Source organism: Mycobacterium scrofulaceum, assembly GCF_001667885.1.
Classification (GTDB): domain Bacteria; phylum Actinomycetota; class Actinomycetes; order Mycobacteriales; family Mycobacteriaceae; genus Mycobacterium; species Mycobacterium scrofulaceum_C.
In genome coordinates this window covers 1-55,912 of sequence record NZ_LZJW01000012.1, presented here as the reverse complement: position 1 = coordinate 55,912, position 55,912 = coordinate 1, and the positions used below count along the sequence as shown (strand labels likewise).

The 55,912-nt window shown below is 70.3% G+C and carries 55 protein-coding genes (1 of these 55 cut by a window edge); 24 read left to right on the top strand and 31 right to left on the bottom strand.

Features of this window, described 5'->3' with window-relative positions:
* Both A5681_RS01140 and A5681_RS01135 read left to right on the top strand, forming a co-directional pair.
* A protein-coding gene (locus tag A5681_RS01140) for a DUF1800 domain-containing protein (protein ID WP_067268749.1) crosses the window boundary here: on the top strand, positions 1-1,287 show its 3' portion. It extends 27 nt beyond the left edge of the window; only the last 1,287 of its 1,314 coding nucleotides appear in the window; its start codon lies beyond the left edge, outside the window; it ends in the stop codon at positions 1,285-1,287.
* Positions 1,288-1,297: 10 nt separating this feature from the next.
* Positions 1,298-2,479: a DUF1501 domain-containing protein gene (locus A5681_RS01135; protein WP_067268748.1), complete on the top strand. Its 1,182-nt coding sequence runs from the start codon at positions 1,298-1,300 to the stop codon at positions 2,477-2,479.
* On the opposite strand, the gene A5681_RS01130 is transcribed toward A5681_RS01135, so the two are convergent.
* From A5681_RS01130 to fgd, 3 genes are read right to left on the bottom strand one after another with little or no spacing between them, the layout of a single operon-like run.
* Positions 2,468-3,604 carry an acetate kinase gene (locus A5681_RS01130; protein WP_067268747.1) on the bottom strand — a complete coding sequence of 379 codons (1,137 nt, stop codon included), beginning with the start codon at positions 3,602-3,604 and terminating at the stop codon, positions 2,468-2,470. The genes A5681_RS01135 and A5681_RS01130 overlap by 12 nt on opposite strands.
* Before the next feature lie 13 nt (positions 3,605-3,617).
* Positions 3,618-5,696 carry a phosphate acetyltransferase gene (gene pta, locus A5681_RS01125; protein WP_067268746.1) on the bottom strand — a complete coding sequence of 693 codons (2,079 nt, stop codon included), beginning with the start codon at positions 5,694-5,696 and terminating at the stop codon, positions 3,618-3,620.
* Positions 5,689-6,699 carry a glucose-6-phosphate dehydrogenase (coenzyme-F420) gene (gene fgd / locus A5681_RS01120; protein WP_067268745.1) on the bottom strand — a complete coding sequence of 337 codons (1,011 nt, stop codon included), beginning with the start codon at positions 6,697-6,699 and terminating at the stop codon, positions 5,689-5,691. Before fgd ends, pta begins: the two co-directional genes overlap by 8 nt.
* Before the next feature lie 138 nt (positions 6,700-6,837).
* Between fgd and A5681_RS01115 the strand changes: the two genes are divergently transcribed.
* Positions 6,838-7,581, top strand: a complete 744-nt coding sequence (locus A5681_RS01115) for an MBL fold metallo-hydrolase (protein ID WP_067268744.1) — start codon at positions 6,838-6,840, stop codon at positions 7,579-7,581.
* 24 nt (positions 7,582-7,605) lie between these two features.
* Here the strand turns inward: A5681_RS01115 and A5681_RS01110 are convergent, their stop codons facing one another.
* The 3 genes from A5681_RS01110 to A5681_RS01100 are packed head-to-tail and all read right to left on the bottom strand — an operon-like array spanning position 7,606 to position 9,371.
* Entirely contained in the window at positions 7,606-8,133 is a 528-nt protein-coding gene (locus tag A5681_RS01110; RefSeq protein ID WP_067268743.1) for a GNAT family N-acetyltransferase, read from the bottom strand.
* 7 nt (positions 8,134-8,140) lie between these two features.
* The gene (locus tag A5681_RS01105; protein WP_067268742.1) at positions 8,141-9,004 is read right to left on the bottom strand and encodes an SAM-dependent methyltransferase; all 864 of its coding nucleotides are present in this window, start codon (positions 9,002-9,004) and stop codon (positions 8,141-8,143) included.
* Positions 9,005-9,008: 4 nt separating this feature from the next.
* Positions 9,009-9,371: a DUF3054 domain-containing protein gene (locus tag A5681_RS01100; RefSeq protein ID WP_067268741.1), complete on the bottom strand. Its 363-nt coding sequence runs from the start codon at positions 9,369-9,371 to the stop codon at positions 9,009-9,011.
* A 68-nt stretch (positions 9,372-9,439) separates the two neighbouring features.
* Between A5681_RS01100 and A5681_RS01095 the strand changes: the two genes are divergently transcribed.
* From A5681_RS01095 to A5681_RS01070, 6 genes are read left to right on the top strand one after another with little or no spacing between them, the layout of a single operon-like run.
* The gene (locus A5681_RS01095; RefSeq protein ID WP_067268740.1) at positions 9,440-10,186 is read left to right on the top strand and encodes an SDR family NAD(P)-dependent oxidoreductase; all 747 of its coding nucleotides are present in this window, start codon (positions 9,440-9,442) and stop codon (positions 10,184-10,186) included.
* Positions 10,187-10,190: 4 nt separating this feature from the next.
* Positions 10,191-11,375, top strand: coding sequence for an acyl-CoA dehydrogenase family protein (locus A5681_RS01090; protein ID WP_067268739.1), 1,185 nt, complete (start codon positions 10,191-10,193; stop codon positions 11,373-11,375).
* A gap of 11 nt (positions 11,376-11,386) precedes the next feature.
* Positions 11,387-12,535: an acyl-CoA dehydrogenase family protein gene (locus tag A5681_RS01085; protein ID WP_067268738.1), complete on the top strand. Its 1,149-nt coding sequence runs from the start codon at positions 11,387-11,389 to the stop codon at positions 12,533-12,535.
* Positions 12,535-13,197, top strand: a complete 663-nt coding sequence (locus A5681_RS01080; protein WP_067268737.1) for a TetR/AcrR family transcriptional regulator — start codon at positions 12,535-12,537, stop codon at positions 13,195-13,197. The genes A5681_RS01085 and A5681_RS01080 overlap by 1 nt, the downstream gene beginning before the upstream one ends.
* Before the next feature lie 5 nt (positions 13,198-13,202).
* Positions 13,203-13,811 (top strand): hypothetical protein, encoded by a 609-nt coding sequence (locus A5681_RS01075; RefSeq protein WP_067268770.1) that lies wholly within the window; start codon positions 13,203-13,205, stop codon positions 13,809-13,811.
* A gap of 37 nt (positions 13,812-13,848) precedes the next feature.
* Complete coding sequence (locus tag A5681_RS01070) at positions 13,849-15,228, top strand: NAD(P)/FAD-dependent oxidoreductase (RefSeq protein WP_067268736.1); 1,380 nt, start codon at positions 13,849-13,851, stop codon at positions 15,226-15,228.
* Here the strand turns inward: A5681_RS01070 and A5681_RS01065 are convergent.
* From A5681_RS01065 to A5681_RS01040, 6 genes are all read right to left on the bottom strand, one after another.
* Positions 15,225-16,451, bottom strand: a complete 1,227-nt coding sequence (locus A5681_RS01065; protein ID WP_067268735.1) for an O-succinylhomoserine sulfhydrylase — start codon at positions 16,449-16,451, stop codon at positions 15,225-15,227. The two genes, A5681_RS01070 and A5681_RS01065, sit on opposite strands and share 4 nt — an antisense overlap.
* Positions 16,448-16,879, bottom strand: coding sequence for a rhodanese-like domain-containing protein (locus A5681_RS01060; RefSeq protein ID WP_067268734.1), 432 nt, complete (start codon positions 16,877-16,879; stop codon positions 16,448-16,450). Before A5681_RS01060 ends, A5681_RS01065 begins: the two co-directional genes overlap by 4 nt.
* Positions 16,876-18,081 (bottom strand): formate-dependent phosphoribosylglycinamide formyltransferase, encoded by a 1,206-nt coding sequence (purT, locus tag A5681_RS01055; protein ID WP_067268733.1) that lies wholly within the window; start codon positions 18,079-18,081, stop codon positions 16,876-16,878. The genes A5681_RS01060 and purT overlap by 4 nt, the downstream gene beginning before the upstream one ends.
* Before the next feature lie 29 nt (positions 18,082-18,110).
* Positions 18,111-18,749 (bottom strand): PaaI family thioesterase, encoded by a 639-nt coding sequence (locus A5681_RS01050; RefSeq protein WP_067268732.1) that lies wholly within the window; start codon positions 18,747-18,749, stop codon positions 18,111-18,113.
* Positions 18,746-20,044 carry an adenylosuccinate synthase gene (locus A5681_RS01045; RefSeq protein ID WP_067268731.1) on the bottom strand — a complete coding sequence of 433 codons (1,299 nt, stop codon included), beginning with the start codon at positions 20,042-20,044 and terminating at the stop codon, positions 18,746-18,748. Before A5681_RS01045 ends, A5681_RS01050 begins: the two co-directional genes overlap by 4 nt.
* A 254-nt stretch (positions 20,045-20,298) precedes the next feature.
* Positions 20,299-21,210, bottom strand: coding sequence for a histidine phosphatase family protein (locus A5681_RS01040; protein ID WP_067268730.1), 912 nt, complete (start codon positions 21,208-21,210; stop codon positions 20,299-20,301).
* Positions 21,211-21,497: 287 nt separating this feature from the next.
* Between A5681_RS01040 and A5681_RS01035 the strand changes: the two genes are divergently transcribed.
* The 3 genes from A5681_RS01035 to A5681_RS01025 are packed head-to-tail and all read left to right on the top strand — an operon-like array spanning position 21,498 to position 23,847.
* Positions 21,498-22,127, top strand: coding sequence for a peptidase M50 (locus A5681_RS01035; protein WP_067268729.1), 630 nt, complete (start codon positions 21,498-21,500; stop codon positions 22,125-22,127).
* 9 nt (positions 22,128-22,136) lie between these two features.
* Positions 22,137-22,910 carry a site-2 protease family protein gene (locus A5681_RS01030; protein ID WP_067268728.1) on the top strand — a complete coding sequence of 258 codons (774 nt, stop codon included), beginning with the start codon at positions 22,137-22,139 and terminating at the stop codon, positions 22,908-22,910.
* 40 nt (positions 22,911-22,950) lie between these two features.
* On the top strand, positions 22,951-23,847 hold the full coding sequence (locus tag A5681_RS01025; RefSeq protein WP_067268727.1) for a cation diffusion facilitator family transporter: 897 nt from the start codon (positions 22,951-22,953) through the stop codon (positions 23,845-23,847).
* Positions 23,848-23,852: 5 nt separating this feature from the next.
* Here A5681_RS01025 and A5681_RS01020 read toward each other — a convergent pair whose 3' ends face one another.
* Positions 23,853-24,266 (bottom strand): DUF3151 domain-containing protein, encoded by a 414-nt coding sequence (locus A5681_RS01020; protein ID WP_067268769.1) that lies wholly within the window; start codon positions 24,264-24,266, stop codon positions 23,853-23,855.
* Between the two features lie 123 nt (positions 24,267-24,389).
* Here A5681_RS01020 and A5681_RS01015 point away from each other — a divergent pair, with 123 nt between their 5' ends.
* A complete protein-coding gene (locus A5681_RS01015) occupies positions 24,390-25,217 on the top strand; it encodes a hypothetical protein (RefSeq protein ID WP_067268726.1) in 828 nt (275 codons plus the stop codon).
* Positions 25,218-25,301: 84 nt separating this feature from the next.
* On the opposite strand, the gene fbaA is transcribed toward A5681_RS01015, so the two are convergent.
* Complete coding sequence (gene fbaA / locus A5681_RS01010; protein ID WP_067268725.1) at positions 25,302-26,336, bottom strand: class II fructose-bisphosphate aldolase; 1,035 nt, start codon at positions 26,334-26,336, stop codon at positions 25,302-25,304.
* 86 nt (positions 26,337-26,422) lie between these two features.
* On the opposite strand from fbaA, the gene A5681_RS01005 reads away from it, so the two are divergent.
* Entirely contained in the window at positions 26,423-27,124 is a 702-nt protein-coding gene (locus A5681_RS01005) for a DedA family protein (protein ID WP_067268724.1), read from the top strand.
* Here the strand turns inward: A5681_RS01005 and A5681_RS01000 are convergent.
* Complete coding sequence (locus A5681_RS01000) at positions 27,083-29,032, bottom strand: acetoacetate--CoA ligase (RefSeq protein WP_067268723.1); 1,950 nt, start codon at positions 29,030-29,032, stop codon at positions 27,083-27,085. The genes A5681_RS01005 and A5681_RS01000 overlap by 42 nt on opposite strands.
* Entirely contained in the window at positions 29,029-30,150 is a 1,122-nt protein-coding gene (locus tag A5681_RS00995) for a glycoside hydrolase family 76 protein (RefSeq protein WP_067268722.1), read from the bottom strand. The genes A5681_RS01000 and A5681_RS00995 overlap by 4 nt, the downstream gene beginning before the upstream one ends.
* Positions 30,151-30,178: 28 nt before the next feature.
* Here A5681_RS00995 and A5681_RS00990 point away from each other — a divergent pair, with 28 nt between their 5' ends.
* Complete coding sequence (locus tag A5681_RS00990; protein WP_067268721.1) at positions 30,179-31,585, top strand: ethanolamine ammonia-lyase subunit EutB; 1,407 nt, start codon at positions 30,179-30,181, stop codon at positions 31,583-31,585.
* Complete coding sequence (gene eutC / locus A5681_RS00985) at positions 31,585-32,370, top strand: ethanolamine ammonia-lyase subunit EutC (RefSeq protein ID WP_067268720.1); 786 nt, start codon at positions 31,585-31,587, stop codon at positions 32,368-32,370. Before A5681_RS00990 ends, eutC begins: the two co-directional genes overlap by 1 nt.
* A 35-nt stretch (positions 32,371-32,405) precedes the next feature.
* On the opposite strand, the gene A5681_RS00980 is transcribed toward eutC, so the two are convergent.
* The 8 genes from A5681_RS00980 to clpB all read right to left on the bottom strand — a co-directional run bounded on the left by A5681_RS00980 (position 32,406) and on the right by clpB (position 40,936).
* Positions 32,406-33,053: an SRPBCC family protein gene (locus tag A5681_RS00980; protein WP_067268719.1), complete on the bottom strand. Its 648-nt coding sequence runs from the start codon at positions 33,051-33,053 to the stop codon at positions 32,406-32,408.
* Between the two features lie 54 nt (positions 33,054-33,107).
* Positions 33,108-34,250, bottom strand: coding sequence for an XdhC family protein (locus A5681_RS00975; protein ID WP_067268718.1), 1,143 nt, complete (start codon positions 34,248-34,250; stop codon positions 33,108-33,110).
* 168 nt (positions 34,251-34,418) lie between these two features.
* Positions 34,419-35,093, bottom strand: a complete 675-nt coding sequence (locus A5681_RS00970) for a TrmH family RNA methyltransferase (protein WP_067268768.1) — start codon at positions 35,091-35,093, stop codon at positions 34,419-34,421.
* On the bottom strand, positions 35,090-35,989 hold the full coding sequence (locus tag A5681_RS00965) for a hypothetical protein (RefSeq protein WP_067268717.1): 900 nt from the start codon (positions 35,987-35,989) through the stop codon (positions 35,090-35,092). The genes A5681_RS00970 and A5681_RS00965 overlap by 4 nt, the downstream gene beginning before the upstream one ends.
* Positions 35,990-36,002: 13 nt before the next feature.
* Entirely contained in the window at positions 36,003-36,536 is a 534-nt protein-coding gene (pyrE, locus tag A5681_RS00960) for an orotate phosphoribosyltransferase (RefSeq protein ID WP_419866285.1), read from the bottom strand.
* Positions 36,537-36,543: 7 nt separating this feature from the next.
* A complete protein-coding gene (locus A5681_RS00955) occupies positions 36,544-37,317 on the bottom strand; it encodes an SDR family NAD(P)-dependent oxidoreductase (protein WP_067268716.1) in 774 nt (257 codons plus the stop codon).
* A gap of 54 nt (positions 37,318-37,371) precedes the next feature.
* A complete protein-coding gene (gene ttfA, locus A5681_RS00950; protein ID WP_067268715.1) occupies positions 37,372-38,232 on the bottom strand; it encodes a trehalose monomycolate transport factor TtfA in 861 nt (286 codons plus the stop codon).
* Between the two features lie 157 nt (positions 38,233-38,389).
* On the bottom strand, positions 38,390-40,936 hold the full coding sequence (gene clpB, locus A5681_RS00945; RefSeq protein ID WP_067268714.1) for an ATP-dependent chaperone ClpB: 2,547 nt from the start codon (positions 40,934-40,936) through the stop codon (positions 38,390-38,392).
* A 125-nt stretch (positions 40,937-41,061) separates the two neighbouring features.
* Between clpB and A5681_RS00940 the strand changes: the two genes are divergently transcribed.
* Entirely contained in the window at positions 41,062-41,487 is a 426-nt protein-coding gene (locus tag A5681_RS00940) for a DUF3060 domain-containing protein (protein ID WP_082968149.1), read from the top strand.
* Positions 41,488-41,494: 7 nt separating this feature from the next.
* Here A5681_RS00940 and A5681_RS00935 read toward each other — a convergent pair whose 3' ends face one another.
* On the bottom strand, positions 41,495-42,148 hold the full coding sequence (locus A5681_RS00935; protein WP_082968148.1) for a TetR/AcrR family transcriptional regulator: 654 nt from the start codon (positions 42,146-42,148) through the stop codon (positions 41,495-41,497).
* 98 nt (positions 42,149-42,246) lie between these two features.
* On the opposite strand from A5681_RS00935, the gene A5681_RS00930 reads away from it, so the two are divergent.
* The 3 genes from A5681_RS00930 to A5681_RS00920 are packed head-to-tail and all read left to right on the top strand — an operon-like array spanning position 42,247 to position 45,328.
* The gene (locus tag A5681_RS00930; protein WP_067268711.1) at positions 42,247-43,239 is read left to right on the top strand and encodes a hypothetical protein; all 993 of its coding nucleotides are present in this window, start codon (positions 42,247-42,249) and stop codon (positions 43,237-43,239) included.
* 11 nt (positions 43,240-43,250) lie between these two features.
* Positions 43,251-44,423 carry an FAD-binding oxidoreductase gene (locus A5681_RS00925; RefSeq protein WP_067268710.1) on the top strand — a complete coding sequence of 391 codons (1,173 nt, stop codon included), beginning with the start codon at positions 43,251-43,253 and terminating at the stop codon, positions 44,421-44,423.
* A 2-nt stretch (positions 44,424-44,425) separates the two neighbouring features.
* The gene (locus tag A5681_RS00920; RefSeq protein WP_067268709.1) at positions 44,426-45,328 is read left to right on the top strand and encodes an aldose 1-epimerase; all 903 of its coding nucleotides are present in this window, start codon (positions 44,426-44,428) and stop codon (positions 45,326-45,328) included.
* Positions 45,329-45,383: 55 nt separating this feature from the next.
* Here A5681_RS00920 and A5681_RS00915 read toward each other — a convergent pair whose 3' ends face one another.
* The 4 genes from A5681_RS00915 to dnaK are packed head-to-tail and all read right to left on the bottom strand — an operon-like array spanning position 45,384 to position 49,499.
* Positions 45,384-45,767, bottom strand: a complete 384-nt coding sequence (locus A5681_RS00915) for a heat shock protein transcriptional repressor HspR (RefSeq protein ID WP_067268708.1) — start codon at positions 45,765-45,767, stop codon at positions 45,384-45,386.
* Positions 45,767-46,954, bottom strand: a complete 1,188-nt coding sequence (dnaJ, locus tag A5681_RS00910; RefSeq protein ID WP_067268707.1) for a molecular chaperone DnaJ — start codon at positions 46,952-46,954, stop codon at positions 45,767-45,769. Before dnaJ ends, A5681_RS00915 begins: the two co-directional genes overlap by 1 nt.
* 53 nt (positions 46,955-47,007) lie before the next feature.
* Entirely contained in the window at positions 47,008-47,640 is a 633-nt protein-coding gene (gene grpE, locus A5681_RS00905) for a nucleotide exchange factor GrpE (protein ID WP_067268706.1), read from the bottom strand.
* Entirely contained in the window at positions 47,637-49,499 is a 1,863-nt protein-coding gene (gene dnaK / locus A5681_RS00900; RefSeq protein ID WP_067268705.1) for a molecular chaperone DnaK, read from the bottom strand. The genes grpE and dnaK overlap by 4 nt, the downstream gene beginning before the upstream one ends.
* A 262-nt stretch (positions 49,500-49,761) precedes the next feature.
* On the opposite strand from dnaK, the gene A5681_RS00895 reads away from it, so the two are divergent.
* On the top strand, positions 49,762-51,210 hold the full coding sequence (locus tag A5681_RS00895) for an amino acid permease (RefSeq protein ID WP_067268704.1): 1,449 nt from the start codon (positions 49,762-49,764) through the stop codon (positions 51,208-51,210).
* Here the strand turns inward: A5681_RS00895 and A5681_RS00890 are convergent.
* Complete coding sequence (locus tag A5681_RS00890; RefSeq protein WP_231996187.1) at positions 51,207-51,767, bottom strand: nucleotidyltransferase family protein; 561 nt, start codon at positions 51,765-51,767, stop codon at positions 51,207-51,209. The two genes, A5681_RS00895 and A5681_RS00890, sit on opposite strands and share 4 nt — an antisense overlap.
* Positions 51,768-51,837: 70 nt before the next feature.
* Between A5681_RS00890 and A5681_RS00885 the strand changes: the two genes are divergently transcribed.
* The 3 genes from A5681_RS00885 to A5681_RS00875 are packed head-to-tail and all read left to right on the top strand — an operon-like array spanning position 51,838 to position 55,551.
* Entirely contained in the window at positions 51,838-54,186 is a 2,349-nt protein-coding gene (locus A5681_RS00885; protein ID WP_067268703.1) for a xanthine dehydrogenase family protein molybdopterin-binding subunit, read from the top strand.
* Positions 54,183-55,070 (top strand): FAD binding domain-containing protein, encoded by an 888-nt coding sequence (locus A5681_RS00880; protein WP_067268702.1) that lies wholly within the window; start codon positions 54,183-54,185, stop codon positions 55,068-55,070. The genes A5681_RS00885 and A5681_RS00880 overlap by 4 nt, the downstream gene beginning before the upstream one ends.
* Entirely contained in the window at positions 55,063-55,551 is a 489-nt protein-coding gene (locus tag A5681_RS00875) for a (2Fe-2S)-binding protein (protein ID WP_067268701.1), read from the top strand. The genes A5681_RS00880 and A5681_RS00875 overlap by 8 nt, the downstream gene beginning before the upstream one ends.
* Positions 55,552-55,555: 4 nt before the next feature.
* On the opposite strand, the gene A5681_RS00870 is transcribed toward A5681_RS00875, so the two are convergent.
* Positions 55,556-55,912 (bottom strand): hypothetical protein (locus A5681_RS00870; protein ID WP_156737793.1); only part of this gene is annotated, 357 nt, incomplete at its 5' end.

Genomic DNA, 55,912 nt, shown 5'->3' with positions numbered 1-55,912 from the left:
ACCACGGCCCGCGCACTGCGGCGAGCCGGGTTCGGGGTGACCGGACCCGAGGTGGACGCCGTGCTGGCCGGCGACTGGCCCGGTTACGTCGACACCATGCTGGCCGCGGATCCCGACGCCGACCCGGGAGCGGTCGCGAGCCCGATGCCGACGTTGCCGCCGCCCCGACCGCCCGGAAAGGGCGCCGCGCCCGCGGCCCGCAAGCAATACAACCAGGACCTCTCCGATCAGCAGCGCGCGCTGTCCGACTGGTGGCTGCGCCGCATGCTCAGCGTGCGGCAGCCGCTCGGGGAGAAGCTGACCCTGTTGTGGCACAACCACTTTGCCACCTCCGCGCAGAAGGTCCGGGTCGCGGCGTACATGGCCGCACAGAACCAGAAGCTGCGCACCCTGTCGCTGGGCGATTTCCGCACCCTGGCCTACGCGATGCTGACCGACGCGGCGACGCTGCGCTGGCTGGACGGGCAGGCCAGCACCGCCAAGGCGCCGAATGAGAACCTCGCGCGGGAGTTCATGGAGCTGTTCGCCCTCGGCCACGGCAACGGCTACACAGAGGACGACGTGCGCAACGGCGCCCGCGCGCTGACGGGGTGGGTGATCGGCGCAGACGGCGGCACGTCGCTGGCGCCCAAACGCCATGACGGCACGGCGAAGACGCTGTTCGGGCAGACCCGCAACTTCGACGCCGCCGGGTTCTGCGACGCCGTGCTGGCGCAACCGAAGTCGGCGGAGTACGTCGCGGGGCGGCTGTGGCAACAGCTGGCCTCCGACGATCCGCCGTCGCGCGCCGCGCTCGACAGGCTGGTCTCCGCGTACGGCCCGGGCCGGAACCTGCGCGCGCTGACCCGGGCGATCCTCACTGACGACGAGTTCGTCCGCGGGCGGGCCACCGTCGTCAACCCGCCGGTCGAATGGCTCGTCGGCGTCATGCGCGCGCTGCGGGTGCCGCTCGACCCGTCCACCCGGAAGGTCGCCGACGCGACGTTGCACGCGCTCGGGCAGCGGCCGTTCTATCCGCCGAGCGTCGGCGGCTGGCCGCGGGGCCAGGTGTGGCTCTCCACCGCCAGCGCCGAGGCGCGGCTGCGGGCCGCCGGCCGGCTCGCGCAGGCCGGCGATTTGTCCGGCGTCGAGAGCGCCGCCGTCGGCGACCGCATCGACGCGGTCGGCTACCTGATCGGCGTCGGCGACTGGTCGGACCGGACCGCCGACGCGCTGCAGCCCCTGGTGCGCAACCCGCCGCAACTGGTCGCGGCCGCGGTCAACACCCCCGAATACCTGACGTCCTAGCGAGAACACGATGCCCGAGATGAACCGTCGCAGATTCCTGGTCGCCAGCGCGGGTGTGGGCGCGGCCGGCCTGTTGTCGACGGCGGTGGCGGTCAGCTGGCCCGACCTGATGCGCGCGGCCGAGGATCGGCCGCTGGCCGACGGTGCGGGCGTGCTGGTGCTGGTCACGCTCTACGGCGGCAACGACGGGATCAACACCCTGATCCCGTACGCGGACAACGCCTATCACGACGCCCGACCCGAATTGGCCTACGCCCCGGGCGACGTCCTGCACCTCGACGAGGCGCTAGGCCTCAACCCCGCGCTGAAGGGCCTCGCGCAGTTGTGGGGGCAGCGTCAACTCGCCATCGTGCGCGGCGTCGGCTATCCGCGGCCCGACCACAGCCACTTCCGGTCCATGGACATCTGGCAGACGGCGTCGCCCGCCGAGCCGGTGTCGACGGGCTGGATCGGCCGCTGGCTCGACGCCACCGGTGACGACCCGCTGCGGGCGGTCAACATCGGACCGGTGCTTCCACCACTCGCGGTGGGTGAAAAGCACACGGCCGCGGCGCTTTCCATGGCTCCGGAGCCGACGCGGCAGGGGCTCGACACGCTGATGGGCGCGTTGGGCGCCGACGACCCCGACGACACCCCCGCGATGGCCGCGGTGTGCAAGGCCTACCGGGCCGCCCGCACCACCGCGCACACCTTCGGAACGGTGAAAGCCACGGGAAACCAACGCAACTCCCTGTCCGCGCAGCTGCACCTGGTGGCCGAGGTGGTGCGGGCGCGGGTGCCGACGCGCGTGTACACGGCGCAGTTGGGCGGTTTCGACACACACGCCGGGGAGCGCGGCACCCAGCAGCGCCTGCTTGCGGCCTTCGACGAGGCGGTGACCTCGTTCCTGCGGCAGGTCGCGGGCCGCAACGTCGTCGTCGTGGCGTACTCGGAGTTCGGCCGCCGGGTGCGCGCCAACGCGTCCCAGGGCACCGATCACGGGACGGCCGGTCCGGTCTTCGTCGCGGGCACGCCCGTTCGGGGCGGTTTCTACGGCGACGAACCCAGCCTCACCGATCTCGACAACGGGGACTTGAAGTACACCACCGACTTTCGCGACGTGTACCACGAGCTCCTCGCGCGGACCGTCGGGACGGATCCCGCGCCGTCGGTGGACGCCGGACGCAAGAGCCTCGGCTTCCTAACCGGTTAGCGCGCTCACGCAGTCGCGGGCGATGGCCAGTTCTTCGTTGGTCGGGATCACCAGCACGGCGATCGGGGAGTCCTCGGCGGAGATCTGCCGGGCGCCCTTGCCTCCGCCGAGATTGCGGCGCTCGTCGAGCACGATGCCCAGCTCCTCCAGACCGGCCAGCGCGTCGCGGCGCACCGCCGCGTCGTTCTCCCCGATGCCGGCGGTGAAGGTGATGACGTCGGTGTGCCCCAGCACCGCCAGGTACGCGCCGATGTACTTGCGCAGCCGATGGGTGAACACGCTGTAGGCCAATTGCGCCGCGGCGTCACCGGATTCGATCAGCTCGCGCAGCCGGCGGAAGTCACGCTCGCCGGACAGGCCCAGCACTCCTGACCGCTGATTGAGCATGGACTCCACCTCGTCGACGCCCATCTTCGCGGTGTGGCACAGGTAGGCGACGATGCTGGGGTCGATGTCGCCACTGCGGGTGCCCATCACCAGGCCCTCCAGCGGCGTCAGCCCCATCGACGTGTCGAGGGGCCTGCTGCCCGCGATAGCCGACGCCGAACAGCCGTTACCGAGGTGCAGCACAATCTGTTTCAGGCCCGGTAGCGGCCGGCCCAGGAAGGCGGCCGCCTGCTGGCTCACATAGCGGTGGGAGGTGCCGTGGAAGCCATAACGGCGGATCTTCCAGCGTTCGGCCAAGCCGCGGTCGATCGCGTACGTCGCGGCCGCGGGCGGCATGTCGTGGAAGAAGGCCGTGTCGAAGACCGCGATGTGCGGGACGTCGGGCAGCAGCTTGCGGGCCACCTCGATTCCCTTGATCGCCGGCGGGTTGTGCAGGGGCGCCAGTTCCGACAATTCGTCGAGCTTGCGGATCACCGCGTCGTCCACCGGCGTGGGCTTGTAGAACGTGTTGCCGCCGTGCACGACTCGGTGGCCGACCGCCACCAGGCCGCAGTTCCGAAGGTCGATGCCCTGATCCGACAGCGCGTCGAACGCTTGGCGCAGGGCGGCGTCGTGGTCGGGAACCGGTGACGACTCCTCCCCGATCCGCTCGACGTTGCCGGTCGCGCGGGCCACGCCCGAGTCGGGATCGACCAACTGGTATTTCAGCGACGACGAGCCGGAATTGATCACCAGCACGGCCCGATTCGCGCTAGTCACGGATGTCCTGGGCCTGGATCGCGTTGATGGCAACGGTATTCACGATGTCCTCAACCAGCGCGCCGCGGGACAGGTCGTTCACCGGCTTGCGCAGGCCCTGCAACACCGGGCCGATGGCGATCGCGCCGGCGCTGCGCTGCACGGCCTTGTAGGTGTTGTTGCCGGTGTTCAGGTCGGGGAACACCAGCACCGTGGCGCGCCCCGCCACCGGCGAGCCGCGCAGCTTGGTGGCCGCAACCGACGGTTCGATCGCGGCGTCGTATTGGATGGGGCCCTCGACCGGCAAATGCGGCGCCCGATTCCGCACCAATTCCGTTGCGGCCCGGACCTTGTCGACGTCGGCGCCGGTGCCCGATTCGCCGGTCGAGTACGACAGCATCGCCACTCGCGGTTCGATGCCGAACTGCGCCGCGGTGCGCGCGGAGGAGATCGCTATGTCGGCCAGCTGCTCGGGCGTCGGATTCGGGATGATCGCGCAGTCGCCGTAGGCCAGCACCCGGTCGGGCAGGCACATCAAAAAGATGCTGGACACCGTGGAGACGTCGGGCACGGTCTTGATGATCTCGAAGGCCGGCCGGACCGTGTGCGCCGTGGTGTGAGCGGCGCCCGACACCATGCCGTCGACCATGCCGTTGTAGACCATCATGGTACCGAAATACGTTGCATCGAGCATGATCTCGCGGGCGTGCTCGGCGGTGACGCCCTTGGCTTTGCGCAATTCGGCGTACTGGTCGGCGAACCGGGAGCGCAGGTCGCTGGTGCGCGGGTCGATCAGCTGCGCGCCGCCGAGGTCCACCCCGAGCTCCCCCGCGCGCTGCCGGATCTGCGCCTCGTCGCCCAGCACGGTGAGGTCGGCGACGCGTCGCTGCAGCACCCGGCCGGCCGACTTGAGGATGCGGTCGTCGTCACCCTCGGGGAGGACGATGTGCTTGCGGTCGGCCCGCGCCTGCAGCGTGAGCCGGTGGATGAACATCTGCGGCGTGGTCACGGTAGGTATCGGAATGGCAAGCTGCTCAAGAAGATCCGGGACGTCGACGTAGCGGTCCATCAGCTCCAGCGCGGTGTCGATCTTGCGCTGCGAATCCGCCGTCACGCGGCCACGGGCCGCGGCGGCCGCGCTGGCGGCGTCGTAGGTGCCCAGCGTGGTGGCCACGATCGGCAGCCGCAGCCGCAGACCGGCGACCAGGGCCGCGATGGACGGGTGCAGCTGGAATCCGCCGTTGAGGACGATGCAGGACAGCGACGGAAAGCCTTCGGCCCCATGGGCGCTCGCCACGGCCAACACCACATCCGACCGGTCGCCCGGAGTGATCACCGCCATGCCGTCGCTGAGTCGCTCCAGCACGTGGTCGGCGGTCATCCCGGCGACCAGCACGCCGGTGACCTCACGGTCGCGCAGCGACGCCTCGCCGCTGACCGGCGTTCCGCCGACCGCCTTTTCGAGCTCGGCCACGGTCGGGGCCGACAGCAACGGCTCTTCGGGCAGCACGTAGCTGCGCTGGCTGAAGGCCTCCAGCGCCTCGGCGACATCGTCCAGCTGAGCCGGTTCGCAGCGGTTGGCGACCACCGCGGCGGCGTGGGCGCGCTGGATGGCCAGCTCGGCCAGGCAGACCTCGATGACGCGCGCCACCTCGTCGGGGGTGCGCCCGCGCCCGCTGACCGTGAGCAGTACCGGCGCGCCGAGGTTGACGGCGATCCGGGCGTTGACCGACAGCTCGGCCGGCCGCGCCACGTCGGTGTAATCGCTGCCCACGATGACCACCGCGTCGCAGCCGCCGGCCATCGCGTCATAGGCCTCGACGATGGTGGCGATCGCGGCGTCGGTGTCGGCGTGCAGCTGCTGGTACGTCACTCCGACGCACTGCTCGTACGGCACGCCCGCCGTGGTGTGCCGCAGCAGCAGGTCGAGGATGTAGTCGCGGTCCTTGCCGTCGGTCACCCGCGTAATGGGCCGGAAGACACCCACTTTGGCGACCGTCGCGGTCAGCTTGTGCAGCAGCCCCAGCGCCAGCGTCGACTTGCCGGTCTCCGGTTCCGGAGCGGCGATGTAGATCGCGGAGGGTTCAGCCAAGTCGCCGCAGCCTGGGGGCCAGGTCCTTCTCGAAGAGCTCGAGGAACCGACGCTGGTCGTGGCCCGGCGCGTGGAACACCAGGTGGTTGAGCCCCCAGTCGACGTAGTCCTTGACCTTCGCGACGGCCTCGTCGGGGTCCGACGCGACGATCCAGCGCTTGGCGACCTGCTCGATCGGCAGGGCGTCGGCGGCCTTCTCCATCTCGATCGGGTCGTCGATGCTGTGCTTCTGCTCGGCGGTCAGCGACAGCGGCGCCCAGAACCGAGTGTTCTCCAGAGCGAGCTCGGGGTCCGGGTCGTAGGAGATCTTGATCTCGATCATCTTGTCGATGTCGTCGAGGTTGCGGTCGTTGATCTCGGCGCCCTCCTTGACCGCGGGGATCAGCTTGTCCTTGTACAGCTCCTCGCCCTTGCCCGAGGTGCAGATGAAGCCGTCGCCGGCCCGCCCCGCGTATTTCGCCACCGCCGGGCCGCCCGCGGCGACGTAGATCGGGACGCCGCCCTCGGGCACGTCGTAGATCGAGGCGCCCTTGAGGCGGTAGTACTCGCCGTCGAAATTGACGCGGTCGCCGCGCCACAGTTCGCGCATCAGGCGCACCGATTCACGCAGCCGGGCGAACCGCTCCTTGAACTCCGGCCACTCGCCCTCGTATCCGGTGGCGATCTCGTTGAGCGCCTCGCCGGTACCCACGCCGAGGAAGATCCGGTCCGGGTACAGGCAGGCCATGGTGGCGAAGGCCTGCGCGATGACGGCGGGGTTGTAGCGGAAGGTCGGGGTGAGCACCGACGTGCCCAGCACGATCCGCTTGGTGCGTTCGCCGACGGCGGTCATCCAGGCCAGCGAGAAGGGGGCATGCCCACCCTCGTGCCGCCACGGCTGGAAGTGGTCACTGACGGTTGCGCTGTCCATGCCGTGACCTTCGGCGGCGACAGCGAGTTCGACGAGCTCGCGCGGTGCGAATTGTTCGGCGGATGCCTTGTATCCAAGTTTCAGTTCAGCCACGGGTCATTTCTACTCCCCCTTTGACAGTCGCGACCCGCCGCGCCCGGCTTCGCCGCGCTTGCGATCGCTCCCCTTTGACAGTCGCGACCCGCCGCGCCCGGCTTCGCCGCGCTTGCGATCGCTCCTACACTCGCGGGCATGGCGGAGCTAGTTCAGGTGACCGACACGGTGCACCTTGCCCGGGGCGAGGCGGTCAACTGGACCCTGGTCACCGACGACACCGGCGTGCTGCTGATCGACGCGGGCTATCCCGGGGACCGCCAGGACGTGCTGGCCTCGCTGTCCGCGCTGGGCTACGGCCCCGACGACGTGCGCGCCATCGTCTTGACGCACGCGCACATCGATCACCTGGGCACCGCGATCTGGTTCGCCGACGCGCACGGCATCCCGGTGTACTGCCATGCCGACGAGGTGGGACACGCGAAGCGGGAGTACCTCGAGCAGGTGTCGATTGTCGATGTGGCGCTGCGGATTTGGCGGCCCCGGTGGGCCAAGTGGACGGCCCATGTGGTGCGTAGCGGCGGCCTGATCCGCGACGGCATCCCGACCGCCCAGCCGCTGACCGCCGAACTGGCCGCGAGCCTGCCGGGCCAACCGGCGCCGGTGTTCAGCCCCGGCCACACCAACGGGCACTGCTCGTATCTGGTCGACGGCGTACTGGTCAGCGGCGACGCCCTGATCACCGGGCACCCCCTGCTGCGCCGGAGCGGGCCGCAACTGCTGCCGGCGATTTTCAGCTACAGCCAACCGGACTGCATCCGTACCCTGTCCGCGCTGGCGCTGCTCGACACCGACGTGCTGTTGCCGGGGCACGGCGACGTGTGGCGCGGGCCGATCCGGGAGGCGACGGCGGCGGCCCTCGCGCTCGCCAACGGCGGCTAGTGCGGAGCGATATCGCCCGCGATATCAAAAACCGGAAGTCGGCATACCACCGTCGGGAACCAGCCACTTCTCGAACGCGATCGGCACGAACGGACCCCACGACGGCAGCGGGTCGGCGGGCACCCGGGTGTACCCGGTCGCGTCGTACAGCGCCTCGGCCTCGGGTTGCCGGTTGCCGGTGATCAGGTAGAGCCGCCGGTATCCGCGCGCGGCGGTCTCGGCCTCCAGCGCCGCGAGCAGGATCCTGGCGTATCCGCGACGCCGGTATGCGCGGTCGGTCCAGATTCGCTTGAGCTCGGCCGTCTCGGCGTCGTACCGACGGAACGCACCCCCGGTCACGGGCACTCCGTCCAGCACGCCGATCAGCAGGCCGCCGTCCGGCGGCGCCAACTCGTCCCGCGGCACCGGCAACCAGGACAGGTGCGTGCTGGGCGTGCCGCCGTACCGCTGCGCGTACTCCTCGGCGAGCTCGGCCAGCAGCGGGCCCGCCAGCGGGTCGTCGTGCGTGGCCGACACGAACCGCAGCTGCTCGCCTGAAACCGACTGGGACATCAAGACTTCAAACCCGCGTCGCGGTCAGGTATTCCGGGACGAACTCGCTCTCGCCCCGCGGCCGATCGGGCAGCCCCACCGCACCCAGCAGATCGGCGACGTTCCGCTGCAACGTCTCCCAACCGGTGTCGGCCAGATACTCGGGGACGTAATGGTATTGACCCGCATGGGTCAGGCTGGCCAGGTCCACGTCCAGGCCGTGTCGGCGCCAGCCGTCGACGAACGACCGCTCGGCCTCCAGCTGCAACGGGGTCCAGGTCGGCAGGTGATCGGCGGCGAACCGGCTCCCGACCGCGCTCATCGCGGTCACGGCCTGCAGCACGCGGTCCTGCGCGGCGGGCGTCAGGTACCCGATCAGCAACTGCTCGGCGATCCACACCGAGGGGCCGTTGGCGTCGAAACCGACCCGCCGCAGCGCGGCCGGCCAATCCTGGTGCAGGTCGGCGCCGACCGCGCGCCGGCTCGCCCGCAGGTCGGCGCCCAACCCGGACAGCACGCCGGCCTTGAGGTCGAGCACCTCGGGCCGGTCGACCTCGAAAACCGTTGTGCCGGGCGGCCACCACAGCCGGTACGGCCGGGTGTCGAGGCCGGACGCCAGGATCACCACCTGGCGCAGGCCGGCGCGCCCGGCCGCGGCGAGGAACTCGTCGACGAACCGGGTGTGCGCCGCGCAGATCGCCAAAAACCCCTGGCGCTCGGCATCGTCGGCGGCGAACCGGGCGTCGCCGACAACCCGGACCAAGTGGTCGACCCCGGCGGCGCGCACCAAGGGCTCGGCGAACGGATCGTTCAGCAGCCCGGCGTTGGTGGCGACCGCCCGGGCGGCGGCGCCTAATGCCGCGGTCACCGCCACGCCCGCCGTCGTCGCCATGGTCCTACGCGCGGGCCCGGCGCCGCAGCATCAGCGCGACGACCGCCCGCCAGCCGAGCAACACGACCGCGGTCACCGACGCCGCCACCACCACGAAACTCGCCGCCACACCGGCGGAAGTGGCCTTGCGTAACAGCATGCCGACGACGACGGTGCACAGCCAGACGACCACCCCGGTCGGCGCCACCGCGGTGGGACGCCGCCAGGCGCGGGACGCCAGCCAGCCGACGACGGTTCCGGTGAGGAACGGCCACGCGGTCGTGGCGACGCCGGCGATGTCGAGTCCCTCGTCGTGGCTGCGACGCCCGGCGGCGCAGAAGACCAGCACACCGATGACGTCCAGGCCCAGCCACACCAGCCGCCGCATGCCGCGAGACTACCGGGCGGGCCGGGCCCCTTGACCCTGCCGCCGCGGCGAACCTAAATTCGTCGGAAATGAACGAACATTCAGAAGGCCACCTCGCGCTGGTGACCGGCGCCGGTTCTGGCATCGGCAAGGCGATAGCGCTGGCGTTCGCCGCGCAGGGCGATCGCGTGATCGCCGCCGACCTCGACGAGGCGGCGGCGGCCGCCACCGCCAAGGAGCGCCCCGAGCGGATCACCGCGCTGCCGGTGGACGTCGCCGACCCGGCCCAGGTCGACGCGCTGCGGGACGCGACGCACGCCGAGGCCGGGGTGCCCGACGTCGTGGTCAACGCCGCGGGCTGGGATCGCACCGACCAATTCCTCAACGCCACACCGGAATTCGCGGCCAAGGTGGTCGCCATCAACTACCTGGGGCCGGTGCACGTGTGCGCCGCGTTCCTGCCGGACATGATCGCGACCCACGCCGGCGGCCGCGTCGTCAACCTGGCCAGCGACGCGGGCCGCGTCGGCAGCGCCGGGGAATCCATCTACGCCGGCGCCAAGGGCGGGGTGATCGCGCTGACCAAGTCGCTGGCCCGGGAGATGGCCCGCCACCAGATCACCGTCAACTGCGTGTGCCCGGGACCGACCGACACGCCGCTGTTCCACGCCCAGCCGGAGAAGCTGAAAGAGGCGCTGGTCAAGGCCATCCCGTTTCGCCGCCTGGCCCGCCCCGAGGAGGTCGCCGCGCCGGTGCTGTTCTTCGCGTCGCCCGCCGCGTCGTTCATCACCGGACAGGTGATCAGCGTCAGCGGTGGCCTAACGATGGCAGGCTGAACCCATGAGCACCCATAAACCTCCCGCCTTCGACCGGTACGACCCGCTGGGCCTGGACGCCTCCCTGTCCAGCGACGAGCTCGCGGTGCGCGACACCGTCAGAGAGTTCTGCGCCGAGCACGTCCTGCCCCACATCGCGGAGTGGTTCGAGATCGGTGACCTGCCGGTGCGCGAACTCGCCAAGGGGTTCGGCCAGCTCGGCCTCCTCGGCATGCACCTTCAGGGTTACGGGTGCGGCGGGGCGTCCTCGGTGCACTACGGCCTGGCCTGCACCGAACTCGAGGCCGCCGACTCCGGAATCCGGTCGATGGTCTCGGTGCAGGGCTCGCTGGCGATGTTCGCGATCTGGAACTTCGGGTCCGAGGAGCAGAAGCAGGAGTGGCTGCCCGCGATGGCGTCGGGCGAGTTGCTGGGATGCTTCGGGCTGACCGAGCCCGACGTGGGGTCCGATCCCGCCGCGATGAAGACCCGGGCGCGGCGCGACGGGTCGGACTGGGTGCTGAACGGCCGCAAACTGTGGATCACCAACGGCTCGGTCGCCGACGTCGCGGTCGTGTGGGCCGCCACCGACGACGGCGTCCGCGGGTTCGTCGTCCCGACCAAGACGCCGGGCTTTTCGGCCAACACCATCCACCACAAGCTGTCACTGCGCGCCTCGATCACCAGCGAGCTGGTGCTCGACGACGTGCGGCTGCCCGCCGACGCGATGCTGCCCGGGGCCACCGGCCTGCGCGGGCCGCTGTCGTGTTTGTCCGAGGCGCGTTACGGCATCATCTGGGGTTCGATGGGCGCCGCGCGCTCGGCGTGGCAGGCCGCGCTCGACTACGCCACGCAGCGTACCCAATTCGGCCGCCCGATCGCCGGATTCCAGCTGACCCAGGCGAAGCTCGTCGACATGGCGGTCGAGCTGCACAAGGGCCAGCTGCTGTCGCTGCACCTGGGTCGCCTCAAGGACAGCGTCGGACTGCGGCCCGAGCAGGTCAGCTTCGGCAAGCTGAACAACACCCGGGAGGCCATCAAGATCTGCCGGACCGCCCGAACCATCTTGGGCGGCAACGGCATATCGCTGGAATACCCGGTGATCCGGCACATGGTCAACCTGGAGTCGGTGCTGACCTACGAGGGCACGCCCGAAATGCACCAGCTGGTGCTCGGCCAGGCGTTCACCGGTAGCGACGCCTTCCGGTAACAGGGGAATACATGGCCGCGCGGCTGGAGTACACGCCCGAGCACGGGCAGTTCCGGGCACTCGTACGGGATTTCGTGCGGCGGGTGGTGGTCCCGGCGCACGAGCGGGCCGAGAATCGGGGCCAGTGGGACCGGTCCCTGTTCATCGAAGCGGGAAAGCTTGGGCTGCTGGGCTTTTCGGTACCGGAACACCTGGGCGGCCCGGGGGTCGACGACTTCCGCTACAACGCGATCGTCATCGACGAACTGCAACGCGCCGGCGCGGCCGCCGAGGCCATCGCGTTCACCCTGCAAAACGACGTGGTGCTGCCCTACCTCACCGACCTGACCACGCCCGAGCAGCAGCAGCGCTGGCTGCCCGGCGTGGTGACCGGCGAGACGGTGCTGGGCATCGCGATGACCGAACCCGGCACCGGCAGCGACCTCGCCGGGATCCGCACCGCGGCGGTCCGCGACGGCGACCACTACGTCGTCAACGGCGCCAAGACGTTCATCTCCAACGGCCAGTGCGGCGACCTGTTCGTGGTCGCGGTGCGGACGTCACCCGATCGGCACCAGGGGTTGTCGCTGCTGGTGGTCGAGGCGGACACGCCCGGCTTCTCGCGGGGCCGCAACCTGGACAAGATCGGCCTGCACGCCCAGGACACCAGCGAGCTGACCTTCACCGACATGCGGGTGCCGGTGGCCAACCTGCTCGGCGCCCAGGGCGCCGGCTTCTACCAGCTGATGCAGAACCTGCCGCAGGAGCGGCTCGCGCTCGGGGTGGGCGCGGTGGCCGCCGCCGAGGCGATCCTGGCCGAGACACTCGAATACGTTAAGCAGCGCACCGCGTTCGGGACGCCGATCGCCGGCTTCCAGCACAGCCAATTCGTGCTCGCCGAGGTGGCGACCGAAATCGACATCGCCCGAACGTATCTCGACGACTGCCTGGCCCAGCATCTCGACGGCGAGCTGACCGCCGCGCGGGCCGCGCGGCTGAAATGGTGGACCACCGAGCTGCAGGTGCGCACCGCCGACCGCTGCCTGCAGCTGCACGGCGGCTACGGCTACATGCGCGAATACGCCGTCGCGCGCGCGTTCGTCGACGCCCGCATCCAGACCATCTACGGCGGCACCAACGAGATCATGAAGACGATCGTCGCGAAAGACCTGGGCATCTGATGTCCGTCGACTACGGTTCCCTGCCCGTCGAGGAGGCCGTGCGCGCGGCCCGGGCCAGCTCGCGGCGCCGCCAGGTGCTCGACGCCGCGGTGAAGGTCATGGGCAGACGCGGCTTCCACCAGATGTCCATGCAGGACCTGGCCGCCGAGGCCCAGGTCAGCGTCGGCCTCATCTACACCTACTTCGGCGGCAAGGAAGACCTGCTGCTCGCCACGATCGTGCGGATCCTCGACGTGTTCCGCGATCAGCTGGCGCCGGTCATCGAGGCCGCCGGCGACGACGTCGTCGACCAGCTGACCGCCGGCATCCGCCGCTACATCGAGATAGTGGACGAGAACCTCGACGGCGTGGTGCTGACCTACCGGGAGAGCCGCACTCTGAACCCGCCGGACCGGGCGCGGATCAAGGAACTCGAGATCGCCACCGCCGCACCGCTGCGCGAGGTCGTGGCGGCCGGCGTCGCGCGGGGCGTCTTCCGCGACGTCGACCTCGACCTGACGGTGTTCGACATCATGCTGCTCGCGCACGGCTGGGCGCTCAAGCACTGGCACTTCGGGCCGATGTACAGCCGCGACGAGTACATCCGGCTGCAAACCCGCCACGTGCTCGACGCGTTGGTGCGCGACGACCGTCGCGCCGGCTACGCACACGTGCTGGAATGAAGGGCATGAAAGGCACCGCGCTCCGCAGTCTGGCCGCGACGCTGGCGCTGGCCGTCGCCGCCGGCGCCCCGCCCGCCGGCGCCGATCCCGCCGCGCTGCCCCCGATGACCTCGAGCGGCGGCGGCCCCATCATCGGCGGCGGCAGCAACGCCGGCATCGCGCAGCAGCTGTTCAGCTTCGGCACCCCGAACGTGCAGGAGGTCGACGGCTCGGACGCGGCGCAATTCATCACCGCCGCCGCCGCGAGCCCCAATTCCCAACTCGCGGCGCCCTTCTCGCTGATGCGACGGGCGCTGGCGTGCCAGACGAACAACGCCGGGTTCGGGGCGCGCGCCTTCCGGCGCAACGACGGCCAATGGGGAGGCGCGATGGTGGTCGCCGCCAAGAGCGCGACCCCCAACGTCGACGCCCTGGCCGGCTGCGCCAAGACCAACTGGCGCCGGGCCACGGCCGGCACGCAGACCTCGCTGTGCAACAGCGGCTGGAGCACCCCCAACACCTACGAGAGCCGCCGCGGCGAGACCTACTACGTGCTGCTGGCCGGCACCGCCGACGACTTCTGCACCGCGGTCAACGGCAAATTCAAGGACAACTCCAACGGGTGGCCGTTCTAGCCGCGGCCCGGCGGCGTCGTACGGTAAGGGGGTGAGCATGTCGCGCCATCGCGTCGTCATCATCGGGAGCGGATTCGGCGGCCTGAACGCGGCCAGGGCACTCAAGCGGGCCGACGTCGACGTCACCCTGATTTCGAAGACCACGACCCACTTGTTCCAGCCGTTGCTGTACCAGGTGGCCACCGGCATCCTGTCCGAGGGCGACATCGCCCCGACCACCCGGCTGATCCTGCGCCGGCAGAAGAACGTCCGGGTCCTGTGGGGCGACGTCAGTGGCATCGACCTGGCGGCGAAGACCGTGACGTCCCACCTGATGGGCATGGAGACGGTGACGCCGTTCGACAGCCTGATCGTCGCCGCCGGCGCGCAGCAGTCCTACTTTGGCCACGACGAGTACGCCGCCTTCGCCCCCGGCATGAAGAGCGTCGACGACGCCCTCGAGCTGCGGGCCCGCATCCTCGGCGCGTTCGAGGCGGCCGAAGTGGCCACCGACCCGGCCGAGCGGCAGCGCCGCCTGACGTTCGTGGTGGTGGGCGCGGGACCGACCGGGGTCGAGCTGGCCGGCGAGATCGTTCAGCTCGCCGAACGGACCCTGGCCGGGGCGTTCCGGACGATCACGCCCAGCGAATGCCGGGTCATCCTGCTCGACGCCGCGCCCGCGGTGTTGCCGCCGATGGGCGAGAACCTGGGCCTCAAGGCGAAGCGGCGCCTGCAGAAGATGGACGTCGAGGTGCAGCTCAACGCGATGGTGACCTCGGTGGACTACATGGGCATCACCATCAAGGAGAAGGACGGCGGCGAGCGGCGCATCGAATGCGCGTGCAAGGTGTGGGCCGCCGGCGTGCAGGCCAGCGAGCTGGGCAAGATCGTCGCCGAGCAGTCCGACGGAACCGAGACCGACCGCGCCGGGCGGGTGATCGTCGAGCCCGACCTCACCGTCAAGGGCCATCCGTACGTGTTCGTCATCGGCGACCTGATGTCGGTGCCCGGCGTTCCGGGAATGGCCCAGGGCGCCATTCAGGGCGCGCACTACGTCACCAAGCTGATCAAGCAGGCGGTGAAGGGCAACGACGACCCGGCCAACCGCAAGCCGTTCACCTACTTCGACAAGGGCAGCATGGCGCTCATCTCGCGGTACAGCGCCGTCGCGAAGATCGGCAAGCTGGAGTTCGGCGGTTTCATCGCCTGGCTCGCGTGGCTGTTGCTGCACCTGTTGTACCTGGTTGGGTTCCGCAACCGCATCGCCGCCATGTTCTCCTGGGGAATCTCGTTCCTGGGCCGCACCCGCGGCCAGATGGCCATCACCAGCCAGATGATGTACGCCCGGCCGGTGGTGGACTGGGTGGAGCGGCAGGCGCAGGAGGGCACGCTCGCCGCGGTCGAGCGCGTCGAGGCGGCCGAGAAACAGGCCGGTTAGCTCAGGGCCTGGTCGATATCGGCGATCAGGTCGTCGGTGCCCTCGAGCCCGACGGAGATCCGCACCACCGCGTCACCGAGGCCGATCGCCGCGCGGCCCTCCGGGCCCATCGCCCGGTGGGTGGTGGTGGCCGGATGTGTCACAAGGGATTTCGCGTCGCCCAGGTTGTTGGAGATATCGATCAGCCGCAACTTGTCCAGCACCTCGAACGCCCGCTGCTTGGCTTTGTCGTCGGGGCAGTCCAGCGCGAAGGTGATCACCGTTCCCCCGCCCGACATCTGACGCTTGGCCAGGTCGTACTGCGGGTGTGACGGCAGAAACGGGTAGCGGACCCAGCTCACCGCCGGATGGGTCTCGAGGAATTCCGCGATCCGGTGCGCCGAGGAGTTGCTGTGTTCGACCCGGACCGCCAGCGTCTCAAGGCCTTTCACCAGGACCCAGGCGTTGAACGCGCTCAGCGCCGGCCCGGTGTGCCGCATCAGTTTCTGCACCGGGCCGTCGATGTACTCCTTGTCGCCCAGGATCGCACCGCCCAGCACCCGGCCCTGACCGTCGATGTGCTTGGTGCCCGAGTACACCACCACGTCGACGCCCAGCGGGATGCCCTGCTGCAACAGCGGGGTGGCGAAGACGTTGTCCAACACCACTTTTGCCCCCGCGGCGTGCGCGAGCTCGACCACCGCGGCGATGTCCACCAGCGACTGCATCGGGTTCGACGGCGTCTCGAAAAATACCGCCTGGGTCGGCTTCGACAGCGCCTCCTCCCACTGCGCCAGGTCGTCGCCGTCGACGAAGACGGTCTCCACGCCCCAGCGCGGCAGGATCTCGTTGCACACCACGAAGCACGACCCGAACAGGCTGCGCGACGCGACCAGCCGGTCCCCGGCGGCCAGCAGCGCGCCCAACGAGGTGAACACCGCCGCCATGCCGCTCGCGGTGGCGAAGGCCGCCGGCGCGCCCTCGATCAGGCGCAACCGCTCCTCGAACATCGTCACGGTCGGGTTGCCGTACCGCGAGTACACGAAGTGGTCGAGCTCGCCGGTGAACGATTTCTCGGCGACGGCCGCGGAGTCGTACACGTAGCCGGACGTCAGGAACATCGCCTCGGCGGTCTCGTCGAACCCGGAGCGCAGCAGGCCGCCGCGCACGCCGATGGTGGCCTGGCTGACGCCGTCGGGCAACGCCTTCGGCACCCGGACCGAATCCCCGGGCGGGGAACTCATAGTTGCTTCCAGGGCAATCCGATTGCGCGCCAACCCGATTCACCGCGGTGGCCCTGCGCGTTCAGCTGACCCTCGAACCCGTCCAACACGTTGTACGCCGGCGTGATGCCGGCCCGGGTGGCGACCTCGGCGGCGCCGATGGAGCGGTTGCCCGAGCGACACAGGAAGACCACCGGCCGGTCGGCTTCGGTCTCGGGCACCCGGTCGCGAAGTTCGTCGGCGAAGTTGGCGTTGAAGTTGCCGTCGGAGGTGTTCCACTCGATGAAGACCACCTCGCGGCCCAGGCTGGACAGGTCGGGCACGCCGACGAACCGCCATTCGGCGTCGGTGCGCACGTCGACCAGCACGGCGTTGGGGTTGTCGCTGAGCAGCTTCCATGCCTCCAGCGGCGTGATGTCTCCGGCGTAGGAGTCGCGCTCTGTGCTCATGAACTCGGATCGTAACGAGGTCGTTGGGTCAGCCGCTTCGCGACCTCGCGGGCGCGGTCGCGGGCCGCCGACACCTCCGGCGCGGTGGCCAGCGCCTGAAACCCCCGCCCGAAGGCGCGAACGTCGCTTTCCGGCACGGCCAGCGCCGCGGCCAGCGCTGGGGACGCCGCCTCGGCGCGCTCCACCCGGTGGGCCGCGCCCGGCGAGACCATGATCGTGTCCACCGGCAGGCCGAGGATGGTGCGGGCCTGCAATTCGAAGGCCGACAGCCGCTGGCTGCGCACGGTGGCCCAGGCGCTGTCGGCGGGGCGGGGCGTGGCGTCGACGAAGTAAACCTCGTCGCCGTTGATCATCAGCTCGACGCCGAAGACGCCGCGCCCGCCGAGCGCCTTGACGATCCGTGCGGCGATCGACCTGGCGGCGTCCAGCGCCGCGGTGCTCAGCTGCTGCGGTTGCCAGGACTCCAGCACGTCGGGGGTGGGCTCGCGGTGGCCGACGGGCGAGCAGAAGTCGATCCGCGGCCCCTGCGGACCGTCGGTGCACACCGCCAGCAGGGTGACGTAGAACTCGACCTCCACCACGGTCTCGGCCAGCACCCGGTGCCGCTCGCCGTGGCCCCCCGTCGCGCGCTGCCAGGCCGGCCCGATGTCGTCGGGCCCCGACGCCACCGACTGCCCCCGCCCCGCGCCGGCGAGCACCGGCTTCACCAGCAGCGGGTAACCGGCGTGGGCACCCACCGCCTCGAGTTCGCCGAGCGAGCCGACGAACCAGAACGGCGCGGTGGGCAGGCCCAACTCGTCGGCGGCCAGCCGGCGCAGGCCCTCCCGGTCGGCGGCGAGCCGGACGGCGCGCGCGCTGGGCACCAGCTGCGGGCCCTCGAGGCCGTCGAGGGCGTCGGCCGCGACCGCGTCGGTGGTCGTGACCACGAAGTCCGGCTGCAGCCCGCGGATCGCCTTGGTCAGCTCGTCGGCGACGGTCACCGGGACCACCAGCGACTCCTCGGCCGCCGAGTGCGCGGGCGCGTCCGCGCGCCCGTCGACGGCGATCACCCGCGCGCCGAGGCGTCCCAGCGCGACCGCCAGCTCGCGGGCGAGTTCGCCGGCACCCAGCAACGCCACCCGCGGGCGGACGTCGGCCACCTCTGTCGGGGCTTCCGAGGGCACGGCGAGCACGCTCGTCTTGTCGTCTGGTCCGTCGGTCACCGCTCAAGGATAGGTGCGCGGCGCGACCCTCAGGGCTGACCGGGAAGCAACCGCACCATCAGCCCGTTGGCCTCGGCCAGCACCGCGTCGTCACCGTCGACGAGTTCGGCGGCGACGAACGCCTTGCGGCCCTCGGTGCTCGTGACGCGCCCGCGCACCGCCAGCGGCGCATCGATCGGGGTGATCTTGCGGTAGTCGACGTGCAGGAAGGCGGTGCGGCTGATCGGTCGCCCCGCGGCGTGCGAAACCATGCCGAACATGTGGTCGAACAGCAGTGGCAGCACACCGCCGTGCACGGCGTGGTTTCCGCCGACATGGAACCGGCTGAAGTAGCCGGTCATCTCGACCCCGTCCGGCGCGTACTTGGTCAGCGTCCAGGGCGGCAGCAGCAGGCTGCCCATCCCGGGCAGGTCGGGCGTGCGCCCGGCCGGCGCCTTGCCCTCGTCGGTCTGGAACGGGCCCAGCAGCTCCACCAGGGCGGCGGCGCGGTCGGCCGCTCGGTCCCACACGTCGTCGCCGGGGTCGGCGGACACCGCCAGGTCCTGCAGAGCGCGCATGGCCGCGACGAACCGGCCGAACCCTGGGCCCGGGCTGGCCGGGCCGTACTCGGGAAAGCCGCCGTGGTGTTCGTAGTCGGGATCGAGTTCCTTCGGGTCCGGCTCCGTCACGGGCGCGCCGCCAGCACGTCGCGGCGCACGATCGTCTGTTCCCGTCCCGGACCGACGCCGATGCACGAAACATGGGCCCCGGCAAGCTCTTCCAGCCGCAGCACGTAGTCACGCGCCTTGGCGGGCAGGTCGTCGAATTCGCGTGCGCCGGAGATGTCCTCCCACCAGCCGGGCAGCTCCTCGTAGATCGGCTCGGCGCGGGCGAGGTCGCTCTGTGTCATCGGCATGTCGTTGGTGCGGTCGCCGTCGATCCGATAACCGACGCAGATGGGCACCGTCTCCAGGCTGGACAGCACGTCGAGCTTGGTCAGGAAGAAGTCGGTGATGCCGTTGACCCGCGTGGCGTAGCGCGCGATCACCGCGTCGAACCAGCCGCAGCGGCGCCGCCGCCCGGTGGTGACGCCGAACTCGCCGCCCGTCTTGGACAGGTACTCGCCGTTCTCGTCGAACAGCTCGGTGGGGAACGGCCCGGACCCGACGCGGGTGGTGTAGGCCTTGAGGATCCCCAGCACGGCGGTGATGCGGGTGGGGCCGATTCCGGACCCGACGGCCGCGCCGCCCGCGGTCGGATTCGACGAGGTCACATAGGGATACGTGCCGTGGTCGACGTCGAGCAGGGTGCCCTGGGAGCCCTCCAGCAGCACCGTCTCGCCGGTCTCGAGCGCGGTGTTGAGCAGCCGCCGGGTGTCGCGGATCCGGTGCCGGAAGCCCTCGGCCTGCTGCAGCAGGGCGTCGACGACCTGGTGGGGGTCCAGCGCCTTGCGGTTGTAGATCTTGACCAGGATCTGGTTCTTCAGTTCCAGCGCGGCCTCGATCTTGTGGGTCAACTGGTCGGGGTCGAGCACGTCGGCGACCCGGATGCCCTGACGCGCGATCTTGTCCTGGTAGCAGGGCCCGATGCCGCGGCCGGTGGTGCCGATCTTCTTGTTGCCCATGTAGCGCTCGGTGACCTTGTCGATGGCGACGTGGTAGGGCAACAGCAGGTGCGCGTCGGCGGAGATCAGCAGCTTGGTGGTGTCCACGCCGCGGTCCTCGAGGCCCTTGAGCTCGTCGAGCAGCACGCCGGGGTCGACCACCACACCGTTGCCGATGACGTTGGTGACGCCGGGGGTCAGCACGCCCGACGGGATCAGGTGCAGCGCGAAGTTCTCGCCGCTGGGCAAGACGACGGTGTGCCCGGCGTTGTTGCCCCCCTGGTAGCGCACCACCCACTGCACGCGCCCACCGAGCAGGTCAGTGGCCTTCCCTTTGCCCTCGTCGCCCCATTGGGCTCCGATGAGGACGATTGCCGGCATGACTAGCTCCCGCCTGCTTACTGTGGTTCGACTGGCAGCGCACCGTATCTTGCGGCGCTGCAACGGCTTGCGGCATCACCCGGTGGCTCGAGCTGCCGGCCCGCACCAGGGTCCCAGTTGAGCGCTCCGGGACCGTGCGCGTAGCTGGAGGCATCTTTGCTTGACGCGCTCACGTGGCGATCCTAAACGTCGGGTAGCGACGCACCCGCGCCAAGGGCCGTTTGGTCGCGACTCGTGTCCTTTACGGCCGCGGCTCACGGCGTCGCGTGCGGTTTAGCAGCGCATACCCCGCCGGCGGTCGGTGCGTCCAGCATCAGGCACAGGGGCTGCTTGGGGTCGCGGTCGGTCCTCTTGGCCGCCCAGCCCTGCCACACCGGTTTCCCGTTCCAACTGACCAGGGTCCAGCCGTCGTGCGGGTTGCCCTGGATCACCACGACGCCGGTGTTGGGCAGCGGGTCGAAGAGCAGGAGCAGCGGGTCGGGGTTTCGGACGCTCATCATCGTCCCGACGCCGATGGCGAACTCGCTGGAGAACGCCACTTCGGTGATCTTGCCGCCCGCGGTCCGGACCGGGTTGGCCATGGCGTTGCCGTAGATCGTTTGCAGGGAGTCGTTGAATCGACCCGCGTCGGTCGCCGCGTTGCCGTACATCGTCTGCAGCGCGCCGTTGAAGCGTTTGTGGAATTCGAATCCGTTGGTGTCGGTGGAGCCCGGAGCCAGCATCGGCACGACGCGAAGTCCCAACAGCCACGCCACCGGGCCCAGCAGGTATGCCAGGCCCGCAAGGCTGAACTGCGGTTGCCCATTGAAGGCGCCGGCATCGATCTCGTTGAGCCCCGGCAATACCTGGACGTTCATCCCCAACGCGGCCGCCAACGGGGCGGCCGTCTGCTGTGTCCTGGTCAGCTGCGACGCGAAGATCCCCGCGAACGGACCCTGCGCGGCCAGCGCGCCGGCGATGTTCTGCGCCTGTTGCTGGCCGAGCGCAGTGAGCACCGTTCCGGGCACCGAGGTGTCGATCACACTGGCCGCATTGGCCTCCGACTGGCCATGCCGCACCAAGTCGATCACGATCGATTCGTCGGCCGAGGCCGCCGCCGGTTCGACGCACAGCAGCACGGCCGAAACCGCTACGGCGCCAACGCGGCGCAGTTGCCTCGCTAGCAACGGACGCGCGTGGGGCCGGCGCCAAACGCGGGCGACGCGGTTCGCGCGGTTGAGAAGAAGGCGGTGAGTCGGCGAATGGCAGTTCTCCGTTCCCTTGGCCACCCACTCGTTGACCCCGTGGCAGGAGTAAAGTATCCGGTTGCCATCGGGCGGTGGCGCAACGACTTTCGCAGTCCGGAATCATGTTGTGACCACGTCGTGATGACGAGATCTTCCGGCCCGCAGCTAGTCTGGCCGCCGAGCTAACGAGAGATATTGCAAGACAAGGGTATTGGCTTGGACCGCTGGTGAAGCAAGACGATCGCGCGGTAGCGGTGCTGCTCTTCGGTGATCGCCGGGTGCCGCGGCCGCTGACCGGCCTCCCGGTCCATACGGCCGATCTCGACGCCGCCGTCGGGCCGTACCGGCGGCTGGCGGTGGTCGGCGCGGACGCCGACCTCGCCGCCGTGCTGACCCGGCTGCTGCGCGCGGACCGGCTCGACGTCGAGGTGGCCTACGTGCCGCGCCGGCGCACCCGCGCGAGCCGGATCTACCGCCTGCCCGCCGGGCGTCGCGCGGCGCGGTGCGCCCGGCGCGGCACCGCGCGGCGGGTGACCCTGGTCCGCGACGAGACCGGATCGGTGGTCGTCGGCCGGGCCAGCTGGGTGCCGCCCGCGGGCGAGCCGGCCATCCGGGGCGAGGCCGTCGTCGACGACGCGGTGTTGTTCGACGGCGACGTCCCCGGCGTACACGTCGAGCCGACGCTGGCCGTGCCCGGCCTGCGCGCCCGCGTGGGCCGGCGCCGCTGGGTCGCCGGCCGCGCGGTCCAGCTGGGCAGCACCGGCGTCGCCGTGGTGCGCGACGGCGTGCCCGCGCCGCGCCCGGCGCGCCGCTCGACGTTCTACCGCAACGTCGAGGGGTGGCTGGCGGTCCGATAGTTTCGACCGGTGAACCTGCCCGGCCGGCGCGAATCGGTGCGACCCAGCCCCATCTTCCTGGCCCTGCTGGCCGTGACGGCGGCCGGCGGCGCGCTGGCCTGGCTGGCCGGGACGAGCGTGCGGCCGATGGCGTACGTCGGGGTGTTCACCTTCGTCATCGCCGGCTGGCTGGTGTCGCTGTGCCTGCACGAATTCGGGCACGCGGTCACCGCCTGGCGTTTCGGCGACCACGACGCCGCGGTGCGCGGCTACCTGACGCTGGACCCGCGGCGCTACAGCCATCCGGCGCTGTCGCTGCTGCTGCCGATGGTGGTGATCGCGCTGGGCGGGATCGGGCTGCCGGGCGCCGCCGTGTACCTGCGGACGTGGTTCATGACACCGAACCGCCGCACCCTGGTCAGCCTCGCGGGACCGGCGGCCAACCTGGTGCTGGCGGTGCTGCTGCTCACGCTCACGCGGCTGCTGTACGACCCGGCCCACGCGGTGCTCTGGGCCGGGGTGGCCTTCCTGGGCTTCCTGCAGCTGACCGCGGTGGTGCTGAACGTGCTGCCCATCCCGGGCCTGGACGGCTACGACGCGCTGGAACCGCACCTGAGCCCCGAGACCCAGCGCGCGGTGGCGCCGGCCAAGCAGTGGGGCCTGTTCATCCTGCTGTTCCTGCTGTTGCCGGCGGGCCATTGGTTTTTCGCGGCCGTGCTCTGGCTGTTCGAGTTCTCGGGGGTGCCGACGTGGCTGGTGTCGGCGGGCAACGTGCTGACCCGCTTCTGGAGCCGCTGGTTCTGACCCTTGCCATATATGCGTGAATCCGCATATATTGCTCGCCATGGGCGCCGGCCACAATCACAGTCCCGCCGAGACCGATGGGTCCCGGCTGATCCCCCGCATGATCGCCGCCGCCGCGATCCTGGCGGCGTTCTTCGTCATCGAGCTGACCACCTCTTTGCTGATCAACTCGATCGCGCTGCTGGCCGACGCTGGCCACATGCTGACCGACGTCGTCGCCGTCTTCATGGGCCTGGCCGCCGTCACCCTGGCCCGCCGCGGCAGCTCGTCGCCGTCGCGGACCTACGGCTGGCACCGGGCCGAGGTGTTCACGGCGGTCGCCAACGCGGGGCTGCTGATGGGGGTATCCCTGTTCATCCTGTGGGAGGCGATCCAGCGACTGAAGGAAACGCCGTCGATCCCGGGCGTGCCGATGATCGTGGTCGCGCTGGCCGGCCTGCTCGCCAACCTCGTCGTCGCGCTGCTGCTGCGGTCGCACTCCGGGCAGAGCCTGGCGGTCAAGGGCGCCTACATGGAGGTGGTCGCCGACAGCGTCGGCAGCCTGGGCGTGCTGATCGCCGGCATCGTCACCGTCACGACCCGCTGGCCGTACGCCGACGTGGTGGTGGCCGTGCTGGTCGCGCTATGGGTACTGCCGCGGGCGATCTCGCTGGCGCGCGACGCGTTGCGGATCCTCTCCGAATCGTCGCCCACCCACATCGACGTGGAGGAGCTGCGCTCGGCGCTGGGCGCCGTCGACGGCGTGACCGAGGTGCACGACCTGCACGTGTGGACGTTGTCGCCCGGCAAGGACATGTGCACCGCGCACCTGCGCAGCACCGGCGACTCCGCCCGCATCCTGCAGGACGCCCGCACCGTGCTGTCGGCGCGCGGGCTGGAGCACGCGACCGTGCAGATCGACGGGCCCGGCGAAGCGGCGTGTTCGGAAAGCTTCTAGAGCCTTTAGAGCCCCAGCGCCGGTCGCGCCTCGGGGTCGCAATCGTCGAGCAGGTCCAGGCAGCGCTGGAACTCGTCGGTTTCGCCGATCGTGTCGGCGGCCCGCGCCAGCGCGGCCACGCAGCGCAGGAAGCCGCGGTTGGGCTCGTGCGCATACGGCACCGGACCAAAGCCCTTCCAGCCGTTTCGCCGCAGCTGGTCCAGACCGCGGTGATAGCCGGTGCGGGCATACGCGTACGCCGTGATGGCCTGCTCGTCGGCCAGCGCCTGCTCGGCCAGCGCCGCCCAGGCCACCGACGCCGACGGGTGCGCGGCGGCGACGATCGCGGGCTTCTCACCGGCGAGCAGTTCCGCCTCCGCGTCGGGATCGCCCGGCAACAGGGTCGGGTCGGGTCCGAGCAAGTCTCGTGGCGGCGTCATGATGCCCATTCTGCAGCTCCCGAATTTCGCCGGGGCGGCGGACCTCGACCATCGCCCCATCGAGGGGGGCGGGTCGCTAAGCTCTCCAACTACCCCACCCGATAGCGGAGGACAGCAGCACTCATGCCCCAGCCACCCGAGCCTGACCGCGGCATGCCGAACGCGCCCGGGCACGAATGGGCCGCGCAATCAGGCGAAGACGCGACCGAGGGCGTCCCGCTGGTGCCGAGCGACTCCGAGACCGAGACCGTCGTGATCCGCCCCGATTCGGGCGGCGACCCGGGGGCCGCGGGCGACGACGCGGACGCCCTGCAGCGCGAGCGCCGCTTCACCGCGCCCGGATTCGACGCCAAAGAGACCACGGTGATCGCCACCACCCCCGAGCCCGCCACCGAGGTCTTCTCGACCCCTCCCGAGGGCCAGACCGCGCAACTCGGTACTCCCCCCAAACCCGCTGTGCCGCAGTCGATTCCGCCCCGGCTCGGCGGAAAGCTGCGTACGTCCCGGCAGATCAACTGGGGTTGGGTGCTGGCGCTGGTGGTGATCGTGCTGGCGCTGGCCGCGATCGCGATCCTGGGCACGGTGCTGCTCACCCGCGGCAAGCACACGAAGGTGTCCCAGGAGGACATGGTCCGCACGACCATCCAAAGCTTCGACACCGCGATCCAAAAGGGCGACCTGACGACGCTGCGCACCATCACCTGCGGCAACACCCGTGACGGCTACGCGGACTACGACGAGCACTCGTGGGACGAGACCTATCGCCGGGTCTCGGCGGCCAGGCAGTATCCGGTGATCGCCAGCATCGACCAGGTGGTGGTCAACGGCCAGCACGCCGAAGCCAACGTCACCACGTTCATGGCCTACGACCCGCAGGTCCGTTCCACCCGCAGCCTGGATCTGCAGTACCGCGACGACCAGTGGAAGATCTGCCAGTCCCCCAGCGGCTAGGGGTGCGCCGTTGGCCGAGTGTGAAGCTAGCTTCACGCTGGGCGCCGAGTGTGCGGCTAGCTTCACACTCGAGCGGCCGGGCCGCTAGGTGCCGAGGGACTTGCCGGCGCAGTGCAGGTCCTCGCAGGCCTCCACCACGCGCTCGCTCATCGAGGCCTCACCCTTCTTGAGGTAGCTGCGCGGGTCGTAGGCCTTCTTGTTGCCGACCTCGCCGTCGACCTTGAGCACGCCGTCGTAGTTGGTGAACATGTGCCCGGCGACGGGGCGGGTGAACGCGTACTGGGTGTCGGTGTCGACGTTCATCTTCACCACGCCGTAGCGCAGCGACTCCTCGATCTCGGACTTCAGCGAGCCCGATCCGCCGTGGAAGACGAAGTCGAACGGCTTGGCATCCTCGGGCAGCCCCAGCTTGGCCGCGGCCACCCGCTGCCCCTGGGCCAGAATGTCGGGGCGCAGCTTGACGTTGCCCGGCTTGTAGACGCCGTGCACGTTGCCGAACGTGGCGGCCAGCAGATACTTGCCGTGCTCGCCGTGGCCCAGCGCGTCGATGGTCTTCTCGAAATCCTCCGGCGTGGTGTACAGCTTGTCGTTGATCTCGTGGGCGACGCCGTCCTCCTCGCCGCCCACCACGCCGATCTCGATCTCCAGGATGATCTTGGCGGCCGCGGCCTCCTTGAGCAGTTCCCGCGCGATGGCCAGATTCTCGTCGAGCGGCACCGCCGAGCCGTCCCACATGTGCGACCCGAACAACGGGTCCTGGCCCGCGGCCACCCGCCGGGCGGAGATCTGCAGCAGCGGCCGCACGTAGCTGTCCAACTTGTCCTTGGGGCAGTGGTCGGTGTGCAGCGCGACGTTGATCGGGTACTTGGCCGCGATCACCCGGGTGAACTCGGCCAGCGCCACCGCGCCGGTCACCATGTCCTTCACCCCGAGGCCGGACGCGAACTCCGCACCGCCGGTGGAGAACTGGATGATGCCGTCGCTGCCGGCGTCGGCGAATCCCTTGATCGCGGCGTTGACGCTCTCGGATCCGACGCAGTTGATGGCCGGGAAGGCGTACGAGTTTTCCTTGGCGCGGCCCAGCATCTCGGCGTAGACCTCGGGCGTGGCGATGGGCATTCCGATCTCCTCTGCTGCGGCCGGGTGCACCCAGTATCGTCCAGGATGGTCAAGGGCTCACCCCGAAGCCGGTATCTTGAAAGATCATGAGCACCGCCGTGACGGCCCTGCCCCACATCTTCGACCCGATGTACTGGTTGGGCGCCGACGGCGTCTTCGGCTCGGCGGTTCTGCCCGGCATCCTGGTCATCGTCTTCATCGAGACCGGGCTGCTGTTTCCGCTGCTGCCCGGCGAGTCGCTGCTGTTCACCGGCGGCCTGCTGGCCGCGCACCCGAACCCCCCGGCAAGCATCTGGGTGCTGGCCCCGGCCGTCGCGCTGGTGGCGATTCTCGGCGATCAGACCGGCTATTTCATTGGCCGGCGGATCGGCCCCGCCCTGTTCAAGAAGGAAGACTCCCGGTTCTTCAAGAAGCACTACGTGACCGAGTCGCACGCGTTCTTTGAAAAATACGGGCCGTGGGCGATCATCCTGGCCCGGTTCGCGCCGTTCGTGCGGACGTTCGTCCCACCGGTCGCCGGGGTGTCCTACATGCGCTACCCGGTGTTCCTGGCCTTCGACATCGTCGGCGGCATCCTGTGGGGCGGCGGCGTGACGCTCGCGGGCTACTTCTTGGGCAACGTGCCGTTCGTGCACCACAACCTGCAGAAGATCCTGCTGGTCATCCTGCTCGTCTCGCTGATGCCGGCGTTCATCGCGGCCTGGCGCAGCTACCGGGGACGCCGGCATGCGGCGGCCGAACCGGAGTCAGGACACCCGACTTCTGCGGTACGCAACGAAAGCGTCTAGCAGTTCCGGCCGGTCGATCGAACTCTGCTGCACCGCCTCGCCGGGCGCCGCGCCCAACAGAATCCGCTTGATCGGGATCTCCAGCCGCTTGCCGGTCAGCGTGCGCGGTATGCCCGGCACCGCCAGGATGTCGTCGGGCACGTGGCGCGGGGAGGCGTGCTGACGGATGGCCGCGACGATCCTGGACCGCAACCCGTCGTCGAGCTCGGCGCCGTCGGCCAGGGCCACGAACAACGGCATCCAGTAACCGCCGTCGTCCTGCTCGACACCGACCACCAGGCAGTCGCCGACCTCGGGCATGCCCTCCACCGCGGTGTAGATCTCGGCGCTGCCCATCCGCACGCCCATCCGGTTCAGGGTGGCGTCCGAACGGCCATGCACCACAACGGATCCCCGGTCGGTGATGGTGATCCAGTCGCCGTGACACCAGACGCCCGGATACTTCTCGAAGTAGGCGGCGCGATACCGGCTGCCGTCGTCGTCGTTCCAGAAGAAGACCGGCATCGAGGGCATCGGCTTGGTGATCACCAGCTCGCCCTCTTCACCGATCACCGGATGGTTTGCGCCGGACCAGGCTTCGATGGCCGCGCCCAGGCAGATGCAGGACAGTTCGCCGGCCATCACCGGCAGGATGGCGCAGCCGCCGATGAAGGCCGTGCAGACGTCAGTGCCACCGCTCATCGAGATCACCGGCACCGGCCGGCCGAGTCCCTCATGCACCCAACGGAACCCGGAGGCGGGCAGCGGCGAACCGGTGGAACCCACCGCGCGCAGCCCGTCCAGCGGGTACGTGGCCCCGGGCTTGAGCCCCTTCTTGGCGCAGGCCAGCAGGTAGCCCGCGCCGGCGCCGAGGACGTTGACACCGCTTTCGGCGGCGACCCGCCAGAGCCCGTCGGTGCCCAAATGCGTTGGGCTGCCGTCGTAGAGCACGATCGTGGTGTCGACGAGCAGCCCGGACAGCAGCAGGTTCCACATCATCCAGCTGGTCGACGAGTACCACAGGAAGCGCTCGCCGGCGTGCAGATCCAGTTGCAGGCTCAGGTATTTCAGGTGCTCGATGACCGTGCCGCCGTGACCGTGCACGATGCCCTTCGGCTTGCCGGTGGTGCCGGAGGAAAACATCACCCACAGCGGGTGCGCGAACGGCACGGCCGTGATCTGAAGCTCGGCGTCGGATTCCACCGCCGCCGCCCACGGCACGGTGTCGCCGGCGGTCTCGAGCCCGAGCCGCGGCACCACCACGGTGGCCCGCAGGCTGGGCATCGCCCGGCGGATCGTGTCCAACTCCGCGCGCCGGTCGATGCGCTTGCCGTCGTACACCGACCCGTCGGTGGCCACCAGCACGGCCGGCTCCACCTGGCCCAACCGGGCGATGACGCCGTCGACGGCGACGTCCTGGTTGCAGACCGCCCAGATGGCGCCGACGCTGGCGGCGGCCAGTGCCGCGACGGCGGCCTCGCCGACGTTGGGCAAGTAACCGACGACGGCGTCCCCGGGCCGCACGCCGAGGCCGCGCAAGTAGGCCGCGAACGCGCCGGTCTCGCGGCGCAGCCGCGCCCACGACCACTCGGACGCGCCGTCCTCGCCCACGACGATCATCGCGGGGCGCTCGTCGGTGGCGTGCCGGAAGATCTCGGTGGCGTAGTTGAGGGTGGCGCCGGGGAACCACTCGGCGCCGGGCATCGAACGGTTGCCCAGCACCGCGCGCGGCGGGCTGCTCGCCTGGATGTCGAAGTAGTGCCACACGGCGTCCCAGAACCACTCGATGTCGTCCACGGACTTGCGCAGGAGCGCGTGGTAGTCGCCGAACCGGCCGCGGCCCGTCTCGGCGAGCCACGCCATGAAGTGGGTGAGGTTGGCCCGGGCCAGGGTGGCCTCGTCGGGAATCCAGCTGCCGGGCTCGGTCATGTCGCGCTCCCTGCCGTCACGGCGGTGACGTTACAGGCGGCCTCCATCAGCATCCAGCCCGACAGCTGCACCGACAGGTCCCGCTCGGCGACCTCGGAACTGTTCACCGCGCCCGCGACGAACTGTGCCTCCCCGCCCTCCGCGCTGGGCAGCTGGGCGTCGCGGTCCCAGAACGGGCCGAACAGCGGCAGCCCGTCGACCGTCTGCCGGTAGTCCCATGCCGACTTCGCGCTGGCCAGCACGATCCGCCGGGCGGTGTCGCGGGCCGCGGCGTCGTCGGCCGAATCCCCCGGCAGGGTGGTGGCGACCAGCGCCAGGTAGCGGGCGGTGATGCCGGAGAACAGGCCGCCGTCCCCGCCGCCGGCGCCGGTCAGCACGCCCGTCGGTGCCATATGGTCGGCGACGGCCGCGACCAGCCGATGCACCCGCGGGGCGTGCCGATCGTCGTGGGTGCGGGCCGCGAGTTCGGTTTCCAGGCCGAGCACCACGCCCTGGCAATAGGTGTACTGGGCGCGGACCAGGGACCCGCCCTTGATGCCGTCGAACACCAGGTGGGTCTCCGGGTCGATCAGCGTCTCGTCGATCCAGTCGGCCATCTGCTGGGCGCGCCGCATCCTCTCGCCGTAGCGGGCCAGGAAGATTCCCGCCGGGCCGTTGGCGGGGGCGTTGAAGAACTGGTCCTGCTTGCGCCACGGGATGCCGCCGCCGTCCTCGGGCACCCACGCGTTCAGGAATTGGTCGGCGAGCTTGGGCAGCGCGCGATGGCGCTCGACCCCGGCGATCCGGGCGGCGCGTTCCAGCGCCAGCGCCAGCCAGGCCATGTCGTCGTAGTAGCCGTTGGTCCAGCGAAAGTTGTTGCGCAGCCGGTGCGTACGAACCTGCCGGTTGATCCTGGTGTGCCGCCGGGGCTGCGGGTCGCGCAGCTGCGCGTCGACCAGGCAATCCAGCAGGTGCGCCTGCCACCAGTAGTGCCAGGTGCCGAACAGCCGGTCCCGCCGCGTCGACGGCCACGCCACCACGCCCAGCTGCGTTGCGGGCAGCCCCCACAGGCGCCTGAGGTGCCGTTGCGTGACGGCGGCCTCGGAGCTGGCCGCCCGGTTGACCCACAGCTGATCCATAGTCCCCGATCCTGCCTCATACTGATATATGCGCTACCGGCAAACCATTTCGGGGACCACGCACACCTTCTCCGGCCTGGTCGACGTGCTGGCCAAGGCGACGCCGTTGCGTTCCGGCGACCAGCTGGCGGGGTGCGCCGCCGGATCCGACGCCGAACGGGCCGCGGCCGCGTGGCTGCTGGCCGACATACCGCTGGCGACATTCCTGAACGACGTGGTGGTGCCGTACGAGACCGACGAGGTCACCCGGCTCATCATCGACGGCCACGACGCCGACGCGTTCGGCCCGGTCGCCGGCTTGACCGTCGGCGGCTTCCGCGACTGGCTGCTGGAGGCGGCGTCCCACGCCGACGGCGCGCAGCGGATCGCCGCGATCTCCCCGGGCCTGACGCCGGAAATGGTTGCCGCGGTGTCGAAGATCATGCGCAACCAGGATTTGATCCTGGTGGCCGCCGCGGCGACGGCGACCGCGGCCTTCCGGACCACGATCGGGTTGCCGGGCACGCTGGCCACCCGGCTGCAACCCAACCACCCCACCGACGACCCGCGCGGGATCGCCGCGGCGCTGCTCGACGGGCTGCTGATGGGTTGCGGCGACGCGGTGATCGGCATCAACCCGGCGACCGACTCGCCGCACGCGGCGTCCGACCTGCTGCACCTGCTCGACGACATCCGGCAGCGGTTCGCGATTCCGGTCCAGTCGTGCGTGCTGTGCCACGTCACCACCACGATGGAGCTGATCGAGCGGGGCGCGCCCGTCGACCTGGTTTTCCAGTCGATCGCCGGCACCGAGGGCGCCAACGCCTCGTTCGGCACCTCGATTCCGATGCTGTTGGAGGCCAACGAGGCCGCCCGTTCGCTGAACCGCGGGACCGTCGGGGACAACGTCATGTATTTGGAGACGGGGCAGGGTGCGGCGCTGTCGGCCGGTGCGCATCTCGGCGTGGGCAACAGGCCGGTCGATCAGCAGACGCTGGAGGCCCGCGCCTACGCGGTGGCCCGGGCGCTGCAGCCGCTGCTGATCGACACCGTGGTCGGCTTCATCGGGCCGGAGTACCTATACGACGGCAAGCAGATCATCCGCGCCGGGCTGGAGGACAACTTCTGCGGGAAACTGCTCGGCCTGCCGATGGGCGTCGACGTCTGCTACACCAACCACGCCGAGGCCGACCAGGACGACATGGACACGCTGCTCACCCTGCTGGGCGTGGCGGGCACCGCGTTCGTCATCACCGTTCCCGGCGCCGACGACATCATGCTCGGCTATCAGAGCCTGTCCTTTCACGACGCGCTGTACGTGCGAAAAGCGTTGGGACTGCGGCCCGCTCCCGAATTCGAAGCCTGGCTGGCCGGCCTGGGCATGGCCGACGCGGACGGCCGGATCCTGCCCGTCGACCCCGCGACGTCGCCGCTGCGCGCGCTGGCAGCCGGCTGATGACCGACCCCGAACCCCCGGACGTCTGGGCTCCGCTGCGGGCGACCACGCAGGCGCGGATCGGGCTCGGACGGGCGGGAGACTCGCTGCCGACCCGGCGCGTCCTGGAGTTCCAGGCCGCGCACGCCGCGGCGCGCGACGCCGTGCACGAACCCCTCGACGTCGACGACCTCGTCGAACGGCTCCGCGCCGTCGGCGCCGGGGAGCCGCTGCGGGTGCGCAGCCGGGCCTCCTCGCGCGGCGAGTACCTGCGCCGGCCCGACCTCGGCCGCAGCCCCGCCGACCTGTCGGGTCTGCCAAAGACCAACGCGGACATCGGGATTGTGCTCGCCGACGGCCTCTCGCCCCGCGCGCTGACCGACCACGCCGCGGGGATGGTCGAGGCGCTGGTGCGCGAATTCGACGGCCGGTACACGATCGCCCCACTGGTCGTCGCGACCCAGGCGCGCGTCGCGCTGGGCGATCACATCGGCCAATCCCTGGGCGTCACAACGGTTCTCGTGTTGATCGGCGAACGGCCGGGGCTGTCGGTCGCCGACAGCCTGGGCATCTATCTGACACACCGGCCCGCCCCGGGGCGCACCGACGCCGACCGCAACTGCGTCTCCAACATCCATCCGCCCGACGGCCTGGACTACCCGGCGGCCGCGGCGGTCACCGCGGCGTTGGTCGCCGGCGCCCGCGAACTCGGCCGCTCGGGGGTCGCCCTGAAGGACACCACGCGTGCGGCGATTGACGCATCCCCGTCGCCTTCCGGCATTTCCCCTGCGCCGCAACCGGATTGAGCCATTCCGGCGCCGCGCTGGGCATGATCGCGGCGCTAACGCCTGCGGCCGAGCAGCCAACCCAAAACCAGCCCGGCCAGCACGGCCAGCACCAGCGGGGCGTACTTCGTGAGCTGGTCCCCACCGGCGAGGTCGAGCAGGTCGATCGGTTCGGGCTCGGCGGCGGGGGCCGCGTGTCGCGGCTCCGGGACGCGCCCGACCTGCGCGGGTCCCTCCGGCGTGGCCGGCGCGGCCACGCTCTGCGACGCCAATTCGGCTTCCAGCGATTCCACGAACTGGCCCAGCAGCTTCTCCGACACCTGCTGCAGCATGCCGCTGCCGAACTGGGCCAGCTTGCCCGCGATCTTGAGGTCGGTGTCGACGGTGACGCCGGTGCGTCCCCCGTCCTCGTGCAGCTGGGCGGTGACCGTCGCGGCCGCGTTACCGGTTCCGCGGGTCTCCTTACCCTTGGCGTCGATCACCGCGCGGTACTGGGCGCGGTCGTGCTCCACGAAACGCACCTTGCCGCTGAACTCGCTGGTGACCGGCCCGACCTTCACCTTGACCTTGCCGAGGTAGTCGTCGCCCTCGTGGCCGGTCAACGCCGCCCCGGGCATCAGTGGGATGACCTGCTCCAGGTCGCTCAGCACGTCCCAGGCCTGATCGATGGGGGCGCTGACGGTGAACTGGTTCGCGATCTTCATCCCGGGATCCTCTCGTGTGCGACGACGACGTCGACCACCAGCCTACGGGTGGCACTACGGACGTAGAGTCGGGTCTCCCGCGTCGTGGTGGATCCGCCCGGCGAGCTGGGCCAACGGGCGGCCCCCGCCGCCCCAGCGCCTGGCGATGATGTCGGCGGCGATCGAGACCGCGGTCTCCTCCGGGGTGCGCGCGCCGAGGTCCAACCCGATCGGGCTGGACAGCCGGCTCAGCTCGGCGTCGGTCAGCCCGGCGGCCTTGAGCCGGGCGACGCGGTCGTCGTGGGTGCGACGCGACCCCATGGCGCCGACGTAGCCGACCTCGGGCAGCCGCAGCGCCACCTCGAGCACCGGCACGTCGAACTTGGGGTCGTGCGTCAGCACGCAGACCACCGTGTGGCGATCGACGGCGCCCGCCCCGGCCTGGGTGGCGAGGTAGCGGTGGGGCCAGTCGACGACGACGTCGTCGGCCGTCGGGAACCGCGCCCGGGTGGCGAACACCGGGCGGGCGTCGCACACGGTGACCCGGTAACCGAGGAACGAACCCTGCCGCGCCAGCGCCGCGGCGAAGTCGATCGCGCCGAACACCAGCATCCGCGGCGGCGGCGCGTAGCTGGACACGAAGACCTCCATGCCGTCGCCGAGCCGCTGCCCGTCGGGCCCGTACTCGAGCACCTCGCTACGGCCCAGCGCGAGCAGGCCGCGCGCATCGTCGGCGACCGCGGCGTCGGCGCGCGCCGAACCGAGCGACCCCGCCATCCCGTCGGGCCGGATCACGACCCGACGGCCGACCCGGGCCGGGTCGGGGTGGGCGATGACGGTGGCGGTGGCCACCGCGCGGCGCTCGGCGATGTCGTCGGCGACGGCGTCGAGGTCGGGAAACGAGGCGCAGGAGACCGGCTCGACGAACACATCGATCACGCCGCCGCACGTCAGGCCTACGGCGAACGCGTCGTCGTCGCTGACCCCGTAGCGTTGCAGCCGCGGCGCGCCGGTTCTCGCCGCCTCGGTGGCGAGGTCGTAGACCGCCCCCTCTACGCAGCCGCCCGACAGGGACCCGGTGACCGAGCCGTCCGGCGCGACCACCATCGCGGCGCCCGGCGGCCGCGGCGCGGAGCGGAAGGTGCGCACCACCGTGCCCAGCCCGGCCGTGTCGCCGGCGCGCCAGATCGACATCAGCTCCGCAAGCACGTCACGCACCCTCTCAACGTAGGCGGGCGACCGTTCCGCGGCTCGACTTCGGGTCCAATTTCGGGCCCGGGCGTCTGGTGTGCGTCGTTGGCTCTGAGCGTGCGCCCATGGCGGCGACACGCCGAGAATCCCCGCCCTGAACGCACATTCGATGCGCGAGCCGGGAAGAAGACGCCGCTACCACGCGTCGGACAGGTCCGCGTGCTGCCGGACCCAGGCGTGCATGGCGATCCCCGCGGCGACGCCGGCGTTGATGCTGCGGGTCGAGCCGAATTGGGCGATCGACACCGCCATCGCGGCGCCCGCACGGATGTCGTCGGTGATGCCGGGGCCCTCCTGACCGAACACCAGCAGGCATTCCCGCGGCAGCGCGGTCTCCTCGAGCCGCGTCGCCCCCGGGACGTTGTCCACCGCGACCACCGTCAGCCCGGCGTCGGCGGCGAAGCCCAACAGTTCTTCCGTGCTGTCGTGATGGCACAGCCGCTGATAGCGGTCGGTCACCATGGCGCCGCGGCGATTCCACCGCCGCCGGCCCACGATGTGCACGGTGTGCACCGCGAAGGCGTTGGCGGTGCGCACCACCGAGCCGATGTTGGCGTCGTACCCGAAGTTCTCGATCGCGACGTGCAGGGGATGGCGGCGCCGATCGATGTCGGCGATGATCGCCTCGCGCGTCCAGTACCGGTAGGCGTCGACGACGTTGCGAGTGTCGCCCTCGCGCAACAGGACTGGGTCATATCGCGGGTCGTCGGGCAGCTCACCCGGCCACGGCCCCACACCGGCGGCCGGCGCGGCCCATTCGGTCGGCCCAGGCGCATGCCCAGGCCCCGGCCCCGGCCTCGGTTCGGTCATCGCGGCGTCCACACCCCGGCGTGCGTGCCGTCGACCGCCACCGTCGCGTAGAGCAACGCCTCGTTGATCTCGCCCTGCGTGCACAGCGACGCGCTGACGTGCACCGCGTCCAGCGAGGCGTCGGGCAGGATCAGCACCGACGACCCGTACGCCGTGCAGGCCGGGTTCAGCCCGGCGCCGGGCAGGGTCGGGGACGCGAGCAGCATCAGCGGGCCGCCGCGGCGGGCCGATTCGTCGCGATACCGGGCGGCGAGCCCGTCGGCCTCCAGGCCCAGCAGCATGTAGCCGCTGCCGCTGAACGCCGCGGGGTCGCCGAGCTGCGCCTTGGTCACCGGGGCGCCGTCGGCGCGCCAGGCGGACAGGCTGACGGTCTTGACCGACAGGCCGGTGTCGTTGGCGTTGGTGGGCATCAGTCCCACCGGGAACGCCGCCGGGTAGGCGGCCGAGCTGTTGGGGATCCGGTCGCGCGGCGAGTACGTGTACACGCCGCGGACCTGGCTGCGATCCTTAAGCGGCCCAAGGCAAACCGTCCCGGAGAGCCGGTCGCCGGAAGCCGACAGCGGCGAGTGGACGTCGGGCGCCTTGCCGGTCGGGCGGTCGCAACTGCCGAGCCCGTTGGACTCCATCGGGTGCGACAGCGCGCCGTAGAGGCCGAACCGAATGTCCTCGGGTTTGGCGTGCGGCGCCTGCGGGTTGGCCGCGGAGGCGTCGACGTCGATCAGCACGTAGTCGCCGTCCCAGCGCAGGTTCGACACCGCCATGTTCCAGCCCAGCAGCGACAGCGATTCCCCGAACCGCGCGCCCTGGGCGCCATAGGGACGGACCGGCTGGCCGGGGCCCGAACAGCCCGTCAGGAGGGCCAGCACGCAGGCCGCTATCGCGAGGAAGGTGCGCACAGCGGTGACGGGCCTAGCCCAGCCCCAGATCGGCGAGGCCCAGCACGCTGCGGTACGGCAGACCCTCGGCCTCGATGGCCTCGGCCGCGCCGGTGGAGCGGTCCACCACCGTGGCCACGCCGACCACGTGTCCGCCGGCCTCTTGGACGGCGCGCACCGCGGTCAGCGCCGACGCGCCCGTGGTGCTGGTGTCCTCCACGACCAGCACCCGCTTGCCGGCGACCTCGGAGCCCTCGATAAGGCGTTGCAGCCCATGGGTTTTCGCCGACTTGCGCACCACGAACGCGTCGATCGGGCGTCCCGGCGCGTGCATGACGGCGGTGGCGACCGGGTCGGCGCCCAGGGTGAGGCCGCCGACCACCGCGTAATCCCAGTCGCGGGTGAGGTCGCGCATCAGCGTGCCGATCAGGGCCGACGCCCGGTGGTGCAGGGTCGCGCGGCGCAGGTCGACGTAGTAGTCGGCCTCCTTGCCCGACGACAGCGTCACCTTGCCGTGCACCACCGACAGCCGGCGCACCAGATCGGCCAGCTCGTCGCGCAGGTCAATGTGTGCGTCAGGTCCGGCCACGGCCACCGCCGATTCGCTTGGTCACGGCCCGCATCAGGGTCCGCGGAATCATCCGCTCGACGGCGATGAGGGTCTTGTATTGCAGGCCGGGGATGCTGATCACCTTGCCGCGCGCGATGTCGGCCAGGCTCTGGTTCACCACGTCGTCCACCTCGAGCCACATGAACGACGGCGACTTGGCCATGTCGATCCCGGCGCGGGCGTGGAACTCGGTGTGCACGTAGCCCGGACACACGGCGTGCACTCCGACGCCGGTGCCCTGGAGGCCGACGGACAGGCCCTCGCTGAACGAGATCACCCACGCCTTGGACGCGGAGTACGTCGATCCGCGGCCGGGCACCAGCCCGGCCACGCTGGCGATGTTGATGACGGTGCCGGCGCCGGCGCCGAGCATCGCCGGCAGCGCAGCCCGGGTGAGGTGCATGACCGCGGTGACGTTGACGTCGAGCTGGGACTGCAGCAGCTTGGGGTCGGCCGTCCAGAAGTCGCCGGAGGTGCCGAAGCCGGCGTTGTTCACCAGGACCCGCACCCCGCGGGACAGGCGTTCGCACACCTTGTCGCGGCCGGCGGCGTCGGCCAGGTCGGCGGGCAGCACCTCGACGTTGCCGGCCCGGCCACCCAGTTCGCCGGCGAGATCCGTCAGCCGGTCGGCGTCGCGGGCGACCAAGACCAGGTCGTAGCCGTCGTTGGCATAGCGTCGCGCGTAGCCGGCGCCGATTCCGGAGGTAGGCCCGGTGATCAGGGCTACGGGACGAGGCATGAGCGACATCCTAATGACGGCGGCCGCGCCGCCCTCCCGGCGCCCGGCGCGCCGTCAGTGCTGATAGTTGCTGGCCTGGTGGCCGTTGCGCCCCGCCGGCGGCGGCCGGCGAACGGCGTCCGGGCCGCGCTGCTCCCGGCGGATCGGCTCGGCCGGCCGGCGCGCGGACGCGTCACCCAGCAGTCCCGTCACGTCTTGCTGCGGGCGCCGGGGCGGCAACTCGGCCCGGCCTGCGGGTGCCAGCGGGCGGCTCGGCGACGCGCTGCGCACCCCCGCGGGTGCGCCCGCCTCCTGCTGGGTCTCCTCCGGCAGCGGCGGCAGCACCCGCAACAGGTCGTTGAACTGGCGCACGGTGCGCAGGCCCTCGTCCCACTGGGTGCGGGTGCTGGTGATCGGCATGGCGACGAGCGTCCAGTTCTGCTCGTTCCACATGATCTCGGCGGAGTCCGGCGCGGTGTGCGCGAAGGTGACCATGCGGCGGTCGCACGCCCGCCGCGCGGCGTCCAGGTTCGTGGAGTACACCATCCGGGGGCCGATCGCGCCCAGCAGCCAAATGTCGCTCTCCCGTGGCTCTTTGAGGCCCTTGAGCCGCAGGTCCACCACGACGTTGGTGCCCACCTTGCGGTGCAGGGCGATCACGGTGGCGACTTCCTCGAGGTCGAAGATGTACACGGCCTCGCCGCGGATCTGACCGAGCACGACGTTTTCGGCCGCGATGTCGCCCACCGTCGAGATCACGCCGCGCTTCCAGCGCTTGAGGATGTCGGTCGATTCCCGCTCGTAGTCGAACCCGTGCGACCGCGCCCAGGATTTGCGGCGCCTGCTGCGGCCGCGGCGTCGATCGAGGTCGACGTACAGCAACACGCCCGCGCCGACGAAGCACAGCGCGGAGAGCGTGAACCAAAGGGGGACCATCCCACACAGGGTATCCGCATTTGCTCCGGAATAAAGAAGTCCGGTCGGTCACAACCCAATCACAGCGTGGCGACCGCGAGCGCGGCGTAGCCGGGCGAAGCGGGTCGCCACCCAAAGGACGTAATGTCCGCCCCTCGGGATGGTCCCCCTTTCGGGGTCAGCCCAGGATCAGCGAATCGCCGTCCGGGCTGACGTTCACCGGCACGGTGTCGCCGTCGTGGACGTCACCGGCCAGCAGCAGCTTGGCCAGCTGGTCGCCGATGGCCTGCTGCACCAGCCGGCGCAGCGGCCGCGCGCCGTACACCGGGTCGAACCCGCGCTGCGCCAGCCACTGCTTGGCGGGCAGCGACACCTCCAAAGTGAGGCGGCGCTGCGCCAGCCGCTTCTGCAGCTGGGCCAGCTGAATGTCGACGATCGACACCAGCTCGCCGGGCTCGAGGCCGTGGAAGATGATCACGTCGTCGAGCCGGTTGATGAACTCCGGCTTGAACGCCGACCGCACCGCGGCCATCACCTGCTCCTCGCTGCCGCCCGACCCGAGGTTGGACGTCAGGATCAGGATGGTGTTGCGGAAGTCGACGGTGCGGCCCTGGCCGTCGGTCAACCGGCCCTCGTCGAGAACCTGCAGCAGCACGTCGAACACGTCCGGGTGCGCCTTTTCGATCTCGTCGAACAGGATCACCGTGTACGGGCGCCGCCGCACCGCCTCGGTCAGCTGGCCGCCCTGGTCGTAGCCGATGTACCCCGGCGGGGCGCCGACGAGCCGGGCGACCGAGTGCTTCTCGCCGTACTCGCTCATGTCGATGCGAACCATGGCGCGCTCGTCGTCGAACAGGAACTCCGCCAGCGCCTTGGCCAGCTCGGTCTTACCGACACCGGTCGGCCCGAGGAACATGAACGACCCGGTCGGCCGGTTGGGGTCGGCGACCCCGGCCCGCGAACGCCGCACGGCGTCGGACACCGCCTGCACGGCCCTGCGCTGGCCGATGACGCGCTTGCCTAGCTCCTCCTCCATGCGCAGCAGCTTGGCGGTCTCGCCCTCGAGCATCCGCCCGGCAGGGATGCCGGTCCACGCCGACACCACCTCGGCGATGTCGTCGGGGCCGACCTCCTCTTTCAGCATCACGTTCTCCCGCGCCTCGGCCTGGGGCAGCGCCGCGTCGAGCTTCTTCTCGACCTCGGGGATGCGCCCGTAGCGCAGCTCCGCGGCCTTGGCCAGGTCGCCGTCGCGCTCGGCGCGCTCGGACTCCCCGCGCAGCGCCTCGAGCTGCTCCTTGAGCTCGCGGACGACGTCGATCGCGTTCTTCTCGTTCTGCCAGCGGGTGGTCAGCTCGGCCAGCTTCTCCTTCTGGTCGGCCAGCTCCGAGCGCAGCTTCTCCAGCCGCTCCTTGGACGCTTCGTCCTCCTCCTTGGCCAGCGCCATCTCCTCGATCTCGAGGCGGCGCACCAGGCGCTCGACCTCGTCGATCTCGACCGGTCGGGAGTCGATCTCCATCTTCAGCCGGCTGGCGGCCTCGTCGACCAGGTCGATGGCCTTGTCCGGCAGGAAGCGGGCGGTGATGTAGCGGTCGGACAGCGTGGCCGCGGCGACCAGGGCCGAGTCGGTGATGCGCACCCCGTGGTGCACCTCGTAGCGGTCCTTCAGGCCGCGCAGGATGCCGACGGTGTCCTCGACCGACGGCTCGCCGACCAGCACCTGCTGGAAGCGCCGCTCCAGGGCGGCGTCCTTCTCGATGTACTTGCGGTACTCGTCGAGCGTGGTGGCGCCGACCAGCCGCAGCTCGCCGCGGGCCAGCATCGGCTTGATCATGTTGCCGGCGTCCATCGCGCCCTCGCCGGTCGCGCCGGCGCCGACGATGGTGTGCAGCTCGTCGATGAACGTGATGATCTGCCCGGCCGAGTTCTTGATGTCGTCGAGGACGGCCTTGAGCCGTTCCTCGAACTCGCCGCGGTACTTGGCGCCGGCCACCATCGAGCCCAGGTCCAGGCTGATGACGGTCTTGTCGCGCAGGCTCTCCGGCACGTCGCCGGCCACGATGCGCTGGGCCAGGCCCTCGACGATCGCGGTCTTGCCGACGCCGGGCTCACCGATCAGCACCGGGTTGTTCTTGGTGCGGCGGCTCAACACCTGCACGACGCGGCGGATCTCGTTGTCCCGCCCGATCACCGGGTCGAGCTTGCCCTCCCGCGCGCGGGCGGTCAGGTCGGTGGAGTACTTCTCCAGCGCCTGGTAGGTGGCCTCGGGTTCGGGGGTGGTGACCCGGGCGCTGCCGCGCACCTTGACGAAGCCGTCGCGCAGCGCCTGCGGCGACGCGCCGTGGCCGGTCAGCAGCTTGGCCACGTCGGAATCGCCGGTGGCCAGGCCGACCAGCAGGTGCTCGGTCGAGACGTACTCGTCGTCCATCTCGGTGGCCAGTTGCTGCGCGGTGGTGATGGCGGCCAGCGATTCGCGCGACAGCTGCGGTTGCGAGCTGGCGCCGCTGGCCTGGGGCAGCCGCTCGACGAGGCGTTCCGCCTCGGCGCGGATGGTCGCGGGCTGCACGCCGACAGCCTCCAGCAGCGGTCCCGCGATCCCGTCGGCCTGCGTCAGCAGGGCCATCAGCAGGTGCGCGGGCCGGATCTCGGGGTTACCGGCGGCCGAGGCCGCCTGGAGCGCCGAGGTCAGCGCCGCTTGCGTCTTGGTTGTCGGGTTGAAAGAGTCCACGACGCCTCCGTTCGCATAAGTAGGGAAAATGCTTGTCGCGTTGTTCAACGTCGTCAAGGTTGAGTCTGTTCCGCTCAACTCTAGCGTGTTTTGGGCAATACGCCGCACGGGGTACCCGGGAGACGATGACGCAGACAGCACAGCCTCAGGAAGAAGCCCGCCCGCGCCGGCTTCCCGGCGCCTTGCGGCTCGCCATCGTGGTCGGCGGGCTGGCGCTGGCGGGACTGGCCGTCGCGGCATTCCGCACCGACCTCGGCGCCGACGGGCCGTCGGCGACCGTGCCGCAGGCGGGAACGCTGCAGGTCAACGGCACCGGCACCACGAAGACCGTCCGCTGTCAGGGCGGCTACCTCTCGGTCAGCGGCCAGACGAACACGGTCACGGTCACCGGCCACTGCACCAGCGTCAGCGTCTCCGGCAACAGCAACCGCGTCGCGGTCGACAGCGCGGACGCGGTGAGCACCTCCGGAACCAGCAACGCGGTGACATACCACTGGGGCTCACCGAACGTCGCCAACGCCGGGACGGCCAACACCGTCAAGCAGGGCTGAGCGCCCGTTACGGGCGGTAGGCCGCAGGCAGGCCGAGTTCGTCCGGATCCGCCGTCAGGTAGCGCTGCACGCTCGGCGCGATCAGCCCGACGACCTCGTCGGTGCGAAGCTCGGCCAGCGGACCCACCTTCATCACGTAGCGGAACAACGCCGTGCCCACCAGGTTGGTGCCGGCCAGGTTCGCCCGCAGCACGGTGTCGGGCCCCTCGCCCAGGACGCCGGAGATGGCGGCCATCACGTAACCGCGCATGAAGTCGCGGAAGGCCTCGTACGCATCGGAATTCAGCATCGCCGAGTGCAGCATGGCGACCATGGTCGGGCCGGTCTCCGACTCTTCCCAGATCGCCAGGTAGGCCCGCACCAACCGCTCGCCGACATCCTCGCGGGGGCCGTCGGTCATCGCGGCGACCAGCACCCCGCCGTCCAGGATCAGCCGCATCGATTCACGAAACAGCTCGGCCTTCGACCCGAACAGGTACAGCACCATCGCGGCGTCCACGTGGGCGTCGTCGGCGATCTGACGCAACGTCGTCTTCTCGAAGCCCTGCGCGGCGAACCGCTGCTTGGCCGCGCGGAGCACCGCGTCCTTCGAGACCGGTTCGCCCTGGCGGCGACCCCTGCGCTTACGGGCGGCGGCCGTAGAAGTCGCTGGTGACGGCATACGACGACGGTATCATTTCATTGTCTGTTGAAAATATTGAACCGCCCGGATACGCTGCGGACGTCATATTTCATCGACCGATGAAAAGGGTGTCGCGCATGATCACGCAGTCGCTCCACCAGCGCGGCCGGCCCGTTCACCGCCGCCCGCCACTACCCCTGTTCCGCGCCACCGGCATCGTTGCGGCGATGACGGTCGCGGTGGCCATCATCTGCGTCGCCTTCGCGCTGCCGGCGGCGCGCTCCAAGCCGCACCACATACCGATCGGCCTGGTGGGCCCCGGTTTCGTGACCGGGCTGATCAGCAGCCAGCTGGACACCGCCGCCCCGGGCGGCTTCGCCGTGACCACGTACCCGGACGAGGCCGCGTTGCGGTCGGCGATCCGCAACCGCGACGGCTACGGCGGCCTGGTGGTGACCCCCAACGGCCCCACACTGCTGCTCGCGTCCGGAGCGAGCCCGGCCGTGGCCCAACTGCTGACCCAGATCGGCGACCGCGTCGCGCAACGCACCGGCGCGCCGCTACGCACCGAAGACCTCGCCCCGCTGCCCGCCGACGATCCGCGCGGTGCCGGCCTGGCCGCCTCCACGCTGCCGATCACCCTGGCCGGAATCCTGCCCGCCATCGTGCTGCTGCTGGCCTTCCCCCGCCGGCCGTGGCTGAATTGCGCCGTCGCAACGGCATTTTCGGCCAGCGCCGCGGTGACGATCGCCGTGCTGCTGCGCTACGTGCTCGGGTCGGTCGACCAGAATTTCTGGGGCGTGGCCGCCGGACTCACCCTGGGCACGCTGGCGATGGCGCTGCCGACGCTGGCGCTGGGCTCGCTGTTCGGCCGGGTGGGCCTGAGTGGCGCGGTAGCGGTGTCGATGCTGCTGGGCAACCCGCTGTCCGGCCTGATGAGCGCCCCGGAGATGCTGCCATCCGGGTGGGGCACGCTGGGGCAACTGTTGCCGCAGGGGGCAAACGCCACACTGTTGCGTTCGACGGCGTACTTCTCTGGCGCCGGGGCGACGACCGCCGGCCTGGTGTTGTGCTGCTGGGTGGCCGTCGCGGCCGTGCTGATCGGGATTGCCGGCGCGCGGCGAGCCTAGAATCGGGCCCCGTGGGGCTCGAGGACACCGACGCGTTGCGGTTGCTGCGCGACGCGTTCGCGCAGGACGAGTCCGGGCCCGACAACGAGCTGGTCCGGCGGTTCTACACCCATTGGTTCGGCCTCGACGTCTCGGTGCGGGACCTGTTCCCCCCCGAAATGGGTGATCAGCGCACCGCTTTCGCGCACGCCCTACGCTGGGTGTACGGCGAACTCGTCGACCAGCGCGCGCAGGAACCGGTGGCCTTCCTCGCCCAACTCGGCCGGGATCACCGCAAATACGGGGTGCTGCCCCAGCATTACGACACGTTGCGCCTGGCGTTGTTCTCGTCGCTGCGGACCCACCTCGGCGACGCCTGGACCGACGCCGTGGACGAGGCCGCCACCCAGTCGCTCAACCTGATCACCGGGGTGATGCGGGGCGCGGCCGACGCCGAGGAGGGCCCGGCCTGGTGGGATGGGACCGTCCTCGAGCACATGCGGGTGTCCCGCGACCTCGCCGTCGTCCGGCTGCAGCTCGACCGCCCGATGGACTATCACGCCGGCCAATACGTCAACGTCCACGTCCCGCAATGCCCGCGCCGCTGGCGCTACCTGTCCCCCGCCATCCCGGCGGACCCGGGCGGCGGCATCGAGTTTCATGTCCGGGTGGTGCCCGGCGGCCTGGTCAGCACCGCCATCGTCAACGAAACGCGGCCCGGCGATCGGTGGCGGATGTCCAGCCCGCACGGCGGGCTGCGGGTCGACCGGGATGGCGGCGACGTGCTGATGGTCGCCGGCAGCACCGGCCTGGCGCCGCTGCGGGCGCTGATCATGGACCTGTGCCGGTTCGCGGACAACCCGCGGGTGCACCTGTTCTTCGGCGCGCGCTACCGCTGCGAACTCTACGACCTGCCGACCCTGTGGCAGGTCGCCTCGCACAATCCGTGGCTGTCGGTCTCCCCGGTGTCCGAGTACAGCGCCGACCCGGCGTGGGCCGCCGACTATCCCGACTGCACGCCGCCGCGCGGGCTGCACGTGCGCCAAACCGGCCGGCTCCCCGACGTGGTGACCAAGTACGGCGGGTGGGGCGACCGGCAGATCCTGATCTGCGGCGGCCCCTCGATGGTGCGGGCCACCAAAGCCGCCCTGATCGCCAAAGGCGCTCCACCGGAACGCATTCAGCACGACCCACTGTGGAGGTAGGCATGCGCGTCGTCACCCTGCGCGACCAGGCGTCATCCCTGGTTGCGGAATTCGTGCCCGAGGCGGGCATGATCGGCACGTCGCTGAGCGATGCCGGCGTGGAGCTATTGGGGCAACGGCGCGGGCTGGACGCCTACGTGGCCGACGGCAAGACGATGGGGATCCCGATCCTGTATCCCTGGGCAAACCGGCTGGGCGCCAACAGCTATACCGCGCAAGGCGTGACGGCGACGCTGACACCGGGCGAAAACGGCGTCCGTGCCGATCCCAACGGCTTGCCGATCCACGGGGTGCTGGCCGCCTACCCGGGCTGGCGGGTGACGGCCGAGTCGGCCGATGAATTGGTGGCCGAGTTGGACTTCGCCGCAGATCCGCGATTGCTGGCCAGCTTTCCGTACCCGCATGTGCTGACGGTGGCGGTGCGTCTGGCCGAGCGGACGCTGACGGTGCGCACCACGGTGACGGCCACCGGCTCAAGCGACGTCCCGCTGTGCTTCGGCTTTCACCCCTACCTGCAGCTGCCCGACGTGCCGCGCGCCGAGTGGGTGATCGAGGCGCCGCCGCTGCGACACCTGCTCCTCGACAAGGTTGGGCTACCCACCGGCGAATCCGAAGCCCAGGCGGCACTGTCGGAACCCTTGGGCGACAAGGCTTTCGACGACGCCTACGATGAGGTGCCCGACGGTGCGGTGTTCGCGGTCTCGGGCGGCGGGCGCCGCATCGAGGTGCACTTCGAACGCGGCTACCCCGCGACCCAGATCTTCGCGCCCACCGGCGACGACCCCGCGAAACGGATCGTCTGCTTCGAGCCGATGACCGCGCCGACCGACGCGCTGCGCCGCGGCGGCTACCGCTGCGCAGTGCCGGGCGAGCCCGCAGTGGTCCAATTCTCAATTCGCGCATAGGGATTCGACGCAAGGAAGCGAGCAAGACCCTCGACAAACTGCCCAGGATTAGCGGCTAACGCCCCCTGCGCGGCTGCCAGACCACCACGGCGGTGCTCTTGGGCACCACCGCCAGGTCGCGGCGCTGGCCGGCGCGCACCTGCGCCAGCTCCTCGGTCAACTCCTTGACCCGCGCCTGCAACGCCTCGACCTGGTTGGTCAGCTCGATGATGCGTTTGATGCCGGCGAGGTTGACGCCCTCGTCCTGGGACAGCCGCTGCACCTCGCGCAGCAGGTCGACGTCATGCTCCGAATACCGCCGTCCCCCACCGGAAGTGCGGCGCGGGCTGACCAGGCCGAGGCGATCGTAGGTGCGCAGGGTCTGGGCATGCATGCCGGCCAGCTCGGCGGCCACCGAGATCAGGAACGTCCGGGACTCTTCCCGTGAATTCTTGGCCATCAGCGGTTACCCGCCCATCCCGCCCGGGGATCGAACCCACTGGCCCGCTCCGCGGCCGCGTAGGCCTCCAGGGCCTCGGCCGCGGCGCCCTCCACGTTCGGCGGCACGGCGACCTTGACGGTGACCAGCAGGTCCCCGTTGCCGCCGCTGCGCTTGGGGACGCCCCGCCCGCGCACCCGAAGGATGCGGCCGTCGGAGGTGCCCTTGGGCACCCGCACGCCGACCTTGCCGTCCAGCGTGGGCACCGAAATGGTTGAGCCCAAGGCCAACTCGGCGAAGCTGACCGGAACGGTCACGGTGAGGTCGTCGCCGTCGCGGCCAAACACATTGTCCGGCCGCACATGCACGGTCACGTACAGGTCGCCCGACGGGGCGCCGCGCAACCCGGCCTCGCCCTGTCCGGGCAGCCGGATGCGCTGCCCGTCCTCGACACCCGGCGGGATCCGCACGTTGATGGTGCGGGTCCGCGTGGTGACCCCGGTGCCCTTGCACTCGTCGCAGGGGTGCTCGATGATCGAGCCGCTGCCCCGGCAATCGGTGCAGGGTTCGGAGAATCCGAACGCGCCCTGGTTGCGGCTGATCACGCCGGAACCGTTGCACGTCGGGCACACCTTGGGGCTGGTGCCCGGCCGCGCGCCGCTACCGTGGCAGTTGGTGCACGGCGCCGGGCTGGTCAGCCGCAACGGCATGGCCACACCCTTGGCGGCCTCGACGAAGTCCAGCTGCGTCTCGGTCTCCAGGTCGTTGCCGCGTCGCGGCCGGCTGGGGCGGGCGCCGGCGCCGCGCCCGAACAAGCCGCCGAACAGGTCACCGATGTTGGTGCCGCCGCTGCGGCCGGCGGCGTCGAACAAATCGTTGAGGTTGAACTCGGCGCCATCAGAGCCATAGCCACCGACGTTGAAGCCACCGAAGCCGCCGGTGTCGAACCGGCGACCGCCGAAACCGCCGCCCGCGAACAGGCGGCGGGTTTCGTCGTACTCCTTGCGCTTCGCCGGATCCGACAGCACGTTGTGCGCTTCCGAGACCGCCTTGAATCGCTCGCCGGCGGCCGGATTGTCGGGGTTGGCGTCCGGATGCAGGTCGCGCGCCAGCTTCCGGTATGCGCGTTTGATCTCCTCGGGACTGGCGTCAGAGGAGACGCCCAGCTCCTTGTAGAAGTCCTTTTCGACCCATTCACGCTGGGCCATGTCGCGTCACCCCCTTCACCTTTGGAGTTCTGTTGTTGTGTTGATTGTGTGGTCTATTCACCGGGTGCGCCGGGTTTATCGCCCGATTCGACCGGCTCGGCCGCCGGAGCGCCCTCGTCCGCCACCGTGTCGATGACACCGACGAGGGCGTGCCGCAGGACCTGGTCGCCCAGCTTGTAACCCTGCCGCATTACCGTGCCGATCACCGGCTTGGAGCCGTCGCCGCCGTCGCCCTCGTGCTGCACCGCTTCGTGCAACACCGGGTCGAAGTCCTCGCCTTCCTCGCCGAAAGCGACCAGACCGAGCCCGGTCAGGGCGCCGGTCAGCTTGTCGGCCACCGACTTCAGCGGGCCGGACTCCAGGTCGCCGTGCTTGCGCGCCCGCTCGAGATCGTCGAGCACGCCCAGCAATTGGCTGACGACGCCGGCCTTGGCCCGGTCGGCCGCGGCCTGCTGGTCACGCAGCGCACGCTTGCGGTAGTTGGCGAAGTCGGCCTGGACCCGTTGCAGGTCGCCCAGCAACTCGGCGGCCTTGCCGGCCTCCTCGGGTGATTCACCCGAGAAGTCGCCCGGCGCAGCCTCTCCCGGCTCGGAGCCGGGAGAGGACTGCCGGACTTCGCCGGTTTCGGGGTCGATCCGCCGCTTGTCGGTGACGGTCACCGGTTCCTGTGGGTTGCCGTCCGTCACTTGGCCTCCCGGTCGTCGTCGACCACCTCCGCGTCCACCACGTCGTCAGCCGAACCGGCCTGCGGCCCGCCGGCACCGTCGCCGCCGGCACCGCCGGCCGCTTGGGTGGCCTCGTAGATGGCCTGGCCGAGCGCCTGAGACTCCTGGCCCAGCTTCTCCATCGCGGCCTTGATCGCGGAGATGTCGGTGCCGCCCAGCGCCGACTTGGCCTCGGCCACGGCGGCGTCCACCTTGTTGAGGGTGTCCTCGGGGACCTTCGAACCGCCCTCGGCGCCGCGCTGTTCGGCGACGAACTTCTCCGTCTGGTAGACCAGCGTTTCGGCCTGATTGCGGATGTCGGCCTCTTCGCGACGCTGACGGTCCTCCTCGGCGTGCGCCTCGGCGTCCTTGATCATCCGGTCGATCTCCTCCTTGGACAGGCCCGAGCCCTCCTGGATCTTGATCGTGTTCTCCTTGCCGGTGCCCTTGTCCTTGGCCGTGACGTGCACGATGCCGTTGGCGTCGATGTCGAAGGTGACCTCGATCTGCGGGACGCCGCGCGGAGCCGGCGGGATGCCGGTCAGCTCGAAGGAGCCGAGCAGCTTGTTGTGCGAAGCGATTTCGCGCTCACCCTGGTAGACCTGGATCTGCACCGACGGCTGGTTGTCGTCGGCGGTGGTGAAGGTCTCCGACCGCTTGGTGGGGATCGTGGTGTTGCGCTCGATGAGCTTGGTCATCACGCCACCCTTGGTCTCGATACCCAGGCTCAGCGGCGTGACGTCAAGCAGCAGAACGTCTTTCACCTCGCCCTTGAGGACACCCGCCTGCAGCGCGGCGCCAACGGCCACCACCTCGTCGGGGTTCACACCCTTGTTGGGCTCCTTGCCGCCGGTCATCTCCTTGACCAGGTCCGACACCGCGGGCATGCGGGTGGAACCACCCACCAGCACCACGTGGTCGATCTCGGACACCGAGATGCCGGCGTCCTTGATCACGGACTGGAAGGGCTGCCGCGTGCGGTCCAGCAGATCCTGGGTGATGCGCTGGAATTCGGCGCGAGTCAGCTGCTCGTCGAGGAACAGCGGGTTCTTGTCCGCGTCGACGGTGATGTAGGGCAGGTTGATCGAGGTGCTCTGCGAACTCGAGAGCTCGATCTTGGCCTTCTCGGCGGCCTCACGCAGCCGCTGCATCGCCATCTTGTCCTTGGTCAGATCGATGCCGCTGGTGCCCTTGAACTTGTCGACGAGCCAGTTGACGATCCGGTCGTCCCAGTCGTCCCCACCGAGGTGGTTGTCACCACTGGTGGCGCGAACCTCGACCACACCCTCGCCGATCTCGAGCAGCGACACGTCGAAGGTGCCACCGCCGAGGTCGAAGACCAGGATGGTCTGTTCCTTCTCGCCCTTGTCCAGGCCGTACGCCAACGCCGCCGCGGTGGGCTCGTTGACGATGCGCAGCACGTTGAGGCCGGCGATCTGGCCGGCTTCCTTGGTCGCCTGCCGCTGGGCGTCGTTGAAGTACGCCGGCACGGTGATGACGGCGTCGGTGATGTCCTCACCGAGGTACGCCTCCGCGTCGCGCTTCAGCTTCATCAGCACACGGGCGCTGATCTCCTGCGCGGTGTATTTCTTGTCGTCGATCTCGATGGACCAGTCCGTGCCCATGTGCCGCTTGACCGAACGGATGGTGCGGTCGACGTTGGTCACCGCCTGGTTCTTGGCGGGCTGACCGACGAGCACCTCGCCGTTGCGCGCGAACGCGACGATGGACGGGGTCGTCCGCGAACCCTCGGAGTTGGCGACGACGACGGGGTCACCGCCCTCGAGAACTGCGACGACGGAGTTGGTGGTCCCGAGGTCGATACCGACCGCACGAGCCATAGTGATTCCTCCTGATTGAGTAGAGCCTGTTTGGTGCCACTATGCTGAGTGAACCCCGCTCAAGACTGCTCTCGTCGCCACCGCGGTGTCAACCCAGCCTTGAGTCTGGTTCGCTCAACTTGTTGATCATGCTAACGGCCCGGTGCGCGGTCTTGTTCCCGGGGTGCCCGAACCTGCGTGCCGGCCGGACCGCCGGGCTGGGCGCCCGAGTCGCCGGTGGGTTAGCCTGAGCCATTCCGCAGAGCCGACCCGGCAGGACCAGATGCCACCGCAAGACAGCGCCGCCGCGCGGCTCGCCCGTGAAGACTCGGGCTACCACAAGGGCCTGAACAACCGCCAGATCCAGATGATCGGCCTCGGCGGCGCCATCGGGACCGGCCTGTTCCTCGGCGCCGGCGGACGGCTGGCATCGGCGGGCCCGGGGCTGTTTCTGGTGTACGGGATCTGCGGCGTCTTCGTCTTTCTGATCCTGCGCGCCCTCGGCGAGCTGGTGCTCTACCGGCCGTCCTCGGGATCGTTCGTCTCCTACGCCCGCGAGTTCTTCGGCGAGAAGGCCGCGTTCGCCGCGGGCTGGTTGTACTTCGTGAACTGGGCGATGACCGGGATCGTGGACACCACCGCGATCGCGCACTACTGCCACTACTGGACGACGTTCCAAGCCGTCCCGCAATGGACGCTGGCGCTGATCGCGCTGGTCGCCGTGCTGGCAATGAACCTCATCTCGGTCAAGCTGTTCGGCGAGCTGGAATTCTGGGCGTCGCTGATCAAGGTCCTCGCGCTGGTGACGTTCCTGGTCGTGGGCACCGTCTTCCTGATCGGTCGCTTCAAGGTCGACGGTCACGACCCCGGGCTCGCTCTCTGGGACAGCCACGGCGGACTCCTGCCGGCCGGCTTGCTGCCCCTCGTGCTGGTGACCTCCGGGGTGGTGTTCGCTTACGCCGCGGTCGAACTCGTCGGGATCGCGGCCGGGGAGACCGCGAATCCGCACAAGATCATGCCCCGGGCGATCAACTCCGTGGTGTTTCGCATCGCCATCTTCTACATCGGGTCGACGGTCCTGCTGGCCCTGCTGCTGCCACACACCGCCTACCGCGACCACGTGAGCCCGTTCGTCACCTTCTTCTCCAAGGTCGGCTTCGGCGGGGCCGGCAGCGTGATGAACCTCGTGGTGCTCACCGCCGCGCTCTCCAGCCTGAATGCCGGGCTGTATTCCACGGGCCGCATCCTGCGGTCGATGGCGATCAACGGCAGCGGCCCGAAGTTCACCGCGCCCATGACCAAGAACGGCGTGCCCTACGGCGGGATCCTGCTCACCGCCGTGGTCGGCCTGTTGGGCATCGTGCTCAACGCCGTCAAACCCAGCCAGGCGTTCGAAATCGTGCTCCACATCGCCGCCGTGGGCGTGGTGGTCGCCTGGGGAACGATCGTGGCGAGCCAGCTGCGGTTTTACCGACTGTCCCGCGCAGGGACGGTGCAACGGCCGCACTTTCGGATGCCGCTGGCGCCCTACAGCGGCTACCTGACGCTGGCCTTCCTGGCCGGCGTCCTGGTCCTGATGGTGTTGGACAAGGTCCAAGGCCCGTGGTTGCTCGGTGCGATGGCGCTCGGCATCCCCGGCCTGATCGGCGGCTGGTATCTCGTCCGCCATCGCGTGCACGCGGCCGCCCAGGATGCCGCGCTGCCCGCGGCCGACCCGCCCGCGGCGGCCTAGGGCTCGTCGATGTCCTGACCGCCGGCCAGGTCCGCGCAGTCGACGATCTCGACGTCGCTCCGGGTGCGTAGGAACGCGCCGGCACCGCGGTCGCCGGAGATGCTCGACAGCACCTCGGGCCAGTGTCGGCGGGCGATGACCACTGGATGCCCCGGACGGTCGCCGAACGAGGCGCGCGCCAGCCCGCTGGGTGACGCGATCGCGCGGTCCAGGACCCGCGCCACCACCGCGGGCCCGACGTCGGGGGTGTCGACGACGTGCAGCACCGCGTAGTCCGCGCGCAGGCGCTCGGCCCGCTCGAGGCCGGCGCGGACCGAGGCGCTCAGCCCGTCCCGCCACCGCTGCGCGGTCACCGCCGTGGACCCGGCCGGAACCGCGACCTGGGCGGCGCCCAGCACGACGACCACGTCCGCGCAGCCCCCGGCCCGCAGCGCGTCGACCGCGATTTGGAGCCAGCCGTCGACCAGGACCTTCGGCTTGCCGTAGCGGCGCCCGGCGCCCGCGGCCAGCAGCACCCCGACGCTGTGGGCCGGGGATATCGACTCCGGTAACCCCACTCTCCTATGATGACATTGCACTTCTCCCAAAGCGATAACTTCGCTACGCGTCGGCATCGAACGGAGCGTCATGACCCAGGACGTGCAAGGGGCCACCGCCGTCCCCGTCACCCCGGCGCCCCGGTACGCCGGCACCCGCGTGCAGCGGGTCGAGGACGGCCGGCTGCTGACCGGCCGCGGCAGCTTCGTCGACGACATCTCGCGGCCCGGCATGCTGCACGCCTGCTTCGTGCGCAGCCCGTTCGCCAGGGCGCGGATCAACGGCATCGACGCCTCGGCCGCGCTGGCGCTGCCCGGTGTGCGCGCGGTCTTCACCGCCGCCGACCTCAACCCCGACGTGCGGGAGGCCTGGCACGCCGTCGCCGGCAAGGACGTCCCCGACACCCCGCGGCCGCCGCTGGCCGAGGGTGAGGCGAAGTTCGTCGGCGACCCCGTCGCGCTCGTCATCGCCGAGAGCCGGTATGTCGCCGAGGACGCGCTGGAACTCATCGACGTGGACTACGAGCCGCTGCCCGCCGTCACCGACTTCACCCAGGCGCAGTCCGCGGACGTGCTGGTGCACGACGCGTACCCGAACAACGTGGCGGGCGGGATGGGCGGGGCCCCACCGGACGAAGAGTTGTTCGCCGGCGCGCCGTGCGTCGTCACAGAGCGGATCTACCAACACATCTACGCGCCGGTGCCGATCGAGACCCGCGGCCTGGTCGTCGAATGGACGGCCGCCACCGGAGAGCTCACCATGTGGGCGTCCACCCAGACCCCGCACGAACTGCGGGCGTTCTGCGCCCGGCTGTTAGGCATTGCGGCACAACGTGTTCGGGTCATCATGCGCGACACCGGCGGCGGCTTCGGCCAGAAGGTCGTCCCGATGCGCGAGGACATGTGCATCATGCTCGCCGCCCGCAAGGTGCCCGCGGCGCTGAAGTGGATCGAGGACCGGCGCGAGAACCTGATGTCGGCCGGGCAGGCCCGGCACGTCGATGGCGTGGCGCGCATGGCCTTTGACGACGAGGGCAACATCGCGGCCGCGGACATCGACTTCGTCCAGGACATCGGCGCCTACCCGACACCGTATCCGGTGCTCACCACGGCGGCCATCGGCATGTTCTTCCCCGGCCCCTACCGGGTGCCCAAGGCCAGCTTCAACTACAAGACCGTCTTCTCCAACACCAGCGGCCTGGCCGCCTATCGCGGCCCCTGGCAGTACGAGACGCTGGCCCGCGAGATTTTGCTGGACATCGCCGCGCGCAAGATGAACATGGACCCGGTCGAGCTGCGCCGGCGAAACCTGTTGCGCCGCGACGAGATGCCGTACGTCAACCCCAACGGCATGCCGTACGACCACGTCGCGCCGGCCGACACGTTCGAGCAGGCCGTGAAAATTCTTGACCACGAAGGGTTTCGGAAGGAGCAGGCCGACGCGCTGGCGCAGGGCCGCTACCTGGGGCTCGGATTCTCGGCCTACATCGAGCCGACCGGCGCGGCGACCGGCCATCTGGCCACCGAGGGCGCGACCATCCGCATGGAACCCACCGGCAAGATCAACGTCTACGTCAACGGCGGCTCGAGCGGAAACAGCATCGAGACCACCGTCGTCCAGCTGACCGCCGACGCGCTGGGCGCCGACATCGACGACGTGGCCACCATCCAGGGGGACACCGCGATCACCCCGTACGGGGCCGGAACGCAGGGCAGCCGCAGCGCGCCGATGACCGCCGGGGCGGTCAACGAGGCGGGGTCCCAGCTGCGCGAGAAGATCGTGGCGCTCGCCGCCCACCATCTCAAGGTCGCCGAAACCCAAGTGGAGTTGGCCTTCTCGGTGGCCAGCGTGCGCGACGAACCCGACAGGTCGGTGTCGTTCGGCGAGCTGGCCTACCTCGCGTACTACTCGCCGCAGCTGCTGCCGCCGGGGATGTCGGCCAACCTGGAGGCGACCGCCCGGTTCAACTCGACCAACCCCATCCACTGGTCCAACGCCACGCACGCCTGCACCTGCGAGGTGGACGTGGCGACCGGCAAGGTGACCCTGCTGCGCTACATCGTCAGCGAGGACGTCGGGCCGATGATCAACCCCTCGGTGGTGGAGGGCCAAATCGCCGGCGGGACGGTGCAGGGCATCGGCGGTGCCCTGATGGAGGACATGGTCTACGACGACGACGGCAACCCGCTGGCAACGACTTTCGTCGACTACCTGCTGCCCACGGCCACCGAAGTGCCGCCGATCGAGTTCGGCCACGTCGAGATACCCGGACCGGGGCCCGGCGGCTACAAGGGCGCCGGCGAGGGCGGGGCCATCGGCTCGACCCCTGCGGTGATCAACGCCATCAACGACGCGCTCGCACCGCTGGGCGTGACGGTCACCCGGCTGCCGGCCAGCCCGGCCTCGGTCGCCGCCCTGCTGGAACGGGGTAAGCGGTGAAGCCGGCCGCCTTCGACTACCACCGCCCGGACACCATCGAGGAGGCCGTGAGCCTGCTGGCCGAGCTGGGTGACGACGCGAAGATCCTCGCGGGCGGCCAGAGCCTGGTGCCGATGCTGGCGATGCGGCTGGCCTACTTCGACCACCTGATCGACATCTCCCGGCTGCCCGAGCTGCAGGGCATCGAGCGCAGGGGTTCGGAGCTCTGGATCGGCGCCGGCACCACCGAGGCGGTCGTGGGCTCCGATGAGCAAGTGCGCCAAGCGGTTCCGTTGCTGACCCGGGTGACACCGTTCGTCGGGCACTTCCAGATCCGCAACCGCGGCACCCTGGGCGGGTCGATCGCCCACGCCGACGCCGCGGGCGAATACCCCGCGGTGGCCCTGACGCTGGACGCGGTGATGGAGGTCGCCTCGCCCCGCGGGCGGCGCGAGATCGCGGCCGCCGACTTCTTCGCCGGCGTCTGGGAAACCACCATGGAATCCGATGAGGTGCTGACCGGGGTGCGGTTCCCGATCTGGGACGGCAGATGCGGGTTCGCCGTCGAGGAATTCTCCCGGCGGCACGGCGATTTCGCGATCGCCGGCGCCCTGGTCGCCGTTCAGCTCGACGATAACGACCGGGTGGCGCGCTGCGCGATCGGGCTGCTGGGCATGGGGTCGACCGTCCGGCGCGCCACCGCGGCCGAGGTCGTGGCCGTCGGAAGGCCGGTCGGCGAGCTGGTGCCCGAGGAGATCGGCCAGGCCGCGATGAACGGGCTCGACGACGTCCCCAACGACCTGCAGGGGACGGCGTCCTACCGGTTGAAGGTGGGCGCCACCATGGCCGCGCGCGCCTGGACACGAGCGACAGCCGAAGCAGCCACGGGGGCCAACGATGCGTGAACACCCAATCGAACTGTCCGTCAACGGAACCCCGATCATCGCAAGTGTGGAACCGCGGATGACGCTGGCCGACTTCCTGCGCGAGAAGTGCGGGCTGACCGGCACCCACCTGGGTTGCGAGCACGGCGCGTGTGGGGCTTGCACGGTGCTGCTCGACGGCGCGGCCGTGCGTTCGTGCCTGATGTTCGCGGTGCAGGCCGACGGGACCGAGGTGACGACGGTCGAAGGCGTCGCGGAACCGGACGGCACGCTGTCGCCCGTCCAGTCGGCGCTGCGCGAGTGCCACGGGCTGCAATGCGGCTTCTGCACGCCGGGTTTCGTCATGTCGCTGACGGCGCTGCTGCGCGACAACCCCGATCCCAGCGAGCTCGAGATCCGGGAGGGCTTGTCGGGCAACTTCTGCCGGTGCACCGGCTACCAGGGCATCGTCGCCGCCGCCCGCCGCGCCGCCGAAATCACCCAGTCGGTCACGCAGCGATAAAGGTTCACCATCGGCGTGGCATCGACAGCTGCGCGGTTGCACGGTATTGCATTGCTGCGCGCGTAATCTGATTTCGCAATATTGCTGATAATCGGGAGTGGCGCGTGCGGTTTTCGCAAAGGGCACGGTGGAGTCTTGCCGGTGGGTCCCTGCTGATTGCGCCCGTGCTGGTCAGCCCGGCGCTGATCGACGCCTGTTCCAGCACAATCGCCGGCCGGCCGGTCGCCGCGCCGGTCGGCTCGATGTAGGCCGAGAATCCGAGCCCCAGGTAGCGGCCCTGCGCCAGCGCGTCGGCCTGCTCCTTCCGAAACCCTTCGTGGTCAAGAATTTTCACGGCCTGCTCGAACGTGTCGGCCGGCGC

Coding starts and splice junctions, on each gene's coding strand:
- A5681_RS01115 (WP_067268744.1), top strand. CDS start 6,838: ATGGCGGAGCTAGTTCAGGTGACCGACACGGTGCACCTTGCCCGGGGC.
- A5681_RS01025 (WP_067268727.1), top strand. CDS start 22,951: ATGGGCGCCGGCCACAATCACAGTCCCGCCGAGACCGATGGGTCCCGG.
- A5681_RS01060 (WP_067268734.1), bottom strand. CDS start 16,879: ATGAGCACAGAGCGCGACTCCTACGCCGGAGACATCACGCCGCTGGAG.
- A5681_RS01110 (WP_067268743.1), bottom strand. CDS start 8,133: ATGTCCCAGTCGGTTTCAGGCGAGCAGCTGCGGTTCGTGTCGGCCACG.
- A5681_RS00970 (WP_067268768.1), bottom strand. CDS start 35,093: ATGACCGAACCGAGGCCGGGGCCGGGGCCTGGGCATGCGCCTGGGCCG.
- A5681_RS00990 (WP_067268721.1), top strand. CDS start 30,179: ATGCGCTACCGGCAAACCATTTCGGGGACCACGCACACCTTCTCCGGC.
- dnaJ (WP_067268707.1), bottom strand. CDS start 46,954: ATGGCCCAGCGTGAATGGGTCGAAAAGGACTTCTACAAGGAGCTGGGC.
- A5681_RS00930 (WP_067268711.1), top strand. CDS start 42,247: ATGATCACGCAGTCGCTCCACCAGCGCGGCCGGCCCGTTCACCGCCGC.
- A5681_RS01105 (WP_067268742.1), bottom strand. CDS start 9,004: ATGGCGACGACGGCGGGCGTGGCGGTGACCGCGGCATTAGGCGCCGCC.
- A5681_RS01065 (WP_067268735.1), bottom strand. CDS start 16,451: ATGAGTTCCCCGCCCGGGGATTCGGTCCGGGTGCCGAAGGCGTTGCCC.
- A5681_RS01070 (WP_067268736.1), top strand. CDS start 13,849: ATGTCGCGCCATCGCGTCGTCATCATCGGGAGCGGATTCGGCGGCCTG.
- A5681_RS01135 (WP_067268748.1), top strand. CDS start 1,298: ATGCCCGAGATGAACCGTCGCAGATTCCTGGTCGCCAGCGCGGGTGTG.
- A5681_RS01085 (WP_067268738.1), top strand. CDS start 11,387: ATGGCCGCGCGGCTGGAGTACACGCCCGAGCACGGGCAGTTCCGGGCA.
- A5681_RS01005 (WP_067268724.1), top strand. CDS start 26,423: ATGAGCACCGCCGTGACGGCCCTGCCCCACATCTTCGACCCGATGTAC.
- A5681_RS00875 (WP_067268701.1), top strand. CDS start 55,063: ATGCGTGAACACCCAATCGAACTGTCCGTCAACGGAACCCCGATCATC.
- A5681_RS00935 (WP_082968148.1), bottom strand. CDS start 42,148: ATGCCGTCACCAGCGACTTCTACGGCCGCCGCCCGTAAGCGCAGGGGT.
- A5681_RS00915 (WP_067268708.1), bottom strand. CDS start 45,767: ATGGCCAAGAATTCACGGGAAGAGTCCCGGACGTTCCTGATCTCGGTG.
- A5681_RS01095 (WP_067268740.1), top strand. CDS start 9,440: ATGAACGAACATTCAGAAGGCCACCTCGCGCTGGTGACCGGCGCCGGT.
- A5681_RS00995 (WP_067268722.1), bottom strand. CDS start 30,150: ATGGATCAGCTGTGGGTCAACCGGGCGGCCAGCTCCGAGGCCGCCGTC.
- A5681_RS00980 (WP_067268719.1), bottom strand. CDS start 33,053: ATGAAGATCGCGAACCAGTTCACCGTCAGCGCCCCCATCGATCAGGCC.
- A5681_RS00940 (WP_082968149.1), top strand. CDS start 41,062: ATGACGCAGACAGCACAGCCTCAGGAAGAAGCCCGCCCGCGCCGGCTT.
- A5681_RS01080 (WP_067268737.1), top strand. CDS start 12,535: ATGTCCGTCGACTACGGTTCCCTGCCCGTCGAGGAGGCCGTGCGCGCG.
- A5681_RS01100 (WP_067268741.1), bottom strand. CDS start 9,371: ATGCGGCGGCTGGTGTGGCTGGGCCTGGACGTCATCGGTGTGCTGGTC.
- dnaK (WP_067268705.1), bottom strand. CDS start 49,499: ATGGCTCGTGCGGTCGGTATCGACCTCGGGACCACCAACTCCGTCGTC.
- A5681_RS00920 (WP_067268709.1), top strand. CDS start 44,426: ATGCGCGTCGTCACCCTGCGCGACCAGGCGTCATCCCTGGTTGCGGAA.
- A5681_RS01000 (WP_067268723.1), bottom strand. CDS start 29,032: ATGACCGAGCCCGGCAGCTGGATTCCCGACGAGGCCACCCTGGCCCGG.
- A5681_RS01045 (WP_067268731.1), bottom strand. CDS start 20,044: ATGCCGGCAATCGTCCTCATCGGAGCCCAATGGGGCGACGAGGGCAAA.
- A5681_RS00885 (WP_067268703.1), top strand. CDS start 51,838: ATGACCCAGGACGTGCAAGGGGCCACCGCCGTCCCCGTCACCCCGGCG.
- ttfA (WP_067268715.1), bottom strand. CDS start 38,232: ATGGTCCCCCTTTGGTTCACGCTCTCCGCGCTGTGCTTCGTCGGCGCG.
- fbaA (WP_067268725.1), bottom strand. CDS start 26,336: ATGCCCATCGCCACGCCCGAGGTCTACGCCGAGATGCTGGGCCGCGCC.
- A5681_RS00895 (WP_067268704.1), top strand. CDS start 49,762: ATGCCACCGCAAGACAGCGCCGCCGCGCGGCTCGCCCGTGAAGACTCG.
- A5681_RS01075 (WP_067268770.1), top strand. CDS start 13,203: ATGAAAGGCACCGCGCTCCGCAGTCTGGCCGCGACGCTGGCGCTGGCC.
- A5681_RS01015 (WP_067268726.1), top strand. CDS start 24,390: ATGCCCCAGCCACCCGAGCCTGACCGCGGCATGCCGAACGCGCCCGGG.
- eutC (WP_067268720.1), top strand. CDS start 31,585: ATGACCGACCCCGAACCCCCGGACGTCTGGGCTCCGCTGCGGGCGACC.
- A5681_RS00955 (WP_067268716.1), bottom strand. CDS start 37,317: ATGCCTCGTCCCGTAGCCCTGATCACCGGGCCTACCTCCGGAATCGGC.
- A5681_RS01090 (WP_067268739.1), top strand. CDS start 10,191: ATGAGCACCCATAAACCTCCCGCCTTCGACCGGTACGACCCGCTGGGC.
- A5681_RS01020 (WP_067268769.1), bottom strand. CDS start 24,266: ATGACGCCGCCACGAGACTTGCTCGGACCCGACCCGACCCTGTTGCCG.